Annotated in this window: 41 protein-coding genes (1 of these 41 only partly in view); 27 read left to right on the top strand and 14 right to left on the bottom strand. The window is 61.2% G+C overall.

Annotated features, from left to right (window positions below; genetic code table 11):
* The first annotated feature begins 118 nt into the window (after positions 1-118).
* Positions 119-1,102: a cyclase family protein gene (locus tag ACIQY3_RS02570; protein WP_403016943.1), complete on the top strand. Its 984-nt coding sequence runs from the start codon at positions 119-121 to the stop codon at positions 1,100-1,102.
* Here ACIQY3_RS02570 and ACIQY3_RS02565 read toward each other — a convergent pair.
* The 3 genes from ACIQY3_RS02565 to ACIQY3_RS02555 form a co-directional block, all read right to left on the bottom strand.
* The gene (locus ACIQY3_RS02565; RefSeq protein WP_403016942.1) at positions 1,095-2,024 is read right to left on the bottom strand and encodes a LysR family transcriptional regulator; all 930 of its coding nucleotides are present in this window, start codon (positions 2,022-2,024) and stop codon (positions 1,095-1,097) included. The two genes, ACIQY3_RS02570 and ACIQY3_RS02565, sit on opposite strands and share 8 nt — an antisense overlap.
* Before the next feature lie 194 nt (positions 2,025-2,218).
* A complete protein-coding gene (locus tag ACIQY3_RS02560) occupies positions 2,219-3,157 on the bottom strand; it encodes a cyclase family protein (RefSeq protein ID WP_403016940.1) in 939 nt (312 codons plus the stop codon).
* Between the two features lie 478 nt (positions 3,158-3,635).
* Positions 3,636-4,844 (bottom strand): NAD(P)/FAD-dependent oxidoreductase, encoded by a 1,209-nt coding sequence (locus ACIQY3_RS02555; protein ID WP_403016938.1) that lies wholly within the window; start codon positions 4,842-4,844, stop codon positions 3,636-3,638.
* Between the two features lie 149 nt (positions 4,845-4,993).
* Between ACIQY3_RS02555 and ACIQY3_RS02550 the strand changes: the two genes are divergently transcribed.
* The 5 genes from ACIQY3_RS02550 to ACIQY3_RS02530 all read left to right on the top strand — a co-directional run bounded on the left by ACIQY3_RS02550 (position 4,994) and on the right by ACIQY3_RS02530 (position 11,780).
* Entirely contained in the window at positions 4,994-5,980 is a 987-nt protein-coding gene (locus ACIQY3_RS02550; RefSeq protein WP_403016936.1) for a GlxA family transcriptional regulator, read from the top strand.
* 367 nt (positions 5,981-6,347) lie between these two features.
* Positions 6,348-6,644, top strand: a complete 297-nt coding sequence (locus ACIQY3_RS02545) for a hypothetical protein (protein WP_403016934.1) — start codon at positions 6,348-6,350, stop codon at positions 6,642-6,644.
* 272 nt (positions 6,645-6,916) lie between these two features.
* Complete coding sequence (gene mgtA / locus ACIQY3_RS02540; RefSeq protein WP_403016932.1) at positions 6,917-9,637, top strand: magnesium-translocating P-type ATPase; 2,721 nt, start codon at positions 6,917-6,919, stop codon at positions 9,635-9,637.
* A gap of 152 nt (positions 9,638-9,789) precedes the next feature.
* Positions 9,790-11,439, top strand: coding sequence for a Na/Pi cotransporter family protein (locus ACIQY3_RS02535; protein ID WP_403016930.1), 1,650 nt, complete (start codon positions 9,790-9,792; stop codon positions 11,437-11,439).
* Positions 11,427-11,780 (top strand): SLOG family protein, encoded by a 354-nt coding sequence (locus ACIQY3_RS02530; RefSeq protein WP_403016928.1) that lies wholly within the window; start codon positions 11,427-11,429, stop codon positions 11,778-11,780. The genes ACIQY3_RS02535 and ACIQY3_RS02530 overlap by 13 nt, the downstream gene beginning before the upstream one ends.
* A gap of 435 nt (positions 11,781-12,215) precedes the next feature.
* On the opposite strand, the gene ACIQY3_RS02525 is transcribed toward ACIQY3_RS02530, so the two are convergent.
* A complete protein-coding gene (locus ACIQY3_RS02525; protein WP_403016926.1) occupies positions 12,216-13,139 on the bottom strand; it encodes a LysR family transcriptional regulator in 924 nt (307 codons plus the stop codon).
* A 175-nt stretch (positions 13,140-13,314) separates the two neighbouring features.
* Here ACIQY3_RS02525 and ACIQY3_RS02520 point away from each other — a divergent pair, with 175 nt between their 5' ends.
* From ACIQY3_RS02520 to ACIQY3_RS02470, 11 genes are all read left to right on the top strand, one after another.
* Entirely contained in the window at positions 13,315-14,451 is a 1,137-nt protein-coding gene (locus ACIQY3_RS02520) for an iron-containing alcohol dehydrogenase (protein WP_403016924.1), read from the top strand.
* A gap of 84 nt (positions 14,452-14,535) precedes the next feature.
* Positions 14,536-15,315, top strand: coding sequence for an enoyl-CoA hydratase-related protein (locus tag ACIQY3_RS02515; RefSeq protein WP_403016922.1), 780 nt, complete (start codon positions 14,536-14,538; stop codon positions 15,313-15,315).
* 1 nt (position 15,316) lies between these two features.
* A complete protein-coding gene (locus ACIQY3_RS02510; protein WP_403016920.1) occupies positions 15,317-16,522 on the top strand; it encodes a CaiB/BaiF CoA transferase family protein in 1,206 nt (401 codons plus the stop codon).
* Between the two features lie 171 nt (positions 16,523-16,693).
* Positions 16,694-17,737, top strand: a complete 1,044-nt coding sequence (locus ACIQY3_RS02505; RefSeq protein ID WP_403016918.1) for a TRAP transporter substrate-binding protein — start codon at positions 16,694-16,696, stop codon at positions 17,735-17,737.
* Between the two features lie 15 nt (positions 17,738-17,752).
* Positions 17,753-19,651, top strand: a complete 1,899-nt coding sequence (locus ACIQY3_RS02500) for a TRAP transporter large permease subunit (RefSeq protein WP_403016916.1) — start codon at positions 17,753-17,755, stop codon at positions 19,649-19,651.
* A gap of 27 nt (positions 19,652-19,678) precedes the next feature.
* Positions 19,679-20,134: a thioesterase family protein gene (locus tag ACIQY3_RS02495; RefSeq protein ID WP_403016914.1), complete on the top strand. Its 456-nt coding sequence runs from the start codon at positions 19,679-19,681 to the stop codon at positions 20,132-20,134.
* 16 nt (positions 20,135-20,150) lie between these two features.
* Entirely contained in the window at positions 20,151-21,110 is a 960-nt protein-coding gene (locus tag ACIQY3_RS02490) for an amidohydrolase family protein (protein ID WP_403016912.1), read from the top strand.
* Complete coding sequence (locus ACIQY3_RS02485; protein WP_403016910.1) at positions 21,103-22,047, top strand: amidohydrolase family protein; 945 nt, start codon at positions 21,103-21,105, stop codon at positions 22,045-22,047. Before ACIQY3_RS02490 ends, ACIQY3_RS02485 begins: the two co-directional genes overlap by 8 nt.
* Before the next feature lie 32 nt (positions 22,048-22,079).
* Entirely contained in the window at positions 22,080-23,675 is a 1,596-nt protein-coding gene (locus ACIQY3_RS02480) for an aldehyde dehydrogenase (NADP(+)) (RefSeq protein WP_403016908.1), read from the top strand.
* 105 nt (positions 23,676-23,780) lie between these two features.
* Complete coding sequence (locus tag ACIQY3_RS02475; protein ID WP_403016906.1) at positions 23,781-24,353, top strand: PPC domain-containing DNA-binding protein; 573 nt, start codon at positions 23,781-23,783, stop codon at positions 24,351-24,353.
* A 78-nt stretch (positions 24,354-24,431) separates the two neighbouring features.
* Entirely contained in the window at positions 24,432-25,739 is a 1,308-nt protein-coding gene (locus tag ACIQY3_RS02470; protein WP_403016904.1) for an OprD family porin, read from the top strand.
* A 427-nt stretch (positions 25,740-26,166) separates the two neighbouring features.
* Here ACIQY3_RS02470 and ACIQY3_RS02465 read toward each other — a convergent pair whose 3' ends face one another.
* Both ACIQY3_RS02465 and ACIQY3_RS02460 read right to left on the bottom strand, forming a co-directional pair.
* Positions 26,167-27,105, bottom strand: a complete 939-nt coding sequence (locus ACIQY3_RS02465) for a pyridoxal-phosphate dependent enzyme (protein ID WP_403016902.1) — start codon at positions 27,103-27,105, stop codon at positions 26,167-26,169.
* A 112-nt stretch (positions 27,106-27,217) separates the two neighbouring features.
* The gene (locus ACIQY3_RS02460) at positions 27,218-28,009 is read right to left on the bottom strand and encodes an SDR family NAD(P)-dependent oxidoreductase (protein ID WP_403016900.1); all 792 of its coding nucleotides are present in this window, start codon (positions 28,007-28,009) and stop codon (positions 27,218-27,220) included.
* A 126-nt stretch (positions 28,010-28,135) separates the two neighbouring features.
* Here ACIQY3_RS02460 and ACIQY3_RS02455 point away from each other — a divergent pair, with 126 nt between their 5' ends.
* Positions 28,136-29,074, top strand: coding sequence for a GlxA family transcriptional regulator (locus ACIQY3_RS02455; protein WP_403016898.1), 939 nt, complete (start codon positions 28,136-28,138; stop codon positions 29,072-29,074).
* Positions 29,075-29,281: 207 nt separating this feature from the next.
* A complete protein-coding gene (locus tag ACIQY3_RS02450) occupies positions 29,282-29,941 on the top strand; it encodes a methyltransferase family protein (protein WP_403016896.1) in 660 nt (219 codons plus the stop codon).
* A gap of 122 nt (positions 29,942-30,063) precedes the next feature.
* Here the strand turns inward: ACIQY3_RS02450 and ACIQY3_RS02445 are convergent, their stop codons facing one another.
* From ACIQY3_RS02445 to ACIQY3_RS02415, 7 genes are all read right to left on the bottom strand, one after another.
* Positions 30,064-30,732, bottom strand: a complete 669-nt coding sequence (locus tag ACIQY3_RS02445) for an HAD-IA family hydrolase (protein ID WP_403016895.1) — start codon at positions 30,730-30,732, stop codon at positions 30,064-30,066.
* A 151-nt stretch (positions 30,733-30,883) separates the two neighbouring features.
* A complete protein-coding gene (locus tag ACIQY3_RS02440) occupies positions 30,884-31,291 on the bottom strand; it encodes a response regulator (protein ID WP_403016893.1) in 408 nt (135 codons plus the stop codon).
* A gap of 112 nt (positions 31,292-31,403) precedes the next feature.
* A complete protein-coding gene (locus tag ACIQY3_RS02435) occupies positions 31,404-33,011 on the bottom strand; it encodes a GMC family oxidoreductase (protein ID WP_403016891.1) in 1,608 nt (535 codons plus the stop codon).
* Positions 33,012-33,145: 134 nt separating this feature from the next.
* A complete protein-coding gene (locus ACIQY3_RS02430) occupies positions 33,146-34,363 on the bottom strand; it encodes a mandelate racemase/muconate lactonizing enzyme family protein (RefSeq protein WP_403016889.1) in 1,218 nt (405 codons plus the stop codon).
* 1 nt (position 34,364) lies between these two features.
* A complete protein-coding gene (locus ACIQY3_RS02425) occupies positions 34,365-35,684 on the bottom strand; it encodes a nitrate/nitrite transporter (protein WP_403016887.1) in 1,320 nt (439 codons plus the stop codon).
* Positions 35,685-35,877: 193 nt separating this feature from the next.
* A complete protein-coding gene (gene aldA, locus ACIQY3_RS02420; RefSeq protein WP_403017636.1) occupies positions 35,878-37,302 on the bottom strand; it encodes an aldehyde dehydrogenase in 1,425 nt (474 codons plus the stop codon).
* 294 nt (positions 37,303-37,596) lie between these two features.
* On the bottom strand, positions 37,597-38,538 hold the full coding sequence (locus ACIQY3_RS02415) for a LysR substrate-binding domain-containing protein (protein ID WP_403016885.1): 942 nt from the start codon (positions 38,536-38,538) through the stop codon (positions 37,597-37,599).
* Positions 38,539-38,976: 438 nt separating this feature from the next.
* Between ACIQY3_RS02415 and ACIQY3_RS02410 the strand changes: the two genes are divergently transcribed.
* Positions 38,977-40,212: an MFS transporter gene (locus ACIQY3_RS02410; protein WP_403016883.1), complete on the top strand. Its 1,236-nt coding sequence runs from the start codon at positions 38,977-38,979 to the stop codon at positions 40,210-40,212.
* On the opposite strand, the gene ACIQY3_RS02405 is transcribed toward ACIQY3_RS02410, so the two are convergent.
* Positions 40,150-41,064 carry a LysR substrate-binding domain-containing protein gene (locus tag ACIQY3_RS02405; RefSeq protein WP_403016881.1) on the bottom strand — a complete coding sequence of 305 codons (915 nt, stop codon included), beginning with the start codon at positions 41,062-41,064 and terminating at the stop codon, positions 40,150-40,152. The two genes, ACIQY3_RS02410 and ACIQY3_RS02405, sit on opposite strands and share 63 nt — an antisense overlap.
* Positions 41,065-41,180: 116 nt before the next feature.
* Here ACIQY3_RS02405 and ACIQY3_RS02400 point away from each other — a divergent pair, with 116 nt between their 5' ends.
* The 7 genes from ACIQY3_RS02400 to ACIQY3_RS02370 form a co-directional block, all read left to right on the top strand.
* The gene (locus ACIQY3_RS02400; protein ID WP_403016880.1) at positions 41,181-42,062 is read left to right on the top strand and encodes a hypothetical protein; all 882 of its coding nucleotides are present in this window, start codon (positions 41,181-41,183) and stop codon (positions 42,060-42,062) included.
* 56 nt (positions 42,063-42,118) lie between these two features.
* Positions 42,119-43,348 (top strand): M24 family metallopeptidase, encoded by a 1,230-nt coding sequence (locus ACIQY3_RS02395; protein WP_403016878.1) that lies wholly within the window; start codon positions 42,119-42,121, stop codon positions 43,346-43,348.
* Positions 43,349-43,796: 448 nt separating this feature from the next.
* Positions 43,797-45,431, top strand: a complete 1,635-nt coding sequence (locus ACIQY3_RS02390; protein ID WP_403016876.1) for an ABC transporter substrate-binding protein — start codon at positions 43,797-43,799, stop codon at positions 45,429-45,431.
* 76 nt (positions 45,432-45,507) lie between these two features.
* Positions 45,508-46,461: an ABC transporter permease gene (locus ACIQY3_RS02385; protein ID WP_403016874.1), complete on the top strand. Its 954-nt coding sequence runs from the start codon at positions 45,508-45,510 to the stop codon at positions 46,459-46,461.
* Entirely contained in the window at positions 46,458-47,294 is an 837-nt protein-coding gene (locus tag ACIQY3_RS02380) for an ABC transporter permease (protein WP_400771785.1), read from the top strand. Before ACIQY3_RS02385 ends, ACIQY3_RS02380 begins: the two co-directional genes overlap by 4 nt.
* A 2-nt stretch (positions 47,295-47,296) precedes the next feature.
* The gene (locus ACIQY3_RS02375; protein ID WP_403016872.1) at positions 47,297-48,943 is read left to right on the top strand and encodes a dipeptide ABC transporter ATP-binding protein; all 1,647 of its coding nucleotides are present in this window, start codon (positions 47,297-47,299) and stop codon (positions 48,941-48,943) included.
* A 161-nt stretch (positions 48,944-49,104) separates the two neighbouring features.
* On the top strand, positions 49,105-49,483 hold the 5' portion of the coding sequence (locus ACIQY3_RS02370) for a hypothetical protein (RefSeq protein WP_403017634.1). The gene runs 728 nt beyond the window's last position; 379 of the gene's 1,107 nt are visible here — the first part of the coding sequence; it begins with the start codon at positions 49,105-49,107; its stop codon lies off the right edge, out of view.

Below are 49,483 nucleotides of genomic sequence, written 5' to 3'. Positions count from 1 at the left end.
GGTGTTGTTTTTTTGGTTTTTTTTATTATATTTTTTTGGCCACCCCCCCCCCCGGCCCCCCCCCCCCCCCCGCTCCCACAGGGGACAGTGGCAAACCGTCAAATCCAAGGACAACCTCATGTGCGACCACAACACCAATAACACCGCCGCCGACCGTTCTCCCGACATCAAAAAACTCCTCGAAGGGCTGCCCACCAATTGGGGCAAATGGGGCCCGGATGATGAAGTCGGCGCCCTGAATTACCTGCAAAGCGCCGAGATCCTGCGGGGCATCGCGTCAGTGCGCCAGGGCAAGACCTTCACCCTGCAAGTGCAGATCGGCCATCCCAAGGGCGAACCGTTGTGGCCCGGCCGACGCCCGTCGATGCGGGTCAACGTGCTGGACAAGGGGCACTTCCTCGCCGGCAAAACCCACTTCGACGGCCATGTGGAATACGCCGATGATGTGATCTTCATGCACCTGCAAGGCTCGACCCAGTACGACGCCCTGGGCCATGTGTGGCACGACAACAAATTGTGGAACGGCTACGACGCCATGAGCACCATCGGCAGCATGGACAAGGCCAGCATCCTGCCGATTGCCGAGCGTGGAATTGTCGGGCGCGCAGTGCTGATCGACATGGCCCGCCATCGCGGCAAAGCGGTGCTGGACAAGGGCGAAACCTTTACCCATCTGGACCTGTTGGCGGCGGCGAAAGCCCAGGGTATCGAGATCGAGAAACGCGACATCCTGATCATTCGTACCGGTTGGATCGGCTCGTTTTATGACCGCGAACCGGAAGAGTTCTACAAGGACTTCGCCGAGCCGGGCCTGACCTTCAGCCGTGAACTGGTGGAATGGTTTCACCAGATGGAAATCCCCAACCTGGTCACCGACACCATGGCCAACGAAGTGGCGGTCGACCCCACCACCGGCGTGCTGATCCCGTTGCACAACGCCTTGATGCGCAACCTCGGCGTGACCTTCACCGAAGTGGCGCTGCTCGATGAACTGGCCAGCGATTGCGCTGCCGACGGTCAGTGGAAATTCCTCTACACCGCCGCGCCGCTGAAGATTGTCGGCGGCACCGGGGCGCCGGTGAATCCGATCGTGATCAAGTAGTCAGGTCGCTCTGCAGCTCGTTGATCAGAAGGGTCGCCGCCGGAGACAGATCGGCGCCGGCCCGGCTGATCACGCCGAAGGGTTCGTTCAGCGCACGCAACGATACCGGCAGCTTCACCAGCAAATCGTATTGCTCGCAGTATTCGGCCACTTCCACGGGAATCACCGCCAACAGCGTCGGGTCCTGTTGCACCAACAGAATGGTGGCGAGGATGGACGAGGTTTCCAGCGGATAACGCGGGATCTCCAGCCCCGCTTCGTTGAGCTCGCGTTCCAGGGCCTGGCGCATCGGCATGTCCTTGGGGTAGACGACCCAGCGGTAATCACTCAATTGCGAGAGTTGCAACGACTCTTCGCGGGCCAGCGGATGGTCTTTGCTGGCGACCACTGCCAGGGGTTCTTCGCTCAACTCGATGCAGTCATAAGCCTCGGTTCGCTGGCCAACACTGGTGCGACAAATTGCTAAATCCAGCCGTCCCTGATCCAGCAACCCGAGCAATGTGGCGCTGGTGTTCTCCACCAGTTCCACCGACAGCTCCGGCTGCTTGAGGCGTAACGCGGTCAAAGCCCGGGTCAACAACGGCACCGCGCCCATGATCACCCCCACCGACAATCGCCCGCCGTGGCCTTGCAGGATGCTGAGCATTTCCTCGTGCAAATGCTCGACATCGCTATGGATCAGTCGGGCGTAGCGAATCATACAGCGCCCCATTTCATTGGCCACCAGGCCCTTGGGCTGGCGTTCGAACAGCGGCATACCGATCAGTGATTCGACTTCATGCAGGGCTTTGGTGGCGCCGGACTGGGAGATCGAAATCTGCTCCGCAGCCTTGTGCAGGGAGCCCCGGTCATCCAGGGCGATCAGCAGGCGCAGTTGTTTGAGTCGCAGGCGTGAAGCGATGCTGGCAAGGGAAGGAACCATGTCCGTGTGTTCTCCATTCCAGGAAAAAAGGCTCAGACGAAAAACAGCCTTGTAGCAGCTGGCGAAGCCTGCGTTCGGCTGCGAAGCAGTCGTGAAATCAGTCAACGCGGTGCTTCAGCAGGACCGCATACTCTGAATTTACGACTGCTGCGCAGCCGAACGCAGGCTTCGCCAGCTGCTACAGGTCGTGGGTATCAGTGGATCGCCACCGGGTTGATGTTGACCTGGGTCGAGCCCTTGTACAGCGGCTGGCCGAGGACAAACATGAACTCCCAGGCCTTGTCTTTGACCAGCGCGCGGCTGTCGATCAGCTCCAGGTTGTAGATGCCGTTCTTGGCCAGCATGTACTGGTTGACCGGGAATTCCTGGCCGTCTTTGGCCGGGTAGATTTCCGACGCCCAGGTGTCACCGCCGAACGCGACGATCTGTTTGTCCACCAGCCATTTGGCCGCGGCCATGCCGATGCCCGGTTCCACGGCGAGGAACTTCTTGTTGTCCTTGCCGAGCAATTCCAGCCAACCGGTGTTGAACAACACCACATCGCCTTTCTGGATGGTGACGCCTTGCAGGTCCAGGGCTTTCTGGATGTCGGCGACGGTGAATTCGGTTTTCTCCGGCACGATCGGCGTGCCGTACACGGCGGTCATGTCCAGCACCACACCACGGGTGACGATGGGCGGGACCTTCTCGATGCCGAGTTTTTTCACACCTTCGACGGTGACGAAATCCGCGGCGCGATTGCCGTTGTAGTAGACGTAGTCGATGCCGATATGGCCGATGCCGTTGAGCTGGGTGCCGACGCCGGTCCAGCCCACCACCAGTTCATCGTTGAAGGTGAACTTGTTCGGGCCCATGGTCGTGCCACCCGCCTCGCCCGGCTGGACGTTGGTCAGGTTGAAACTGCGATGACGGAAGGCCGGGAGGGTTTTGTCGATGGGCACGGCCAGTGGGTAGGTCTTGCCGGTCTTGATCAGTTTGGCGGCGTTGAGCACCGACTCGGCGTTGAGCAGATTGAGCGCACCGATTTCATCGTTGGCGCCGTATTTCGACGGGTACCACTTTTCGGCATCCGCGGCTTGCGCCGCACTGAAGGTGAACAGCAAGGTGAAGGGCAGTATCAAACGATTGAGCATGGGAGCGTCCTTATGGGGTTGCAGTGAACCCAAGGTACGCAGCCCGCCTGTGCGGAAACAGACAGGTATGGGCAATACATTTGTTCTGGAAAGGCACGAGTTCCGTAGGAGCGAGGCTTGCCCGCTAAAGCGTCGTACCAGCCGACATCAATGTGTCTGACACAATGCCTTCGCGAGCAAGCCCGCTCCCACAGGGAACTGTGTCGGCTACACATCTTGCGAACAATACCCACACAAATGTGGGAGCGAGCCTGCTCGCGAAAGCGTCGTACCAGCCGACATCATTGTGTCTGACACACCGCCTTCGCGAGCAGGCTCGCTCCCACAGGGAACTGTGTCGGCTACACATCTTGCGAACAACACCCAAACAAATGTGGGAGCGGGCTTGCTCGCGAAAGCGGAGTGCCAGTCGACATCAACGTATCTGACACACCCCCTTCGCGAGCAAGCCCGCTCCCACAGTGATCGGGGCGTTACATCAGCCGTAAACCATTTCCGGATTGCCAGCCTCCAGCGCCGCAGCACGATTAGCCGCCGGCGGATAAATCCACTGGGTGTTGATCATGCGCTTGCGCGCCTTGCCTTCGTCGTGGGTCAGCAGTACCTGGCGGTCCCAGCCTTCGGTGTACACCGCACCCCACTCGCCCAAATCCAGGCAAGTGGCGTAGAACGGCTGGCGGTATTCCAGGGTCGGCACGCCTACCAGGTCGGCAGCGACGTTATGCCCGGCGAAGCGGCCCATGAAGATTGCGTGCTGGCAGGACATCAGCGAGTAATGGCCTTCGTCATCGGTCAGGGCCATGGCCACGTCGCCGGCGGCGAAGACGTGATCGGTGCCGACCACACGCAAGTCGCCGGTGACTTCGACGCGGCCCTGGCGATCCAGTCGGGACGAAACTTGCGAAGTGAGGCCGCTGGCGATCATGCCACCGGTCCAGATCACAGTCTTGGCTTCGATACGTTTGCCGGCAGCGGTCAGCACACCGTTTTCATCAATCGCCACCACCCCGGAGCCGACCTGGAATTCAATGCCCATCGACGCCAGTGCTTCCGTGATCATCGGCCGTGGTTTCGGCCCCAGGTCCGGGCCGATTTCTTCGTTGCGTTCGATCACGATGATCTTGAACCGGGCATCGGCGCCATGCAGGCTGCGCAGGCGTTCCGGCAGTTCAGTGGCCACTTCCAAGCCAGTGAAACCACCGCCGACGACCACGATGGTGTTGCGTGCCGGCGAATCCGGCAGGTCGCCCAGTTCCGTCAAATGAAGATCCAGCTTTACCGCATCGGACAACTGGTCCACCGCGAAAGCGTTTTCCAGCAGGCCCGGCACTGGCGGACGGTTGAGTTTGCTGCCGCTGGTCAACACCAGCCGATCATAAGGCACGCTGATGCGCCGGCCATCGGTGGTCAGCGCATGCACCACCCGATCGCCGGAGGTGTCGATGCGCTCGACTTCGGCTTCGATGAACTTGACCCCCGCCGCTTCCAGCAACGGCAGCAGCGGCGAACTCATCTCGTGGGGGGCGTGTTCGTGCAGGCGCGGACGAATGACGATTTCCGGCTTGGGGGAAATCAGGGTAATTTCCACGTCGTCAGTCTTGTCGTTGAGGTCCAGCACCCGTGCCGCGCCCAAGGCACTCCAGACACCGGCGAAACCGGCACCGACGATCAATATTTTGCGGGACATGATGGCTACCTTCGTTCTCGTTATTGAGGCAGACAGCGAGTGGCTGTCCGGTCATGCGGGAATCGATGGTAGGGCTGGACGCTGGCCCCCGAAATGACATAAAACCCTGAAATCCTGCCGTTTTTTACCCGGCGTTGTGGAAGTTGCCCATGAATGAAATTGCCCAGTCGCGCTCAATCGTGTTCGTCGCCTACCCCGACATGGGCCTGCTGGACCTGACCGGGGCGCAAACCGTGTTCTGGGCCGCGTCCAAAGCCATGGCCGAACGCGGTTTGCCGGGGTACGAGCGCCACACCGCGAGCCTGACCGGTGGCCTGATCCAGACTGCCGAAGGGCTGGTGGTCGAGACGTTGCCCTTGAGCGATTTCGCCGAGCTGGCCATCGACACCCTGATCGTTCCCGGCGCGCCGAATATTCGCCAGGCGATGCATGATTCCCTGGAACTGGTCGCCTGGCTGGCGGCGGCTTCGGTCAAAGCCAAGCGCACTGCATCGGTGTGCAGCGGCACGTTTTTACTGGCACAAGCCGGGTTGCTCGAAGGCCGGCGCGCGGCGACCCATTGGGCAATGTGCGACATGCTCAAGGAAGGCTTTCCGTCGATTGAAGTCGACAGCGATGCGATCTTCGTCCAGCAAGGTAACGTGTGGACGTCGGCGGGAGTCAGCGCCGGGATCGACCTCGCACTGGCCCTGGTGGAAGCCGATTGCGGCCGCGAAGTGGCATTGCAAGTGGCCCGCGAACTGGTGGTGTTTCTCAAGCGCCCCGGCGGCCAGGCCCAGTACAGCCAGATGCTCCAGGCGCAAACCCGGGACGGCGCGGTCTTCGACGACTTGCACCTGTGGATCGCGCAGAACCTGAGTCGCGAAAACCTCACAGTCGAGGTGCTGGCCGAACAGGTGCAGATGAGCCCGCGCAACTTTGCCCGAGTCTACAAACTCAAGACCCGCCGCACCCCGGCCAAAGCCGTGGAAGTGCTGAGGCTGGAGGCGGCGCGGCGTCTGTTGGAAGACTCTGAACGCAACATCGACCAGATCGCCCGGCAATGCGGGTTTGGCGATGAAGAACGGATGCGCTTTACCTTTCAACGCAACCTCGGCGTTTCGCCACGGGATTATCGGAACCGGTTTTCCCGTTGATTCACGGTTTCCCGCGATGGGGTCATAAACATGACAAGTAACTGTCATTTACCTGAACCAACTCTAACTTCAATAATCGGATCCGAAGTTTTTCCATTCAACTGCACTTTAATCCGGTATTGAAGGTTGACTTGCCCCACTCGCCTGAGTAAATTGCGCGGGCCGGTTTCACAGGCCTTTTTTCAACTCACAAAAGAATCCAATGGACACAGTATCTAGTCGCTGTCGGGTAACTGCGAATTCGCAGGATCTGGCACACAACCCAGAACATGACGGGACTCGACTTTGCGGTCGGGTGAGCTGCGCTAGAGCTTGATGCTCCACCGTAACTTGCCTCGCCGGCGTCAGTCCGGTCCAGAGGTATGTTATGAACTTCAAATCCACTGTAATGCCCGGCGTACGCGCCTTTGCCTCGACCATGCGGGTCAAGTCCTGCCGTGAGCGTTTCGCCACGGCCGTGGCCCGCGCGCCGTTTTCCAGCCAATCCTCCCCTGCCAAGGCACACCTGCGTGCCAACTGGCGCGTCTGCCCGATGACCGGTCAGCTTCAGCAACGCTGGAGCGTCGACGACAGCCCGGAACCACCGAGTCGGCGCATCGCGCGCCTGTTCCAGCAGGCCAGCCTGATGCTCGGCCTGTTCCTTGGGGCGCGCACTTTCAATTGAGCTGAAGGCACTTTAAAAGTCCTTCCCTTAACGTTTTCCTTAGTTGGAATTCGACAACTTCTTATTACCTGTTAAATAGTGAGTTAGTTATGGACGAAGCCAGTAGACGGTTCGCTGCCCACAACTATTCAGTTGCTGGCCAGCGAACGTTAAACCCTGAAACGCAACTATCAGAATCGATCGCTTATTGGCGGCTCGACATACGTGCGCTCGTCTTTCATTAGCTGAGGTGCCTGTGTGTCGTGCCGCAAGCCTGCGGCAGGAGCACAGCAATGACCCTTGTAAACACCGCAAAAAAAGCCACTCGCGGCGCCAGCACCGACAACGCCAAACTGTCGATGCGCGCCGCCCGGGAAGCGCAAAACGGCCTCGCCGTGACGCTGACCAACCTCAACGCCAGCACCGACGGCCTGACCGAACTCGAAGCCCAGGGCCGCCTGGCGCGCAACGGTCACAACGAAGTGGCCCACGACAAGCCGCCTCACGCCCTGATCCAACTGCTCAAAGCCCTGAACAACCCCTTCATCTATGTGTTGCTGACCCTGGCCGGCATCAGTTTTTTCACTGATTACTGGTTGCCGATCAGCAGCGGTGAAGCGGATGACGCCGACCTGACCAAAGTCATCATTATCATGACCATGGTCAGCCTCAGCAGCGTGCTGCGGTTCTGGCAGGAATACCGCTCGGCCAAGTCCGCCGAGGCCCTGAAAGCCATGGTGCGCACCACCGCCACCGTGCTGCGCCGCGAGCACAGCGACGGCAAGTCGCGGCTGCGGGAAGTGCCGATGCGCGATCTGGTGGCTGGCGACATCGTGCAACTGAGTGCGGGCGACATGATCCCGGCGGACATTCGCCTGATCGAATCCCGTGACCTGTTTATCAGCCAGGCGGTGCTGACCGGCGAAGCGTTGCCGGTCGAGAAGTACGACACCCTCGGCAACGTCGCGCAGAAGTCCGCCACCAGCGCGGCGCCTGATCAATCCAACCTGCTGGACCTGCCGAACATCTGCTTCATGGGCACCAACGTGGTCAGCGGCACCGCGAAAGCCGTGGTGGTCGCCACCGGGGCGCGGACTTACTTCGGTTCCCTGGCCAAAGCCATCGTTGGTTCCCGGGTGCAAACCGCGTTCGACCGTGGGGTGAACAGCGTCGGCTGGTTGCTGATCCGCTTCATGCTGGTGATGGTGCCGATCGTGTTCCTGCTCAACGGCTTCTCCAAGGGTGACTGGGGCGATGCCTTCCTGTTCGCCCTGGCGGTGGCCGTCGGCCTGACCCCGGAAATGCTGCCGATGATCGTCAGCGCCAACCTGGCCAAAGGCGCGATGGCCATGGCCAAGCGCAAAGTGGTGGTCAAGCGCCTCAACGCGATCCAGAACTTCGGTTCGATGGACGTGCTGTGCACCGACAAGACCGGCACCCTGACCCAGGACAAAATCATCCTTGAGCACCACGTCGACAGCCACGGCCGGCGCGACGATTCGATCCTCGAACTGGCGTGGCTCAACAGTCATCACCAGAGCGGTTTGAAAAACCTGATGGATCAGGCGGTGGTGCAATTTGCCAACGCGAACGCGAAGTTTCGTGCGCCGTTCGCCTACAGCAAGGTTGATGAATTGCCGTTCGACTTCGTGCGGCGGCGCCTGTCGATCATCGTCAAGGACAGCCGCGATGATCACCTGATGGTGTGCAAAGGTGCGGTCGAGGAAATGCTGTCGATCGCCAGCCACATCAATGAAAACGGCCAAGTGATCGCGCTGGATGCGCAGCGGCGCAAAGACTTGCTGGCGTTGGCCAACGAGTACAACGAGGACGGTTTCCGGGTGCTGTTGGTGGCGACTCGCGAAATCCCCAAAGCCCAAAGCAAAAACCAGTACCACACCGCCGATGAGCGCGACCTGGTGATTCGCGGCTTCCTGACCTTCCTCGATCCGCCGAAGGAAACCGCCGGCCCGGCGATTGCCGCGCTGCGGGACATGGGCGTGACGGTCAAGGTGCTGACCGGTGACAACGCTGTGGTTACCTGCAAGATCTGCCGCGAAGTCGGGCTCGATCCAGGCACCCCGCTGCTCGGCCAGGACATCGAGCACATGGACGACACCACGCTCAAGCTGCGGGTAGAAGAGCGCACGGTGTTTGCCAAGTTGACGCCGCTGCAGAAATCCCGAGTGCTGAAGGCCTTGCAAGCCAATGGTCACACCGTGGGTTTCCTCGGCGACGGCATCAACGATGCCCCGGCGCTGCGCGATGCCGATGTCGGGATTTCGGTGGACAGCGGCACTGACATCGCCAAGGAATCGGCGGACATCATCCTCCTGGAAAAGAGCCTGATGGTCCTCGAAGAAGGCGTGCTCAAGGGCCGCGAAACCTTCGGCAATATCATGAAGTACCTGAACATGACCGCGAGTTCCAACTTCGGCAACGTGTTCTCGGTGCTGGTGGCCAGTGCGTTCATTCCGTTCCTGCCGATGCTGTCGATTCACCTGTTGCTGCAAAACCTGATGTACGACATCTCTCAGCTGGCGTTGCCGTGGGACAAGATGGACAAGGAGTTCCTGCGCAAGCCGCGCAAGTGGGACGCGAAGAATATCGGGCGCTTCATGCTGTGGATCGGGCCGACCTCGTCGATCTTCGACATCACCACGTTTGCGCTGATGTGGTACGTGTTCGCCGCCAACAGCGTGGAAATGCAGAGCCTGTTCCAGTCCGGCTGGTTTATCGAAGGGCTGCTGTCCCAGACGCTGGTGGTGCACATGTTGCGCACCCAGAAGATTCCGTTCTTCCAGAGCACCGCAGCGTTGCCGGTGATCCTGGCGACCGGCACGGTGATCTGCCTGGGCATCTACATCCCGTTCTCGCCGCTGGGAACGATGGTCGGCCTGGTGCCGTTGCCATGGGAATACTTCCCTTGGCTGGCGGGCACCTTGCTCAGCTACTGCGTGGTGGCGCAGACCATGAAAACGATCTACATCCGCCGGTTCAAGCAGTGGTTCTGATCGCCTGAACACCATCGTCCCCTGTGGGAGCGGGCTTGCTCGCGAAGGCGTCGTGTCAGTCAACATCTGCGTGAACTGACACACCGCCTTCGCGAGCAAGCCCGCTCCCACAAGGGAAATGCGTTTAACCATACGAATAAAGGAGAGTTCTCATGTCGGGAACGACTCTACTGATCAACCTCGCCGGCGCCATTGCACTGTTGCTGTGGGGCACGCACATGATTTCTTCGGCGCTGTTGCGCGGCTTCGGCACGCCGCTGCGCCGCTGGATGGGCCAGCACCTGAACAACCGCTGGCTGGCCTTGCTCGCGGGCATCGGCATCACCGGCATCCTGCAAAGCAGCACCGCCGTCAGCCTCATGGCCACCTCGTTCACCGCCGCCGGCACCCTGGGGCTGGCCCCGGCGCTGGCGGTGATGCTCGGCGCCAACATCGGTTCGACCCTGGTGGTGCAACTGCTCAGTGCTGATATTTCGATCCTGACGCCGCTGGTGCTACTTACCGGGCTGATCGTCTTCCGGCTGCGGGATGACTCGCGTTTCGAGAGCGTCGGCTGTGCGCTGATCGGCCTGGGGCTGATGTTGATGGCCCTGCACCTGCTCGGTTCGACTCTGGCGGATGTCGAAGGCACGCCAGTGTTCCAGCTGATCATGCAAAGCCTCGACGGCGACTTGCTGATTGCGCTGCTGGTGGCGCTGATCCTCACCTGGCTGTGCCATTCCAGCGTGGCGGTGGTGCTGCTGATTGTGTCCCTGGCGGCTACCGGGATGCTTTCGGCCACCACCATTGTCGCGCTGGTGCTCGGGGTGAACATTGGCGGCGCGTTGCCGTCGGTGATCAACGCGGGTTCCAACGTTGGTCGGCGCCTGCCCCTCGGTAATCTGCTGGTGCGCACGCTTGGCGCGGCGGTGGTATTTCCGTTGGCTGGGTGGCTGGCTTCAATGAATCTCGATCCGGCGGCACTGGTGGTTTACCTGCACACGGGGTTCAACTTGCTGCTGGCGCTGGTGTTTATCGGCTTCACCGCACCGATGGCCAAACTGCTGACTCGCCTGTTGCCGGAACCGCCACGGGATGTCGATCCTGGCATGCCGCGCTACCTCGACGAGGCGGGTCTGGAAGTGGCGAACATCGGCCTGTCCAACGCCGCTCGGGAAGCGCTGCGCATTGCCGATATGCTTTCGGCCATGCTGGAGCGCACGTTGCAACTGTTCCACACCTCGGCACCGATGTGTGCCGAAGAGGTGCGGCACATTGATCAATCCCTTGACGTGCTCAGTGCGGCGATTCGTGCGTATCTGGCGGACATCGGCCAGGAAGGCATCAGCGACAGCGATGCCGATCGCGCCCAGGAAACCCTCACGTTCGTGATCAACCTGGAACACGCGGCGGACATTCTGTCCAGCAGCCTCACGCAACTGGCCATGCGTCGTTTGCGTCGCGGCGAGCACTTCTCGGTGTTCGAACTGCGCAACATCGCGCCGTTGCACGAAGCGTTGCTGGAAAGCCTGAGCCTGGCGATCACTGTGTTCCTGCGCGAAGACATCGGCACCGCGCATCAACTGGTCCAGCGCAAGGAAACCGTAAGAAGGCTGGAAGCCGAAGCCAGCCGCGCGCACTTTCGCAAACTGCAGGAGGACAAAAGTACCTGGGCCGAATCCGGCGACATTTTCCAGCGCGTGTTGCGTGACTACCGCCGGGTGCACCACCACATCGCCGCCCTCGCCTACCCGCTGCTGGAACGGGCCGGCGAGCCGCTGGGTGATGATCAGGCCAAGGAAACCTCGCCATGCGCGTCCTGATCTGTGCCGGCCGCCATTACACCGACAACCGCCAGTGTCGCCGGGTGCTCGACGCCTTCCAGCGCCTGCACCCGGTGCAGGTGCTGATCCATGGCGGCAATCAATACCTGGGCGCCGACATCGAGGAATGGGCCCGAGAACACGGCGCCGACATCGTGCGCTACCCGCCCAACTGGCAACGCCACGGCAAACTGGCCGAACGCCTGCGCAACCACTTCATGCTGCGCGACAGCCGCCCCGACGTCGTCATCGCCCTGCCCGGCGGCGAAGACACCGAAGAACTCGTCGCCCAGGCCCGGGCGGCGGGGTTACAAACCCTGTCGGTGGCGGATCGCGATTGAAGGGCCAAAACACACCCCCTGTGGGAGCGAGCCTGCTCGCGAAGGCAGTGTGTCAGGCTGCATCAATGTTGAATGTGATGGCCTCTTCGCGAGCAGGCTCGCTCCCACACTGGATCGCCAGTGAACACAAAATCTGTGATCAACCTCGACCCCTGTGGGAGCGAGCCTGCTCGCGAAGGCGGAGTGTCAATCAACATCTGCATCAACTGATCCACCGCTTTCGCGAGCAAGCCCGCTCCCACACTGGATCTCCGGTGAATGCAGCACCGATGATCAACCTCAATTCCCTGTGGGAGCGGGCTTGCTCGCGAAGAGGCCGTCCCATTCAACATCAATGCTGCCTGACACTCATCCCGACATTGCACCAAACGCAAATCACATTTGCTGCAATTGCACGAATGCACGATTCCAAAGCCAGTCAGTATTCCGACAGCCTCAATTCGGGTTCAACAGCGCCTCGCGTAACAGCCGGGCCGCTGGCGAGTCGGGCACGTTTTTGCGCGAGACCAGTTCATAGGGTTCGCTGCGCGAGGTGATGGGCAGCGGCAACGTGGTGGTAAAGCCGTAACCGGAGCAGAACTTTGCGACGTCGGTGGACACCAGTGCGACAAGGGTCGGGTTTTCCTGAAGCAGCGACAACGTGGCGAAGGCCGAGGTGGTTTCCAGCAGGTGCACCGGGAAGCGCAAGTCGGCTTCGTGGAATTCCCGCTCCAGCAGCAAACGCATGGGCATGTTGGCGCGATAGACAACCCAGCGGTAATCCACCAGGTCCTTGAGCGAGAGTTGCCGGGCATAGGCGAACGGATGTTGGGTGCTGGCGATCACCGCCAGGGTTTCTTCGACGAACGTCGAGCTCTCATACAAATAAGGAGCGGTGCTGATGGTGGTGCGGCAGATCGCCAGGTCCAGGCGTCCGGCGTCGAGTTGGCTGAGCAACGCAGCGCTGGTGTCTTCGACGATCTCGATGGACAGTTTCGGGTTGTCGGCAATCACCCGGCTGATGGCGGTGGTCAGCAGCGGCACGGCCCCCATGATGGTGCCGACCGACACCCGGCCGCCCTCGCCGCTCATGATGCCGATGATCTCTTCGCGCAGGTGCGCGAGGTCAGTCTGGATCAACCGCGCGTAGCGAATCACCGAGCGCCCGGCGTCGTTCGGTTCAAGCCCCCGGTTAGTCCGGGTGAACAGCGAGGTGCCGAAGGTGGTTTCAATTTCCTGCAGCGCTTTACTGGCGCCGGGCTGGGTCAGCGCGACCTGTTTGGCCGCGCCCAGCAAGGAGCCGTGCTCATCCAGGGCGATCAACAAGCGCAGTTGCTTGATGTGCAGGCGGGACATGATCGAGTTCAGTGATGGCGTCATCAGGGTTAACTAAAAGTTATAGAGGTATCGAAAGTTGTCAGTATCGGGGCTCGCCACGACGGCCCTATAGTCCACCCCACAACCAGGCAATGCAATGGGTTTGACCAGAGAGCACTAGCCCTCCTGCCCCGGACCGATTGCAACAATAACAATCCTGTATAACTTGTGGTGAATCATGTCCCTCATCAATTACGTCACCAAAATCCAGTTCGGCTACGACAGCCTGGAGCACCTGGCCGCCGAAGCCGAGCGCGCCGGCATCACCCGGCCACTGATCGTCACTGACATCGGCGTGCGCAACGCCGGCATCGTCGACAAAGTCATCGCCGCCCTCGGTGGTCGCGCCCCAACGATTTTCGACGCCACCCCGCCCAATCCCAACGAACACGCCGTGCGCGAAGCCGTCGCGCAATACCGCCTCGGCGAGTGCGACGGCATCATCGCGGTCGGTGGTGGTTCGTCGATCGATCTGGCCAAAGGCGTGGCGGTCTGCGCGACCCACGACGGCCCGCTGCAAAGCTTCGCGGTGATCGAAGGCGGACTGGATCGCATCACCTCGGCCACCGCGCCGCTGATCGCCATTCCTACCACCGCCGGCACCGGCAGCGAAGTCGGTCGGGGCGCGATCCTGATCCTCGACGACGGTCGAAAAGTGGGCGTAATCTCACCATATGTGGTGCCCCGCGTGGCGATCTGCGACCCGGAATTGACCCTCGGTTTGCCAGCGATGCTCACCGCCGCCACCGGCATGGACGCGATTGCGCATTGCATCGAAACGTTTATGGCCCCGGCCTTCAATCCCGCCGCCGATGGCATTGCCCTGGATGGCCTGTGGCGTGCCTGGGAACACATCGAACGCGCCACCACCGAGCCCGGCGACCGCGAAGCGCGGATGAACATGATGAGCGCGTCGATGCAAGGCGCCCTCGCTTTCCAGAAAGGCCTGGGCTGCGTGCACAGCCTGTCCCACGCCTTGGGCGGGATCAATCCGAAGCTGCACCACGGCACCTTGAACGCGATCTTTCTGCCCGCCGTCGTCGACTTCAATGCCAACGCCCCGACCGTGCGTGACGAACGCAAGCTCGAACGCCTGCGCCACGCCATGGGCCTTGAGGCAGACGCCGATATCGGCGCCGCCATCGAGGACATGACCCGCCGCCTCGGCCTGCCGACCCGCCTGCGCGAGATCGGTGTCGATGAGAGCCTGTTCGCCGGCATCGTCGAAGGCGCGTTGCACGATCACAGCCACAAGACCAACCCCCGCGAAGCGTCGTCCGCGGACTACCTGTCGATGCTCGAACAATCGCTGTAAGCAGCCGCTATCCAACAACAATAAATCAGGAGGCAACCGCGTCGTCGAACTCACCCCACGAGCCTCGACGCCAGCGGAACAATCATGAAGCCCACAGTCCTTATCGAACGGCAAGCGTCCATTGCCATCGTCACCCTCAGCCACCCGGGGAAAATGAATGCCCTGACCCTGTCCATGTGGCAGGACCTGGGTGATGTCATGACCGAACTGTCCGCTGACACCTCCGTGCGCTGCGTGGTATTGCGCGGCGCCAGTGAACAGGCGTTTGCCGCCGGCGCCGATGTCAGCGAATTCCCCAGCGTGCGTGCCAATCAGGCCCAGGCCCGCCACTACGCGGAAATCACCTCGGCGGCGATGCGCGCCGTGGTCGAGTGCCCACACCCGGTGATCGCCATGATCCACGGCGTGTGCGTCGGTGGCGGCCTGGAAATCGCCGCGTTGTGCGACCTGCGTATCTGCGGCACCTCCAGCCGTTTCGGCGCGCCGGTCGGCAAGTTGGGGCTGGTCATGTCCTATGACGAAATGGCCGGGCTCGTCGCCCTGGCCGGGCGCTCGACCACCCTCGAAATTCTGCTGGAAGGTCGCATTCTCGACGCCAACGACGCCTACGTAAAAAACCTCGTGACCCGGGTCGTGCCGGATGCCGAGGTCGAGTCCGAAACCCTCGCCACCGCCAAACGCATCACCCAGGGCGCACCTCTGGTCGCCCGCTGGCATCGCCAGGCCGCGCGCCAACTTGAAGCGGGCGTGGCACCCACTGCCGAGCAGATCGACGCGAGTTACTCCTGCTACGACACCGAAGATTTCCAGACTGGCCTGAACGCATTTATCGCGAAAGCCAAACCACAATTCGAGGGCAAATGACATGGGACCGCTGACAGGCATGCGCGTTGTAGAACTGGCTCACATCATGTCCGGGCCGGTGTGCGGAATGATGCTGGCCGACATGGGCGCCGACGTGGTGAAGGTCGAGAAAGTCCCGGACGGCGATGATTCGCGCCGCTTCTCGCCGATCATGGAAAGCGGTGAGTCCGCCTCGTTCATGGTGGTCAACCGCAACAAGCGCGGCATTGGCCTGAACCTGAAGACCGACGGTGGCCGCGACGTGCTGCGTCGACTGTTGCTGGACGCCGATGTGGTCACGGAAAACTACCGGGCCGGCACCATGGAGAAATTCGGCCTGGGCTACGAAGCGCTGAAAGTCATCAATCCGGGACTGATCTACTGCGCGATTTCCGGCTACGGGCGCAGCGGGCCGTTCGGTGAAAAAGGTGGTTTCGACCTGATCGCCCAAGGCATGAGCGGCATGATGAGCATGACCGGTGAAGCCGGGCGTGAACCGGTCAAGGCCGGTTCGCCGGTGGCCGACATCAACTCCGGCATCCTCGCCGCCCTCGGCATCTGCGCTGCCTACGCCGCCAAACAGAAAACCGGCCTCGGGCAAATGGTCGACACCTCGCTGTTCGAAGCCGGCCTGCAACAGATGTACTGGCCAGCAGCGGCGTATTTCGCCGACGGCACCATCCTGCCGAAAATGGGTTCAGCCAACTCCACCAGCGCGCCGTACCAGGTGTTCCGCACCGCCGATGGCTGGATCAACATCGGCGCGGCCAACCAGGCCAACTACGAACGCTTGGTCGAAGCCCTGGCCGTGCCGCAACTCAAGGCTGACCCGCGTTTCGCCAGCAATGCGTTGCGCATGGAGCATCGCCTGGCCCTGGTGGACATCCTCAACGAAGTGCTGGTCGCGCGCACCACGGATGAATGGATGGTGTTGTTCGACAGCCTTGGCCTGCCTGCCGGGCCGGTCCTCGACATCGCTGCGGCGCTGGCCCACCCACAAACCATCGCCCGCGGCATGGTCGTCGAAACCGAACACCCCACCGAAGGCCGGGTGCGTGGCATGGGCCTGCCGATTCACTTCTCCGACATGGACAACGGCGCCTCGCCGACCAGCCGCCACGCGCCGTTGTTGGGCGAACACACCCGTGAAGTGCTGAAGGAAAGCGGGTATGCGGATGACGAAATCGACGAGCTGATTAAAAGCAAAGCCGTGGTGGCATTGGCATAACGCAGGCCCCCTTGTGGGAGCGGGCTTGCTCGCGAATGCGGTGGATCAGTTGACATAAGTGCTGACTGACACGACGCCTTCGCGAGCAAGCCCGCTCCCACAGGGGACAGGCATTTGCACATTTGATCCGCAGTTTTTTTGAACAACTACAAAAACAATAAGGTGAACATCATGAGCCGTATCTTGACCGAGACTGTCAGCCGCCGATCATTCCTGGTTTCTGCCGGCGTCACCGTCGGTGGTGCCTTTGCCGCCAACCTGCTGCCGTCCAGCGTCTTCGCCGCGACCAAGCCGATTGTGTTGCGCTACACCAGCAGCCTGCCCGACACCCATCCTTTGAACAAACAGATGAAGGCCGCTTCGGAAGCGATCAAGGCTGAAACCAACGGTGCCGTGGACTTGCAGGTGTACGCCAACGGCGCCATGGGCGGCGACACCGACATGCTGTCCCAGGTGCGTGCCGGGGCCATCGATTTCATTCCGTTGCCAGGCGCGATTCTCTCGACCCTGGTGCCGGCCATGTCGATCGAAAGCATGCCGTTCGCGTTCAAGGACTACGAGAGTGTCTGGGCCGCGCTGGATGGCAAGCTCGGCGAGTACGTGCGCGTCAAGACCGAGAAAGTCGGCCTGATCCCGATGGAAAAAGTCTGGAACAACGGCTTCCGCCAGATCACCAGTTCGACCCGGCCTATCAACACCCCGCAAGATCTCGCCGGTTTCAAATTGCGCGTGCTGGTCAGCCCATTGTGGACCTCGATGTTCAGCGCCCTCGGCGCCTCGCCGACCGGCATCAGCATCAACGAAACCTACTCGGCGTTGCAGACCAAAGTCGTCGACGGCCAGGAAAACCCGTTGGTGGTGGTCGAGTCCGCGCGCTTCTATGAAGTGCAGAAATACTGCTCCATGACCGACCACATCTGGGGCGGTTTCTGGATCGTCGCTTCGGGCAAGACCTTCCCCAAACTGCCCGCCGACGTGCAGGAAATCGTCTCCCGGCAGATCAACGCCGCCGCGCTGGTCCAGCGTCAACAAGTCATCGACCTCAACACCAGCCTGGAACCGTCCCTGACCGCCCACGGCATCACCTTCAATAAAGTCGACCGCTCACTGTTCCGCGCCGACCTGCAATCCAAAGGCTTCTACACCCAATGGAAAGACAAGTACGGCCCGGAAGCCTGGAGCTTGCTCGAGCAGTACGCGGGTCAATTGTCCTAAGCCGGAGACCAGGTCATGAAAAACGACATACCAATGACGGATGTATCCCCCGCTGAAGGACTCAGCCCGCGCCAGACCACTTTTCGTCTCGGTCGCGCCCTTGATACCGGCCTGCGCTGGCTGACCGAAGGCAGCGCGGCGTTGCTGGTGGTGATCGAAGTCACCCTGCTGTTCTGCAACGTATTCTCGCGCTACGTGCTGAATCAGCCGATCGTGTGGGGTGATGAACTGGCGTCGCTGCTGTTTCTCTGGCTGGCGATGCTCGGCTCGGTGGTGGCGATGCGGCGCGGCGAACACATGCGCCTGACCTCGTTTATCGGACGCTTGCCCGCAGAAAAACGCGCCTTCGTCGACACCCTGGGCGCGGTGATCGTCATCACCTTTATCGGGCTGCTGTTCACCCCGGCCTGGGAGTACGTCAGCGACGAGTGGATCATCACCACCGCCGCCCTGGAAATCCCCAACGCCTTTCGCGTGTCAGCCATCGCCGTCGGCCTGAGCCTGATGCTGATGACCTGCGTCGCCCGCCTGCTGACCAGCGCGCGGCTGATCGACTTCTCGGTGTCCGTGGCGATGCTGGGCTCCCTGGCGGCGCTGTTGTGGGTGGCGGAAGGTCCGTTGTTGCTGATGGGCAACTGGAACCTGATCGTGTTCTTCATGATCGGCGTGATGGCGATGATCGTCATCGGCGTGCCGATCATGGTCGCGTTCGGCCTGGCCACGGTGGCGTATCTGTCGACCATGACCAGCACGCCCCTGACCCTGGTGGTCGGGCGCATGGACGAAGGCATGGCGAGCCTGATCCTGCTGGCGATTCCGTTGTTTGTGTTCCTCGGTGCGTTGATCGAAGCCATGGGCATGGCCCGGGCGATGATCCGTTTCCTCTGTTCGTTGATCGGCCATGTACGCGGCGGTCTGTCGTATGTGCTGATCGGCGCCATTTACCTGATCTCGGGGATTTCCGGTTCCAAGGCAGCCGACATGGCGGCCATCGCCCCGGCGCTGTTTCCGGAGATGAAGAAACGCGGCGAGGATGAAAACGAACTGGTGGCGATGCTCAATGCCTCCGGGGCAATGTCGGAAACCATTCCGCCGAGCCTGGTGCTGATCACCATCGGTTCGGTGACTGGCGTGTCGATTTCCGCGCTGTTCACCGGTGGCTTCATGCCGGCGGTCGTGGGCGCCATCGCCATGGCGGTGGTGATCTGGTGGAAAAACCGCAAAGGCGAAGCCTCCACCGGCAAACGCGCTACGGGCAAGGAAATCGGCCACTCGCTGCTGGTCGCATTACCAGCGCTGGCCCTGCCCTTCGTGATCCGAACCGCAGTGGTCGAAGGGGTCGCCACCGCCACCGAAGTCGCCGCCATCGGCGTGGCCTACACCTTTATCGTCGGGTTGCTCTGCTATCGCTGCTTTGACTGGCGCCGTCTGTACCCGATTCTGGTCAGCACCGCCGCGTTGTCGGGCGCGATCCTGATCATCATCGGCAGCGCCACGGCCATGGCCTGGGCCCTGACCCAGTCGGGCTTCTCCCATCAACTGGCGCTGGTCATGTCGACGGTGCCCGGCGGTGCGATGGGCTTCCTGATCATCTCTGCGGTGGCGTTCATCCTCCTCGGCAGTTTCCTCGAAGGCATCCCCGCCATCGTGCTGTTCGGCCCCCTGCTGTTTCCGATTGCCAAGACCATGGGCATCAACGACGTGCATTACGCCATGGTCGCGATCTTCGCCATGGGCCTGGGCCTGTTCGCGCCACCGTTTGGCGTGGGCTTCTACGCCGCGTGCGCCATCGCCAAAGTCGATCCCAGCGGCGCCATGCGCCGGGTCTGGCCGTACCTCGGCGCACTCGTGGTGGCCCTGGGCGTGCTGGTTGCCGTGCCATGGATTTCCATCGGTTTCCTGCCTAACGCCTGACTCATCCTTTGATATCCGAGGTTTCTTATGAATTTCTCCACGCTGGAAGCCGGTACCGCCACCGAACGCAAACTGCTCGTCGATCGGGAACGCACCATTTCATTCCTCGGCGAAGACTTGCGAATTTACGCCACGCCGCGCCTGGTCGATGACATCGAACAAACCTGTCTCGACTATCTGCTGACCTTCCTCGATGAAGGCGAAAACACCGTCGGCGCGGCAGTGGATATTCGCCACGTCGGCGCCACGCTGCTGGGCATGTCGGTGAGTATTGTCGCCACGGTCACGCGGATCGAGGGGCGCAGCGTCACCTTCAACGTCGAAGTGCGCGACGACGTCGAGCTGGTCGCCACCGCCGCGCATACCCGCGTGGTGGTCAACGTCGCCAAGCTGCGCAGCCGGGTCCAGGCCAAGGCCGAAGCCGCGGCTGCCGGCGAAGTCGAAGACGGCGTGCTCAGCCCTACCCAGTTCGCCTCGCGCTAAGCCAAGGGACGCCCCCATGATCACGCTGCACGAACGCAATGGCTTGCCGAACCTTGCCGCCGAGGATGCGCTGCCGATTGTCGATGCTCACCATCACTTGTGGGACCTCGGCCAGGGTCGTTATCCGTGGTTGCAGGACGAGTATCACGAAGAGTTTTTCCTCGGCGACTATCACAGCCTGTGCCGTGATTTTCTGCCGGAAAACTTCCTCGCCCTGACTGAAAAGCAACGGCTGATCGGCACCGTACACGTCGAGGCCGAACGGGCGCGGGATGAGCAAGTCGCCGAAACCCTCTGGCTGGAACAGGTCAACGCACGCTACGGCTTCCCGAATGCCATCGTCGCCCACGCCTGGTTCGATCGTGAAGACAGCGCCGAGATTCTTGCCACTCAGGCTGCGCGGCCGTTGGTCCGTGGGATTCGCTCCAAACCGGTGACCTCGGCTTCGCCGGATGTCTCGATTGCCGGCGCTCGCGGCACCATGCAGGACCCGAAATGGCTGGAAGGTTTTTCGCGGCTGGCTGAACACGGTTTGTCCTGGGATTTGCGCGTGCCGCCCTGGCATCTGGCGGAAGCCGCCGAAGTGGCGGCGATGTTTCCGCAAATCCGCATCGCCCTGAACCACACCGGTTTTGCCTGGGATCGCAGCCCCTCGGGCATGGCGCGCTGGCGCGAGGGCCTGGAAGCGCTGGCCTTGCAACCCAACGTGCATATCAAGCTGTCGGAGTTCGGTTTGAAGGATTCGCCCTGGAACTACCAGGACAATCGCGTGGTGGTGATCACCGCGCTGGAAATTTTCGGCCCCGAGCGTTGCATGTTCGCCAGTAACTTTCCGGTCGCCGGGTTGCGCGCGTCCTACGACACGATTGCCGATGGCATGGCCGCGATGCTCGCGCCACTGGGGCGAGCCGTGCAGGAAGCGGTGTTCGCCGGCAATGCCCAACGTTTCTATCGTCTGGAGCCACAGCATGGATGACTGGCGCGCACGCTTTCTGGCCAGCGGCGACGATGCGGACCTGCCCATCGTCGACGCCCATCAGCACTATTTCGATATCGAGGCCCACTACTACCCTTGGCTCAACGACCGGCCATTGCGCCCGTTTCGCTATGGCGATTACTCGTCGATCTGCCGCACCTTTCTGCCTCAGGACTATCGTCGGCTGACCGGCCACCATCGCATCGTGCAGACGGTGGTGATCGAAGGTGAATGGGACCCGGCGACTCCGGCCGAAGAAGTGGGTTTTATCGAGTCATTGGCGCAAGACGAACCGACCCTGGCGGCCATGGTCGGGCAGGCCTGGCTGGATCGCGAGGATGCGCCGAGCCTCTTGCGTGAATACGGCAAGCACCCGCTGGTACGCGGGGTTCGTCATAAACCCACGGTCACCACCCGTGAAGACTGGCGCGATGATTACGTGGCGCCGGGCTCCATGCGTGATCCCCGCTGGCGCGAAGGCTATGCACAACTGGCCGAAAACGGCCTGCACTTCGAATTGCAGGCGCCGTGGTGGCATTTGCCGGAAGCGGCGGAGCTGGCCAGGGACTTTCCCGACGTGACCATCGTGGTCAATCACACGGCGCTGCCAGCGGATCGCTCGGCGGAAGGTTTGGCCGGTTGGCGCGACAACCTGGCGCTGCTGGCCCGCGAGCCAAACATCGCCCTGAAGATTTCCGGCATTTGCATCCCAGGCCAGGCATGGCCTGTCGAGGCCAACCGCGGGGTGGTGAACGACGCGATTTCGATTGTCGGGATCAGTCGCTGCGCCTTTGCCAGCAACTACCCGGTCGATGGCGTGGTGAACAGCCTGAGCGAAGTGTTCGACGGTTTCAAAACCATCGTCCGGGATCGCCCCCACGCCGATCGCCTTGCCCTGTTTCACGATAACGCCCGACGCATTTATCGGCTTACTTGATCCCTGTTTTGAACAGCCCTTAAGGAGTTCCCATGTTTGAAGTTTCAGGTCACAACTACATCGCCGGCACTCGCTCGGCACGCGGTTCGAACACCGTGCAAAGCCACGACGCCAGCACCGGCGAAGCGCTGCCGTATCGGTTCCATCAGGCGACCGTGGAGGAAGTGAACGCGGCTGCCGAAGCAGCGGCCACGGCGTACCCGATCTTCCGTAATCTTTCCGCCGCCCGACGCGCCGAATTCCTCGATGCCATCGCCACTGAACTGGAAGCGCTGGATGAGGCCTTCATCGCCCTGGTCTGCCGGGAAACCGCCCTGCCCGCCGGGCGCATTCAAGGTGAACGGGCACGCACCAGCGGCCAGATGCGCCTGTTCGCCACGATGCTGCGCCGGGGTGATTTCTACGGCGCGCGCATCGACCGCGCCTTGCCGGACCGCCAACCGCTACCGCGCCCGGACCTGCGCCAATACCGCACCGGCCTCGGCCCGGTCGCGGTGTTCGGCGCCAGCAACTTCCCGCTGGCCTTTTCCACCGCTGGCGGTGACACCGCGTCCGCCCTCGCCGCCGGTTGCCCGGTGGTGTTCAAAGCCCACAGCGGACATATGGCGACCGCCGATTACGTCGCTGCCGCAATCACCCGTGCCGCGCGTAAAACCGGCATGCCCGATGGCGTGTTCAGCCTGCTCTACGGCAGCGTCGGCGAGGCGTTGGTCAAGCACCCGGCGATTCAGGCCGTAGGCTTTACCGGGTCGTTGCGCGGTGGCCGGGCCCTGTGTGACATGGCAGCGGCGCGACCGCAGCCGATCCCGGTGTTCGCCGAGATGAGCAGCATCAACCCGGTGTTGCTGATGCCCGCAGCGCTCAAGGCCCGGGGCGAAAAAATCGCCAGCGAACTGGCGGCGTCCGTGGTGTTGGGCGCCGGTCAGTTCTGCACCAATCCCGGTTTGGTGCTGGGCATTCGCTCCCCGGAGTTCAGTGCTTTCCTCGAACGTTTTGCCGCGCTGATGGGCGAGCAAAACCCGCAGACGATGCTCAACACCGGCGCGCTGAAAAGCTATTGCCACGGTTTGGACAACCTTCACGCGCACGCCGGCATCACCCACCTGGCCGGCGCCGCACAACAGGGTAACCAGGCGCGGCCGCAGTTGTTCAAGGCCGATGTCAGCCTGCTGGTTAACGGTGATGAGTTGCTGCAGGAAGAGGTTTTCGGTCCGACCACCATCGTGGTGGAAGTTGCCGATCACGCCGAGTTGCTTCAGGCACTTCATGGCTTGCGCGGTCAGTTGACCGCGACCCTGATTGTCGAGGATTCGGAACTCAACACCCTGGCCGAAGTGCTGGCCCTGCTGGAGCAGAAAGTCGGGCGCGTGTTGTTCAACGGTTATCCGACTGGCGTGGAAGTGAGCGACGCCATGGTGCACGGCGGGCCGTATCCGGCGACATCGGATGCGCGTGGCACGTCGGTCGGGACGCTGGCGATCGATCGTTTCCTGCGGCCGGTGTGCTACCAGAACTGCCCGGACAGTTTGTTGCCCGAGGCACTGAAAAACGCCAACCCGCTGGGCATTGCCCGACTGGTTGACGGGGCCAGCAGTCGCGCGGCGCTGCAGGTCATTCAAACCCAGTAACCACTAACAACCAAAAGCAAATCCAGCGCCTGTTGAAAAACAGGCGTCGGACACGCTCGTCCCAAAAACCGCTGTAGCCATAAAAACAACAACAGAGGAACACCAATGAAAGTTCAACTTCACCCGACACTGCGCTTGTCCAAATTGATGTTGGCGCTCTCCGCAGCCGTGCTGATCAATTCAAGCGTTTCCCAATTCGCGGTGGCAGAAACCGCACCCACCGCGACGGCCGCGCCCATGCAATGTGCAACTGAAGCCACACCCCGCTACACCAAGACCCCCACCGGTTACCTCATGGTCCTGCGCATGGGCGACAACGCCTTCAAGGAACTGACCAAACTGGCCATCTCCGAGAAGATCCCGAGCGCCTCCATCAGCGGTATCGGCTTCGGCAATGTGAAGTTCGGTTTCTGGAACAAGGATAAAAAGGACTTCGACGCCAAGGTCTTCAGCAACGTCGAGATGGCCAGCATCACCGGCTCCGTGGCCTGGAAGAACGACCAGCCTTCGATCCATATGCACGGTGTCGCCGGTGACGCGACCTTCCAGGCCTACGGCGGCCACATCCTCGATTTCGATGTGACCACCGGTTCGATGGAAATCACCGTAATCGTGCATCAACGTCGCCTGGAGCGCGGGATTGATCCGTGCATTGGCGCCAACGTCCTGGGTATCTGACGCAAGTTCCAGGCTCCCGCAGGCTGCGGGAGCCACCCTCCTGAATTCGAATTACAAAAAAAAATAGGGGCGATTTAGATGAGCCACAAAAGCACGGCTGTAACCCTCGCGTTAGGCGCCATTGCACTCAGCACCCAGGCACACGCGGACTTCCTGAGTGATAGCAAAGCCACCTTGGGCCTGCGCAACTTCTACTTTAATAACGACAACCGCGATGGCACCGCCACCCCTTCGAAAACCGAAGAATGGGCGCAAGGTTTCATGCTGGATTACAAGTCCGGCTACACCGATGGCGTGGTGGGTTTTGGGGTTGATGCGTTGGGTTTGATGGGCGTTACGCTGGACAGCGGCAAGGGCCGGCATGTTGGCAGTTCGATGATTCCGTCGGACACCGATAACAGCGCGGTCGATCAGTGGAGCCGGCTGGGGCTGACCGGCAAGGTCAAGGTGTCGAAAACCGAACTGCGCCTGGGCACGTTGATGCCCAAGCTGCCGATCCTGGTGTCCAACGATGGCCGCCTGCTGCCCCAGGCCTTTGAAGGGGGCCAGATCACTTCGGGGGAGTTCAAGGACCTGACGTTCACGGGTGGCCGAATCGAGCACGCGACGGGCCGGGGTTCAAGCGACCAGACCGGGCTGGCGGCCACCGGCGGTACGCGGGAAAGCAATGCGTTCGACTTCGCCGGCGGCGACTGGAAAGTCACCAAGGACCTGACCGCGCAGTACTACTACGCCAACCTCGACAACTACTACACCCAACAGTTTTTCGGTCTGATCCACACGTTGGCGATTTCGGAAGGTCAGTCCCTGAAAACCGACTTGCGTTACTTCAAGACCGACTCGTCCGGGGCCAATGGTTCGGGTACTTCGGGGTACAAGATCAGTGGCTTCACCGAGAGCGGTGACGGCGAGATCGACAACAAAACCTGGAGCGCCGCGCTGATCTACAGCCTGGGTGGGCATGCGGTTACCGCCGGTTATCAAAGCGTGTCGAGCGGCAGTGGTTTTACTCAGCTCAACCAAGGCTCCTTGCCGGACAAAGGTGCTGCTGGGGTCAGTCTTTATTTGTACACCGATCGTTTGATCCAGACGTTTACCCGTGCGGGTGAGCGCACGTCGTTCGGGCAGTATGCGTATGACTTTGCGGCGCTGGGGGTGCCGGGTCTAAAGGCGTCGGTCATGTACCTGAGCGGGGACAACATCAAGACGGTGTCTGGCGATAACCAGAAGGAATGGGAGCGGGATATCAGCCTGGATTACGTCCTGCAATCCGGTGCGTTGAAAGGGGTCGGATTCGGCTGGAGAAATGGCAAGTCGAACAGCGAAGCGTCCCGCAACCAGGACCAGAACCGGCTGATCGTGAGCTACAGCATCCCGCTGCTGTAGGAGCAAAGCTTGCTTGCGAAGGCGTCTGCACATCCAACATCTTCGCTGACAGTCACACCGCTTTCGCGAGCAGGCTCGCTCCCACATTTGGATCTCGGGTGGATGCAAAACTTGTGATCAACCTCAATTCCCTGTGGGAGCGGGCTTGCTCGCGAAGAGGCCATCACATTCACCATCCTCATCGCCTGACACACCGCCTTCGCGAGCAAGCCCGCTCCCACATTGGAACTCGGGTGGATGCAAAACTTGTGATCAACCTCAATTCCCTGTGGGAGCTCGGGTGAATGCAGGATCTGTGATCAAACCCAATCCCCCTGTGGGAGCGGGCTTGCTCGCGAAGGCGTCGTGTCAGGCAACATCGATGTCGACTGTTACTCCGCCTTCGCGAGCAAGCCCGCTCCCACAAGGGATTGAGGTGGATGTTTGTTCAGTTCGGCCTTTTTTCCGCGCTGCCCGATGTACGCGCCCACCCGGCTACCAATTGCGCGGTGATGCTGACCCCGCCGCACACGATGATCACCACGTCATGGGCTTCGGCAATCGCCGGGTGATCGAGGTATGCCACGGCCAGTGACACACCACACGCCGGTTCGACCAATTGGCGCAAGTCGCTGGCGTAGCGGACCACGCCCATGATTGCTTCGTCGTCGCTGAGCACTACGCATTCGTGGGGGAAGTCGCGTATGTGCTCCACCGGCCACGCCGCCACCTGGGCCGCGCCGAGGGAGGTGGCGACCGTGCTGATCCGCGCCAGCCGCACCGGATGCCCGGCCTCGACCGCCGCCGCAAACGACGCTGCGCCTTCGGTTTCGCAGGCGACGATCCGGCAGTCCATGCGTTTGTGGCGGATCAATCCCGTGAGAATCCCTGCCAGCAAACCACCGCCACCGACCGACGTCACGATGACATCGACCTCGGGGCAATCCTCAAGAATTTCATCAATCATCGAGCTGTGGCCTTCCCAGAGCACGGGATGGTCGAACGCCGGCACGTATTCAGTGTTGGCACCCCGCGCCAGTTCCTTGGCCCGTTGATTGGCCTCGTCCCAGATTTTGCCGTGGACGAGCACCTCGGCCCCGGTTCTGCTGATCCGGGCGCGGGTGCTTTCAGGGGTGGTGTTGGGCACGACGATGCAGGCCTTCAGGCCCAGGCGGGCAGCGGCCACGGCGGTGGCAAACCCGGCATTGCCGCCGGACGGACACACCACTTTGCGTTTGCCCTGGGCGGCGGCCTGGGTGCACAAAAGTCCCATGCCGCGCAATTTGAACGAGCCGCTGGGTTGCAGGTTTTCCAGCTTGAGCCAGATGCGCCGGGTGGGCGTGGACAGGGTCGGGTGCAGAATCAGCGGTGTTCGGATGTGCAGCATCAAGGGCTCCTTGTCACACCTCGGACCCGTGGCAAGGCTGCGACGAATCCGGGATGAAGAGGTGAACGTGCCTCAAACAAGCTTAGTTCACCCCTGCCCTCCACTAGCCGTTTCAGCGATAACGCGATGCCGCCGTGGAGTGGCCGAACAGCCCTGACAGCTCCCGGCGTTGAGCCTCATAAGCGTCCCATTTGTCGCCCTGGTGTAGACCCGGAATGGTCACCACTTCGCCCTGCGCCAGTCCGGCCAGTGCGGCATCAACCATGTCCTGGGCCGACATCACGATCTCTTGCGGCAGGTTTTCCACCGGGTTGCCGGCCTCGCTCCAGAAGTCGGTAGCGGTGGCGCCGGGCAGTACGGCCTGGATGTGGAGGCCCTTGTCCGCCAGCTCGTGGTGCATGGACTGGCTCAAACCGAGCACAAAAGCCTTGGTCCCGCCGTACACGCCGTTAAGGATTTCCGGAGCGATGGCAACGATCGAGGAAATGTTGATCACGGTCCCGGCGCCTCGGGCGACGAAACCCGGCACCACGGCGTAGGCCAAACGCATCAGCGCGGTGACATTGAGGGTGATCATCTCTTCCATGTCGTCCACCGGGCTGCCCAGCAGCGGCATGACCCCGCCGACCCCGGCGTTGTTGACCAGCAAGGTGATGCTGGCGTCGGTGCGCAGGATGTTTTCCACCCGCAGCAGGTCGGTTTTATCTTTCAGGTCGGCGGCGACCACTTCCACGGTGCGCCCGGTTTCGTTGCTCAGGTGGTTGGCCAGGGCGTTTAATTTACTTTGGCTGCGAGCGACCAGAATCAGGTCGTAGCCTTGCCGGGCGAGACGGTCGGCGTAGACCGCACCGATGCCGGAAGAAGCGCCAGTGATCAGGGCGGTGCCTTTGGATGATAGTGCCATGTCGAGTTTCCTTCACAGTAAGGGCGATAAGCTCGCCGGGTGTGAACAGTTATAAAGGGACTGACACAAGTCTCAAATGACATTTAAAGTACGTTTTCGGGACATGACCTTTTTGAGGACCTTTCGATGACTTCCGTGGCGTTTGTGGTGTTCGAAGGCTTCCAGTCCATGGCGCTGGCGGCCATGCCGGTGTTTGAGTACGCCAATTTCAGTGCTGGCGAATCTTTATATGAAGTCAGCGTATTGTCCGAAGATGGCCGCACGTTGCGCGCGTCAGGTGGATTGAGCATCGGCACCGAGGCGTTCGATGAGCGGGTGTTCGACACAGTGATTGTGGTCGGTGGCGATGCGATTCTTGAGCAGGCGCCCGATGCAGTGCTGAGTTATGTGCGTGACAGCCTGAAAACCGCGCGGCGCACGGCGTCGATTTGTTCCGGAGCATTTGTGCTGGCCCAGGCCGGGTTGCTTGAGGGGCGCCGCGCCACTACCCATTGGGCCTACGCCCGGGAGCTGCAGGCGCGGTTTCCGACGATCAAGGTCGAGGAAGACCGGATCTTTGTGATCGACGGCTCGATCTGGACCTCGGCGGGCATGACCGCCGGCATCGACCTGGCGCTGGCCATGGTGGAAAAGGACCACGGCGCCGAACTGGCCCGGTCCGTGGCGCAGAAACTGGTGATGTACCACCGCCGCGCGGGTGGCCAGTCGCAGCATTCGGCGCTGCTGGAACTGGAGCCGAAATCCGACCGCATCCAGACCGTGCTCGGTTATGCCCGGGAACACCTGGCGTCGGCGCTGTCGGTGGAGCAGCTGGCGGACGTGGCGCGACTCAGCCCACGGCAATTCAGCCGGGCGTTTCGTGCCGAAACCGGGCAATCGCCGGCCAAGGCCATCGAGAACCTGCGCCTGGAAGCGGCGCGGCAGATGCTGGAACGGGGGCGATTGACACTGGATCAGATTGCCGAGGAAAGCGGCTTCAGTGACCGGCGAAGAATGCGAGAAGCGTTTTTGCGGGCGTTCGGGCAGCCGCCGCAGGTGATTCGGCGTAATGCCAGATCGGCGTGACCCCGCTGCCGGTGATATGAAGCCCGACACCCAACCTGTGGCGAGGGAGCTTGCTCCCGCCGGGCTGCGAAGCGGCCCTAAAAGATGGGACTGCTGCGCAGTCCAACGGGAGCAAGCTCCCTCGCCACAAAAGCCCCGGCGCCCACAGGTTTTTCGCTGACTCCAGACACTCTCTACACTTGTCATATGCAGCCTGTGGAGCTAGCCATGAACATCTCCCCCAAACTGGCTTTTTTCGCCGTCGTGTCCACCCTCGCCTACCTCGGCCTCGCGGTGTGGGGGCTGGGCGGGTTTGCGGCGTTCTTTTCCCATGGTGCGCTGGTGGTGGTGGCGTTGGCGACTGTGGTGATGGCGGTAGCCTCGTTGTTTACCGAGGTCAACCTGAGTTCTGGCGAACGGGAAGACCGGGCCAATCGCTGGGTGCTGCCAGTATTCGGGATTATCGGATTGCTCAGTGGTTATTTGCCGGCCTACACCGATCGCATCGACTTCTGGAGCTTCGGTGACGAGGGCGTGCGCTGGCTGGGTGCGTTGCTTTTCATTGTCGGCGGGGCGTTGCGCTTGTGGCCGGTGTTTGTGCTGGGCAAGCGCTTCAGCGGGTTGGTGGCGATTCAGCCGGGGCATACGCTGGTCACCGACGGGATCTACCGCACCTTGCGCAATCCCAGTTACCTGGGGTTGATGGTCATTGGCATCGGCTGGGCGCTGGCGTTTCGTTCGGGGGTGGGGGTGATTCTGGCGGGGTTGACGTTGATCCCGTTGATTGCGCGGATTCACTCCGAGGAAGCGCTGCTGCGGGCGCAGTTTGGGCGGGAATATGAGGAGTATTGCGGCAGGACGTGGCGGCTTATCCCGGGCATCTACTGAAACACCTCGATCAACATTTTGGGAGCGGGCTTGCTCGCGAAGGCGTCGTGTCAGTCACCATTGATTGTGGCTGACCCATCGCCTTCGCGAGCAAGCCCGCTCCCACAGGGGAATGGGGTTGGTCAGGAAGAATGCAGGCGGATTCGGCCATCGGCATCGGTGCGAACTTCGGCCGATGCGTAATCAGCCATCGTGGCATGCGGCGTCTGGATCGGATGATCATGGGTCGAAGTAATCACCAGCAAATCCGCCTCCGCCGCTTCAGCCGCTTGAATCCCCACGGTAGCGTCTTCAAAAATCAGGCACTCCGTCACCTCAACCCCCAACCGCTGCGCCGCCAGTCGATAACCGGCCGGATCCGGCTTGCCTGCCTTCACGTCCTCTGCCGTGACCATCACCGAAGGCTCGGGAATCCCCGCCGCCGCCATGCGCCGCAACGCCAAGGCTCGCGGCGCCGAAGTGACAATTGCCCATTGATCAGCGGGCAGCGTTTTCAGAAACGCAGCCGCGCCAACCACTTCGACAATCCCTTCCACATCCTCGATTTCTGCCTCGGTAATCAACGCGGCCTCCGCCTCGGCATCCAGCCCCGGTAAGCCCTGGCGATTGATGGTGTCGATGGCGCGCGCGCCGTGAATCGTCGGCAGGAATTTCGCGACATCGATGCCTTGGCGCAACGCCCAGGCCGTCCAGATTCGCTCGGCGGCGGCGATGGAGTTGAGGACGGTGCCGTCCATGTCGAACAGAAAGGCGCGGTATGGCGTATTGAAAACGGATGTTTGAGCAGGCAAAAGACAGCTTCCTATTGCAAGGGGCCGGGTGGGATGTGGGCAATGTACCACCGACAATCCATCACAATCGACGCAGAAGCTGCCGAAGGCTGCGATCTTTTGATCTTGCTTTTAAAAGACAAAATCAAAAGATCGCAGCCTTCGGCAGCGCCTACACGGGACGGTGGGATTTCAGGGCTCCTTCGACGCAATCGAGCAACTGCCCCAACGCCCAAGGTTTCTTGATGAAGGAAACCGCGTGCCGCACCCCGGCGCTTTCCGGGGTTTCGAAACCGGACATGATCATGATCGGCTTGTCCGGCCAGCGATCGCCGAACTCGTTGGCCAGGTCCGCGCCGTTGCGTTTGCCGGGCATGGTGATGTCGGTCAGCAACAGCATGACCTTGCCCGAGTGTTCTTCCAGATACAGCGTGGCCGCATCGGCGCTGATTTGCGGTTCTACGACAAAGCCTTCTTCCTGAAGAATTTCGCAGAGAAATTCCAGAATCAGCGGGTCGTCCTCCACCACCAGAATCAAGCCGCCAGGTAACGACTCGCCCGCCATTGTTATTGGATTCATGACCTGACCACTCCCTGATTGCATAAATGATTTCGCAGCTCAAATCTGCCACCTATCAGGTATGAGCGGCTGACTGAGCGGAAATTCATTTTTGATACAGGCCAAGTTGAAATCAGGCGTCCTGCAGGATCAGATCGGCGCCCTTCTCCGCCACCATCAGCACGGCGGCGTGGGTATTGCCGCTGGTCACGTTGGGAAAAATCGACGCATCGACAATGCGCAATCCATCAATTCCGTGAACCTTCAACCGCTTGTCGACCACCGACCGCTGGTCATCCGCACCCATCGCGCAAGAGCCGCACAGGTGATAAATCGAGCCGCTGTTCTCGCGAAAGTACTGCAACATCTGCTCGTCGCTTTCGACCACCGGCCCGGGCAACACCTCGGCGACGGTGATGTCTTTCAGTGCTGGCGCCTGCATGATCTTGCGCATCAGCCGACTGCCCTGGATCACCTCGTCGATGTCCTTTTGCGTGCTCAGGTAGTTGGGGTCGATCAGCGCCGCGTCCCGTGGGTTTTTCGAGGCAATCTCGATATGTCCGCGACTGGTGGGCCGGCACGGGTTGAAGCACAGCAGGAAGCCTGAATACGGCTCGGGCTTGAGGCTGGCCTTGTTGTTTTTCGGGATCTGGTACGACAGCGGGTTGAAGTACAACTGCAGGTTCGGATTGGCCTGGGTGTCATCACCACGGAAGAACCCGCCGGCCTGGTTGACGCTCATCGCCAGCGCGCCCTTGCGGGTCAGCAGGTATTTGAGGCCGAGTTTGAACTGGCCGAACAATGAGCTGAGTTGATCGTTGAGGGTCGGGATATTGGCTTTGTAGTAGTAGCTGGCGCACAGGTGATCCTGCAGGTTCTGCCCCACCGCCGGCAGGTGCTTGACCAGCGGAATCTGATGTTTGGCCAGCAACGCCTTATCGGCGACGCCGGATAATTGCAGGATCTTCGGTGTGTCCACGGCCCCGGCGCAGAGGATGACTTCCTTGCGCGCGGTGAAGGTGCGGACCACGCCATGCTGGGTCACGGAAATACCGGTCGCCCGCTCGTTATCAAACAGAACCCGATCCACCAGGGCGTAATGTTCCACCGCCAGGTTCGGCCGACTCAGGGCCGGGTGCAAATGCGCGAAGCTGCTGGAGCTGCGCTGGCCATCCTTGGTGTTGACGTCGTAGATGCCCGAGCCTTCGAATTTCGGGCCGTTGAAATCGTCGCTATGCGGGTAGCCGAGTTCGTCGCAGCCCTTGAGGAACACATCACAGATTGGATGAGTCTGGCCCTTCATCGGGGTGATGCTGATCGGGCCGCTGCCGCCGTGGTATTCGCTGTCGCCCAGCGGGTGATTTTCGAGTTTGCGGAAGTACGGCAGCACGTCCTTGAAGCCCCAACCGTCGTTGCCGTTGGCCGCCCAGTCGTCGAAGTCATGGGCCTGGCCACGGACGTAGACCATGGCGTTGATCGAACCCGAACCGCCCTGCACTTTGCCGCGCGGGGCGTAGATTTCGCGGTTGTTGAGCTGCTTTTGCGGCTGGCTGTAGTACATCCAGTTGAAGGTCGGGTTGTAATACATTTTCGCGAAGCCGACCGGGATCTTGAACCACAGGGAGCTGTCCTTGCCGCCCGCTTCCAGCAGCAGCACCGTGTACTTGCCCGAGGCCGTGAGGCGATTGGCGAGAATGCAGCCGGCGGCACCCGCGCCAGCGATGATGTAGTCGTATGTCATGTAAGTCGTTGTCCAAATAAACCGTCAGGCGCAAAACCCCTGTGGGAGCGGGCTTGCTCGCGAAAGCGGTGTGTCAGGCACCATAGATGTTGAATGTGCCGGCCTCTTCGCGAGCAAGCCCGCTCCCACAGGTGTCAGCCCCTGGCCGGCGATGTGTCTTTGACGTCGGCCGGGGTCGGCGCCATTTGCAGGTGCAAACGCTCGCCGGTGTACGGCGAATGCCGGCGCACCACGTCCATGTTTAGCTCCACCCCAAGGCCCGGCTCGGTGGACGGGATGATGTAGCCGTCCTCCCATTGCAGCGGCTTGGTCAGTACTTCGGCGTGAAAACCACCCCAGGTCATGATGCTTTCCTGGATCAGGAAGTTCGGCGTGCAGGTCGCCAACTGGAAACTCGCCGCCGCGCCGATCGGTCCGTTGTAGAGATGCGGCGCGATCTGCGCGTAATAGGCCTCGGCCATGCTAGCGATCTTCTTGGCTTCCAGCAGACCGCCGCAGCGGGCCACGTTCATCTGCAAAATCGACGCGCCGCCGGCCTGCAACAGCTTGAAGAATTCGTACTTGGTGGTCAGCCGTTCGCCGGTGGCAATCGGGATCGTGGTTTTGGCCGCAACTTGCGCCATGGCGTCTTCCTGACCCGGCGGCACCGGTTCTTCGAACCACAACGGGTCGTATTTCTCCAGGCGTTTGGCCAGACGAATCGCCGAGGACGGCACCATTTGCCCGTGGGTGCCGAACAGCAAGTCGCACTTGTCGCCCACCGCTTCGCGGATCTTGCGGCAGAAGGTTTCGCAGCGCTCCAGCACCTCCAGGGAAATCTGGTGCCCGGAGTACGCGGTGTACGGCCCGGCCGGGTCGAACTTCACGGCGGTGAAGCCTTTATTCATGTTGTCGATGGCGCATTCGGCGGCCAGGTCCGGGTCGTCGTAGTCGTACTCACCCTTGCTGTTGACCGGGTACAAATAGGTGTAGGAACGCAGGCGTTCGTTGACCTTGCCGCCGAGCAATTCGTAGACCGGTTTGTTCGCCGCTTTGCCGATGATGTCCCAGCAGGCCATCTCCAGACCGCTGACCACGCCCATCATGGTCAGGTCCGGACGCTGGGTGAAACCACTCGAATAGGCCTGGCGGAAAAAGCGCTCGATGTGGTGCGGGTCGTGGTTGAGCAAGTAGCGTTCGAACACGTCTTCGATGATCGGCAACATGGCTTTGGGGCCGAAAGTCGCGGCGTAGATCTCGCCCACGCCTTCGATGCCGCAATCGGTCTTGAGCTTGACGAACAACCAGTACATGCCGCCGATGTGCGGTGGCGGTACGGCAACGATGTGGGTTTCAAGGGCGACGATTTTCATCTCAGGCACCTGTTTTTTTCAAAGATTGACGATTGATCCGCGCGCGCAAGGTCAGGGCCGCGAGGGTCCCGAGCAGGCCGACGAAAGCGATGTAGCCGAAATACAGCTTGTAACCAAAGGCACCGGGGAAATGTTCCGTGAGGTAGCCGTTGATCAAGGGAATAAAGGCATCCGGCAGGTAACCGACCACCGAGACAATGCCGATGGCCAGGCCGGTGATGCGCAGCGGAATGTTGCAGGTGTCGAGGATCGCCCAGTACAGGCCGCGAATCGCGTAGGTCATCAGGCCGATGAAAATCACCGTGCCAATCAGCAAGCCCATGCTGTTGAGCGCCGGGAACACGATCAGGCCGACCATCGCCAACGTCGCGAGGAGCAGCGCCACGATCAGCACCGAGATGTTTGAGAACTTGTCACCGAGCCAGCCACCGCCGATGCCGCCAATCGGGCGCATCCACAGCTTGATAGTGGTAATGGTGCCGGCCATGACGGCGGTCATGCCGCCGCCCTGCAAGTAATCGGAGAAACTGTAGGTGGCCCAGAAGATGTGGTAACCGCAGAACACGATGGCGGTGACCAGCCACAGTTCAGGAATTTTCACCAACGTCGCCAGGTCGCTGAGCAGGTTGTACTTGCCCTTCTCCACCGCGCCGGTGTCGTCCATCGACTTCGGGTCCTTGATCAGCACCAGCACACAGCCGATGGCGATACAGGTGAAGGCGTAGAGGTAAACCACGTGCTTGAAACCTTCAGCGGCGGACTCGCCACGGGTTTCGGTGGCGAAGGCAAACAGCCCCAGAGCGACGGTGGCCAGCAAGGCTTCCACCAGCCCACGACCGCCATCGAGGATGCCGAAGAACCGGCCCTGTTCCGTGTGATGGGCGATCATCTTTACGCGCTTGAGCACCGAGGCCCAGAACGTCAGGCCGGTGGTCAGCCCCCAGCAACCGAAGATGATCATCAGACCGGTCATCGACGGCGCTGTGGAGTACCAAAGCCCGAGGGCGCCGGTGGCCACCAGCGAGAAGAAAATCAGAAAACGTGGCGCAATCCGGTCCGCCAGCCAGCCGCTCGGCAAGTAGCTGAGCAGGAAAATCGTGCCGAGCATCGAGTACAGATAACCCAGCTCGCTGTGGTTGATCTGGAACACCTCGAGCATGGTGGTCTGGTAGACCTGGCGCAGGTACAGGATCGGATAGATCGCACCGGCGGCCAGTACCAGCAGCATCAATTGGATGTAGCGACTTCCCTTGTCACTGTGGCTTTTTGAACCCGCGTTCGAACCCTGAACAGCGGCAACAGTGGTTGCAGGCTTGGACATCGAGTAGACCTCTGGCGCCCAGTGGTCTGGGCGCTCTGATAATTGTTTTTATATATATCTCAGGTGTACTCAGGCCTTTGTGGGAGCGGGCTTGCTCGCGAAAGCGGTGGATCAGGCTATTGATGTATCTACTGACACATCGCCTTCGCAAGCAAGCCCGCTCCCACATAAGCGAGAGGGTGCTGCACGTGGATCAATAGTTCATGACGACCAGTCGGGTCTGGGTGAACTCAAGCATGCCGTGCTTGCCGTCATCGCCGCCCAGGCCGGAACGTTTCCACCCGGCGTGGAAGCCCTGGTACGGGTCGGCCGGGGTGCGATTGACGTACAACTCGCCGGCCTCGATGGCGTTGGCGACCTTCATGGTGGTGCGGTAGTTCTCGGTGTACAGCACCGAGGACAGGCCGAACTGGTGATCGTTGGCCATGGCCAGCGCTTCGTCGATGTCGCGGTACTTGAGCACCGGCAGCACCGGGCCGAAGATTTCTTCCTGGATGATTTCCATGTCCTGGCGGCAGTTGCTCAGCAGGGTCGGCGGGTAGAAATGACCGTTGCCTTGCGGGATAAAACCACCTGTTTCCAGTACAGCACCGTCGGCGACGGCGCGCTCGACCATGGCGTGAATGTTCTGTCGGGAACTGGCGTTGACCAACGGACCCATCAGGCTGGCGTCGGTGGCGCGGTCGCCGAATTTCACAGTGCTGATCTTGGCTTTGAGCAGCGCGAGAAACTGGTCGTAGACGCTTTCCTGCACATAAACCCGCTCCACTGCCGTGCACAACTGGCCGCAGTGGGTGGTCTTGGAGGCCACAATAGCGCTCGCGGCGGCTTCCAGGTCGGCGTCAGCTTCGATGATCGCCGGGGTTTTGCCGCCCAGTTCCAGGGATGGCTTGGCGATGTTGGCCTTGCAGTAATCGAGCACGATACGCCCGGCGTTGACGCTGCCGGTCAGGGTGATCAAACCGACGGCTTTGTGGGTGCACACAGCGGCGGCGGTGGCGTGGTCCATGGTCAGGATGTTGACCACGCCCGCAGGCAAGCCGGATTGCTGCACAGCCTTGGCGATTTCAAATGCGGACGTTGGGGTGTTGTTGCTCGGACGCACCACTACGGTGTTGCCGGCAATCAACGCCGGGGCGATTTTGCGCAGCAAGGTGTAGACCGGGTAGTTGAACGGGATCAGGCACGCGACCACGCCAATGGGTTCGCGGTGCAGGAACAGGTTTTCGTTGGGACTGTCGCTGGGAATGATCTCGCCTTCGATCCGCCGCGCCCACTCGGCGTGGTAACGGGTGATCTGCGCGGCGTAGCGAGCTTCGTTGCTCGCGTCGCTGACACTCTTGCCGGATTCGGCGGCCAGGGCGGCACCGATATTCTCGGCGCAGGCGTCCAGGGCGTCGGCGAATGCGCGCAGGTGTTCGGCGCGTTCGATGCTGGTGAGCTTGCCCCAGACCTTCTGGGCAGTGGCGGCGGCGTCGACGGCGGCGGTGGCTTCAGCGCCGGTGGCCGCCGAGACGTGCCCGACCAAGCCTTCGGTCGCCGGGTTGTAGACTGCAATCAGCGCATCGCTGGCAGGCTCAATGAAGTGACCGTTTACAAAGTTTCGCTCGAGTCGCATGTGCATCGCCCATCGTTGTTTTTATCCAGTTCCCGCAGTCTTGGCATCCGGGGCGGGTTGAACAAACGATTTATTGAGCGGGGGAACATTCGAAAAATGCATGTTAATGAGATCGCCCCCTCACCCCAGCCCTCTCCCCAGAGGGGAGAGAGGGAAAGGGAGCCGATCTTCATACTGTTCAAACCCGAGTTCGGCGAGATATTTCAGGTCGATGTAACTTGTCCAAACAACTCGGTCGGCCCCCTCTCCCCTCTGGGGAGAGGGCTGGGGTGAGGGGTCGTTCTAAAGGCAAACTCAACTTCCGGAAGACGCCGCCGTAGAAGGTTCGAGCTGCCGTTGCGCCAGCCAGATTTCTTCCTGCAACCACTGGCTGAACACCTGTAATTGCGGCATCAGAGTCTGCTCCGGCCGGGTCACCAGCCAGTAGGATTGATGCCCTTCCACGTGCACGTTCAGCACCTGGGTCAATTGCCCGCAGGCCAGTTCCGGGGCGACCATGTGCCAGTCGGCGATGGTGATGCCCAGGCCATCGGTCGCCGCGCGAATCGCCAGGTCCAGCAGGTCGAATTCATAACCGCCCTGGGTGTCGACACCACTGATTTTCGCCGCGTCGAGCCAGTGTTTCCAGGTAAGGTAGCGCTGGTCTTCCCGGGCCAGTACATGCAGCAGCGTCAGGCGATTGAGGTCGATGCCGCCCTCGCTCCATTCCCGCGCATACAACGACGGAGCGCACACCGCGATGTGCCGTTCCTGGATCAACAGCGAGCTGTCCAAACCATCCCATTCGCCATCGCCAAAACGGATCGCGCAGTCCAGGGTGCTGGTTTCCGCGAGGCTGTCCTGCAGGCGAGTGGTAATGCTCAGCTCCAGTTCCGGGTGCTTCTCCCGCAGGCGTCCCAGGCGCGGCATCAACCAGCGGCTGGTGAAGGTCGGCGGCGCGTTGATGTGCAGACGATTGGCGTGGGATTTCTGCTGGATGCTGCGCACCGTCAGCTCGATCTTGTCGAAGGACTGGTGCAGCGCCCGCAGCAACACCCGGCCGGCGCTGGTCAGTTCGAGGTGATGATGCCGGCGCTCCAACAGGTTCTCGCCCAGTTGTTCTTCGAGCTGGCGCACCTGCCGGCTGACCGCGCTCTGGGTGACATTGAGCAACTCCGCCGCCCGGGTAAAGCTGCCGGTGCTGCCGGCCACTTCGAAGGCTTTGAGCGCATTGAGCGCGGGCATTTTGCGTTTCATGAAGGGGACTCGCGCAAGGGCTGACGAGCGCCAAGCATCCCACGGCTCGGGGGAAATTTCCTGAGTAACATGCATTTTTGTGTTGTGCGGGGTGATTTGAAGCGGATGTAGATTGGCTTTGTGTGGGAGCGGGCTTGCTCGCGAAGGCGGTGTGTCAGGCGACCTTGTTTTGGCTGATACACCGCTTTCGCGAGCAAGCCCGCTCCCACATTTGATCTGCGTTGCATCAACGGGGTCGTTTTTTGATTGGGAAACTGTCGCTCACGCATAAATAGCATGAGTATTTCGCCGCACACTCATGACTATTAAGCACTGGCTGTTTTCTTTATATAAACGCTAGTCTGATTTTAATTAAACATCGCAATCCGCCACCGCACTTACATAGGGCGAAACTTTCAACTTCGCCCCATCCTGTTGCTATTAATCCGAGCCGAATACATGCCAACCGATGTTAAGTCACCCGCTAGAAGTATTGGCATATTGGCGCTCATCTTTACTGCCTGTAACGCCACCACCCACGGTTTCAGCATTTTCCTGTATTCAGCGTTATTACCCGAGATCCGCGAGGTGTTCGAACTGAGCTACAGCCAGGCTGCGTTTATCGCGGCGCTGTTGCAGCTGTTCTATATGGGCGCATCGATTGTCAGCGGCATCGCGGCGGCGTGGATCAGCCCGCGCAACATGGTGCGCCTGACGATGGCCCTGAGCCCGGCGCTGCTGGCCCTGGCGGTCGTTACACCCTGGGTGCTGCCGTTTGCGCTGTGCCTGGCGCTGGTGTCGGCCTGCGCGGTGTCGAACTGGAATGCGATCGCGGCGCTGGCCAGCGAGGTGATCCCTGCGTCCCACCGCAGCCGCGTGCTGGGGCTGGCGTCTTCGGGGGCAGCGTTTGCGATTTGCCTCAATGGAGTGCTGATCGCTTTATTGCACGGCATCTCCCTGAGGCACTTCTGGTTGATCTGCGCCGGTTTGACGCTGATTGTCACCCTGCTGACCTTCTGGGCCCTGGCCCCGCTCGCGGCGGAACAACGCCTCAAGCCCGACAGCCCACCGTCGCTGCGCCGGGTCCTCAGGCACTGGCTGCACCTGTGCCTGGAACACCCGGTGGCGCTGCATATTTTGCTGCTCAGCGCCTTTATCGGTGCGATCAGCGGACCGTTTCTCAACTTTCTCTCGGCGTTTGCCAGCGAACGCCTGGGCGCCAACGCGCAAATCACCGGATCACTGTGGTCGCTGATCGGCATCGGTGGCGTGGTCGGTGGCCTGCTCCTGGGTTCATTGGCGGATCGCTGGGGCGCATTACGGGTGATGTTGTTGAGCATCGGCGCGTTCGGCGCGGCGATGCTGGCCCTGCTCTGGCAGCCGAACCTGGGCCTGACCTGGCTGGCGGCCGGGCTGTTCGCGCTGTTTTACTTCCCGGTCTGGGGCCTGATGGCCGCTTACCTCAGCGCACGATTGAGCCCCGTGCAGAGCCTGCAAGTGGTGAGCCTGAGCATGGTCGGTTACGGCCTGGGCAGCGCCACTGCCAACGGGATCTGCGGCTGGCTGCTGCAAGCCACCGGGCAGTTTGCCGTCGTGCATGGCTGGATCGCCTGCTGGGTGGCGGCCAGCCTGTTATTGCTGGGGCTGATGGCCCGTCGTCAACGCCGCGAACCCGCGTTGGGCCAACAGGTCTGAACGGCCCAACTCGCGGCAGAGAATGTCTACCAACGCCTCGACCGCCAACGCCTGAGACTGATACGAACGCCAGACCATCAACCGCGCCGGCTCAATGGGCGGGAAGCCCTGGGCCTCATCCAGCACCTGCCAACCCGCCGGCACCAAGCGCCGCGCGGTGACGCCCACCGATTGGCCCTGTTCAATGGCAATCCCGATACCCCGCGGACTCTGGCTGGTGTAAACCACATGCCACGGCCGCCCTGCTTCGGCCAGCGCCCGCACGGCATTGGCGCGGAAGGCGCAGCCCTCGGCATACACCGCCAGCGGCACCGACTCGTCTTTGCCAGCGCACCACCCTTCAGCCGCCACCCACACCAGCGGCTCGTCACACAGGTATTCCCCCGGTTGCAGATTGGCGTGCTGCACACCCAGCACCAGATCCAGTTCACCACGTTGCAAGCGGCCGACCAGTGCGGTCGACATCTCGCAGCAAATGTCCGGTCGCACCCGCGGAAACTGCGCCTGGAAGTCCCGCAATATCCCGGCCAGGCAAAACTGCGCGTAGTCCTCGGGCATGCCGACGTGAATGCACACGTGCTCGTCGGGCAGTTGCACGGCGTTGATCGCATCGGCGTGCAACTTGAGGATTTGCCGGGCGTAGATCAGGAAGGTTTCGCCGCCGGGGGTCAGGCTCACCGAACGACTGGTGCGTTGCACCAGCGGCGTACCGACGATTTCCTCCAGCCGCTGCAAACTCTGACTGATGGTCGATTGGGTTTTATGCAGGCGTTCGGCGGCCGCGGAAAATCCGTGGCACTCGATAATCGCGACAAAGACTTTAAGTAAGGTCCCATCCAGTTCGCCCGACATAACTATCGCCCCTGCCGATGGATTCGATCACAACTTGTAATTTCCACTTCGCACCTCTTTAAGCAACTATCGATTCAACGCCAAACACTGTTAATTGATAGTTCCAGGAGACTTGCATGAGCCTTCAACTTGCCGACGCCGAAGTGGGCGATATCAGCGACATCATTAATGCCGAGTTGTACCCCATACATGATTCGGGCCATGTCCAATTGCAGGCGCTGATCGAACACGCCCGCGCCGAGCTGGCCGAGGACGGCTGCTGCCTGCTGAAGAACTTCCTGCGGCCCGAGGCGCTGGAACAGGCCCGCGCCGAAGGCCAGGCGCTGTCGGGCAAGACGTTTTACTCGGTGCGCAAGGTCAACGCCTACTTCACCGAAGACGACCCCACCCTGCCCCAGGATGATCCGCGCCGCACATTCATGGAGCGCACCAGCGGCTTCGTGACCCGGGACATGATCGCCCCGGACGCGATCATTCATCGGCTGTACGTCTCGCCGATGATGAAGCGCTTTATCGGCGCCTGCCTCAATGAGCCGGAGATTTTCGAATACGCCGACCCGTTCGCCGGCCTGGTGATCAACGTCATGCCCGAAGGCACCGAGCAGCCTTGGCACTTCGACACCAACGAATTCATCGTCAGCATGATGACCCAGAAACCTGAGGCCGGCGGTCTGTTCGAATACGCGCCGATGATCCGTACCCGCACTCAGGAAAACCTCGGCGCAGTGGGTAAAGTCGTGCGCGGCGACGACCGCAGCCGCGTGCAGGAGCTGGAACTCAACCCCGGCGACCTGCAGATCTTCAAGGGCCGCTTTTCGGTACACCGGGTGACCCGCGTCGAGGGTGCCACCGAGCGCAACACCGCCATCTTCGCCTACTCCGAAAAGCCCGGAATCATTGGCCGCGCCCAACGCACCAAACAGCTTTACGGACGCCTGTCCGAAGCCCATCTGCAAGCCGAACGCAACCTGGTGCGCAGCGACCGGTTGCTCGACTGATTCACCCAAAAACTCCTAGAAAAAACCAACCGTATTTGCCCTGCGAGGAACACCCCATGAGTCTGTCCGGCCCTAATCGAAACCCCGTCGACTGCGAACCGACCTACGACGAGATCCAGCAAATCCAGCTCGACCGTTTGCAACGAGTGCGCAATGAACTGAAAAAACGCGACTACGCCGCTTGCGTGCTGTTCGACCCGACCCACATGCGCTATGCCACCGGCTCGCGCAACATGCAGGTGTACTCGGCGCGCAACCCGGCGCGCTATGCGTTTATCCCGGCGGAAGGCCCGGTGGTGATCTTCGAATTCGGCGGCTGCCTGCACCTGGCGGAAAAGCTCAATACCGTCGACGAAGTGCGCCCGGCCAAAGCCATTTCCTATTACTTCTGCGACAGCTTCCTCAATAACGTCACCGCCGAATGGGCCGCGGAGATCGATGAACTGGTGCGCAAATGCGGTGGTGGCAACAAGCGCATCGCCATCGAAAGCGCGACCTCGGCCGCCGCCTTCGAATTGCAAAAACTCGGCTATCAGATCTTCGACGCCCAAGAACCGCTGGAACGCGCGCGCTGCATCAAAGTGCCGAACGAGCTGAAGATGATCCGCGCCAGTCTGCGTGCCACCGAGGCCGGGGTGCACCTGATGGAAAGCAAACTCGTGCCGGGCATCAGCGAAAACGAATTGTGGTCACATCTGCACCAACACGTGATCGCCACCGACGGCGACTACGTGGAAACCCGCCTGCTGTCTTCCGGGCCGCGCACCAATCCGTGGTTCCAGGAATGCAGCACCCGGCCGATCGAGGCTGGTGATCTGGTGGCGCTGGACACCGATGTGGTCGGGCGTTTCGGTTACTACGCCGATTTCTCGCGGACCTTTCTCTGCGGCGAGCAAGCCGCGACCGCCAGGCAACAGGAACTGTACAAACTGGCCTACGAGCAGGTGCAGACCAACATGGAAATGCTCAAGGCCGGGCGCAGCTTCAAGGAATACGCCGAGCTGGCGTGGAAGATCCCGGACAACTACAAGGCCAACCGTTACTTCGCCCTGGTGCATGGCGTTGGCATGACCGGTGAATACCCGTACGTGGTGCACCGCGAAGACATCGATTCGCTGGGCTACGACGGTGTGTTCGAGGCTGGCATGACCATCTGCGTGGAAAGCTACATCGGCCACGATGAAGGTGGCGAAGGGGTCAAGCTCGAAGAGCAGATCTACATCCACGAAAACGGTATCGAATTGCTTTCCGACTACCCGTTCGATCCGCGCCTGATGCCGCGATGAGTTGCCCGGACGGCGCCGTCATCTCCTTCGACGTCGTCTGTTTTCCCCTTGTTCCCACCCGGAACAAGGGGCGTTTGCGGCCTCAACGTCCTCGCGCCTTCATCAGTCCAGCCTGTCTAGCTCAAGCGGCAGCCTCTCTTACGGTCAGTAACATGCATTTATCGAACGTTTCACCGTTGAATTTATCGTTTGTCGATCTTTGCCCAGATGACAAAACTGCGGGCATCTCTAATAAAAACAACATGAGAGCAGCCCTATGTCCTACCCCATTTCCCACCTCCTGATTTCGTTGCGCCTTGTTCTCCTGCCGGCTTCACGCCTGTCTCGCCTGTGCCTTCGCGGCACCTGCCACTGACAGTTTCGGTTCATCGAAAACCGACCGCGTCCGCCGCTCGCCCCCTCTGCGGCCAGTCGAAAAACGCATCTTTGCAACGTATCGGAGAGGCATATGAAAGAGTTAATGACACTGGACGGCGCCCTGCCGCATCCAGCGGTAAACGACCTGTGCACCCAAGTCAAATGTGGCGAGATCAATCGCCGCCAGTTCCTGCGCACCGCCGCGCTGCTGGGCATCACCGCCGCCAGCGCCAGCACCTTCCTCGGTTCCGCCCTCCTCGGTAATTCTGCCCGTGCCGCCGACGCTATCCCGCCGCGCCAGGGCGGCACGCTGCGGTTTGCCTGCGCCATCCAGGAAATCCAGGACCCGATGCTGATCACCTGGATCGAAGCCTCGAACCTGCTGCGCAATTCCCTGGAATACCTGACCTGGGTCGACGCCGACAACATCACCCACCCGTACCTGGCCGAGAGCTGGAGCCCGTCCGAAGACCTCAAGACCTGGACCTTCAACCTGCGCCAGGACGTGAAGTGGAGCAACGGCGACACCTTCAACGTCGAGGACGTGCAGCACAACATCGAACGCTGGATTGCCGCCGACTCCAAGTCGGTCAACCGCACCGCATTCCAGGACATCAGCGCCTTCGAAAAAGTCAGCGACTTCCAGTTCCGTCTGGTGCTCAAGCGGCCGATGCTGGCGATCCCGGAAATGCTCAACGCGTTCACCTGCGCCATCGTCCACCGCAGTTTCAAGGCCGGTGACGACTGGGCGAAAAACCCGTTGGGCACCGGGCCATTCAAGCTTGTCTCCTTTGCCGTCAACAAGCAGGCGACCTTCGCCAAGCGCGCCGATTACTGGCGCAAACCGGCCAACCTCGACGAATTGCGCTACGTCGACATGGGCACCGACATCTCCACCCATCTCGCGGCATTACAGGCCGGGCAAGTGGACGTGTTGTACCGGGTAACCGTGGCCGAACTGGACCTGGCCAAACGCTTGCCGGGCGCGCAATTGCTGACCTGCAAGTCGGCGCAAACCATCGTCATGCGCATGGCCTGCGACCAAAAGCCGTTCGACGATGTGCGGATTCGCAAAGCCGTGGTGCTCTGCGCCGACAACGCGCAAATGCTCAAGATCGCCTATCGCGGCATGGGCACCCTGGGCGAAGACCATCACGTCGCCCCGTCGCACCCGGAATACTTCCCGCTGCCCAAACGTGCGCGGGATGTGGCGGGGGCGAAGAAACTTCTCGCTGAAGCGGGTCACCCGAACGGCATCGACATCGACCTGATCGTCGGCAACACCCAGGGTCGTTACGAACAGGATTGCGCGCAGATCCTGCAACAGAACTGCGCCGAAGCCGGCATCCGCATCAACCTGAAAGTGATCCCGGCCACGCAGTACTGGCCGATCTGGGACAAAGCTGCGTTCAGCCTCACTTATTGGGCCCATCGCCCTTTGGGCGTGATGTCCCTGGAACTGGCCTATCGCAGCGGCGCAGCCTGGAACGAAAGCCACTACAGCGACCCGGCGTTCGACGCTGCACTCGATAAAGCCATGGGCATCATCGACCCGAAACAACGGGCCGCCGCCATGCAAAACGTCGAGCAAATCCTGCAGGACGCCTGCGTCATGGTGCAGCCGTTCTGGGGCGACAAGTTCACCGCCGCGAGCAAGAAAGTCCAGGGATTCCAGGTTCATCCATCGGACTTCTACCCAATGGATGAAGTCTGGTTGAGCGCCTGATTCAAGCGCCCCTCATGCGGCTCGCCCACCTCGGTGGGTTGGGCCGCCATCCCTTGATTAGCCGGAGCGTGCGAGCATGGCTGAATTTCTACTGCGCAAGTTATTGGCGCTGGCGGCAACCCTGTTGTCGGTGTCAGTGATCGTGTTCCTGGCCCTGGAACTGAACATCGAAGACGTCGCGATCAACGTCCTCGGCCCCTACTCCGCCGCCGACCAGCGCGCCGCGTGGCTGGTGGAACACGGTTACAACCAACCCTTCATCTGGCGCTACCTGGTGTGGCTGAAGGATTTTCTCAGCGGCGACTGGGGCACTTCGGTGCACTTTCGTGAACCGGTGATCGACCTCTTGCTGCCCAACCTCGGGCAAACCCTGATCCTGGCCGGGCTGGCATTGGCGGTGATGGTGCCGGTGGCGTTGACCCTCGGCATTCTGGCCGGGATTCGCCAGGGTTCGCTGGTGGATCGGCTGGTGTCATTCCTGTCGATCGTCACCACTTCGATTCCGGACTTCGCCAGTGCGGTGTTCGTCTCGGCGATCTTCGTGTTCTGGCTCAACTGGCTGCCGGGTGTGAGCAGCATGAGCGACGGCTTCAACGCCGTGGAACTGGCGTTGCCGCTGATGGTGCTGTGCCTGTTCGGCATCGGTTATCTGGCGCGCATCACCCGGGCCTCGATGGTCGAAGTGATGCAGGCGCCGTACATCCGCACCGCGCGCCTCAAAGGCGCGTCGACCTCACGGATCGTGCTGCGGCATGCCTTGCGCAACGTCCTCATCGCGCCAATCACGGTAATCATGTTGTACATCCCGTGGCTGCTGTCGAACGTGATCGTGGTCGAGGTGTTCTTCGCCTACAAAGGCTTCGGTTCACTGCTCTACACCGCGTCGCTGAACCATGACGTGTACCTGATCGAAGCCTGCGCAATGATCAGCGGCATCGTGGTCGGCGCGACCAAAATCTTTTCGGACCTGGCCTACACCTGGCTCAACCCGCGCATCACCTTGCGCAGTCTTGGCGGAGGTGGCCAATGAACTTCCTCAATTCGTTCAAACATCCCTTGGCGTTGCTCGGTTTGCTGCTGGTCGGCGGCTGGGTGTTGATGGCGATTTTCGCGCCATGGCTGGCGCCTCACGATCCTTTGGAAAGCTTCACCCCGCTGCTGACGCCGATGACCCCGGACGGCAATGGTGTGAGCTTTCTTCTGGGCACTGACATGATTGGCCGGGACATTCTGTCGCGGCTGATCTGGGGCACGCGCACGGTGTTGTTCTGGTCGATCCTCGCGACCCTGACCGCGTTCGCCGTCGGCATCGCCATGGGCCTGTGCGCCGGTTACTTCAATGGCTGGGTCGATGGGCTGCTGTCCTATGTCGCCGACACCGTGCTGTCGTTTCCGGTGCTGGTGTTGTACATCGTGATCATCATCGCCCTCGGCGCCTCGGCCCTGAACATTCTGATTGCGGTGACCTTCACCAGTGCCCCGGCGATCTTCCGGATCATGCGTGCGCTGACCATCGACATCCGCTCCCGGGACTACGTGCTCAGCGCCATCACCCAGGGCGAAGGCGCGCTGCGGATCATGCTGGTGGAAATCCTGCCGAACTGCGGCGGGCCGTTGATCGTCGATTTCTGCCTGCGCATCGGCTACACCGCGATCATGATCGGCGCCCTCGGTTTCCTCGGCCTCGGCCTGCCGCCGCCCACCCCGGATTGGGGCGGCATGATCAACGAAGGCCGCAGCATGGCCATCGCCTTCCCGCACCTGGTGATCTTCCCGTGCATTGCCATCTCCACCCTGATGCTGGGCCTGAGCCTGTTGGCGGACGGTCTGGACGAACACGCCCAGAAAGGCGCAAGGAGCTGAGCATGAGTCAGTTGCAAGTATTACGCGTGGAGAACCTCTCCATCGAATTGCCCGCCGGTGCCGACCGTAGCCACGCCGTCAAAGGCATCAGCCTCGACGTGCGCAAGGGTGAAATCCTCTGTGTGATCGGCGAGTCCGGCTCCGGAAAATCGGTGCTCTCGGCGGCGATCATGGGCGACTACGCCAAGGGCCTGCGCCACAGCGAAGGGGTGATCGACTTTCTCGGTGACGACATCTGCCGCATGGACGAGCACTCGTTGCGCCGCTTGCGCGGCAACCGCATCGCGATGATTTTCCAGGAGCCGATGGCGGCGCTGAACCCGGCGATTCGCATCGGCCAGCAAGTCGAAGAAATCTTCGACATTCACGCCCCGGACATGCCCGCCGCCGAGCGCCGTGAACGCATGCTCGCCCTGCTCGACTCCACCCAATTGCCCGACCCGCCACGGATCGCCAACAGCTTCCCGCATCAACTCTCCGGCGGCCAATGCCAACGGGTGGTGATTGCCATGGCGTTGGCGATGAACCCGGATTTGCTGATTGCAGACGAACCGACCACGGCGCTGGATGTGACCACTCAGGCCCAAGTATTGAAACTGGTGCGTGACCTGCGCAATCGCGGTCAGCACGGCATTTTGTTCATCACCCACGACTTCGGTGTGGTGGCGGAAATTGCCGACCGCATCGCCGTGATGGAGGGCGGTGTTTTGGTAGAAATCGGCGAGCGTGATCAAGTGCTCAACGCACCGAAGCATCCCTACACCCGCAAGCTGATTGCCGCCGTGCCGGCGCTGCACCCCGAGTTGCACGCGCCGTGCGCCGACGGTGAGTTGGCGCTGCGCATCGAGCACCTGACCAAAACCTACAACGTCGGTGGTCGCTTGGTGCCGGCGCTCAAGGATGTGTCGCTGCAATTGCCACGGGGCAAGACCCTGGCGATTGTCGGCGAGTCCGGCTCGGGCAAAAGCACCTTGGTGAAAGCGGCGATTCGGCTGGTGGACAGCGACAGCGGTCACGTCTGGGTCGGTGATACGGATTTCCTGGCCCTGCGCGGTTCGGCGTTGGCAGCGAATCGGCGGCGCATCCAGATGATTTTCCAGGACCCGTATGGCTCGCTGAATCCACGGCATCGGGTCGGCGACATCATCGCCCGCGCCGCGCAACTGCGCGGGCTGTCGGCCAAGGATGCGTGGACCGAGGCCGGGGATTTGCTGGAGCAGGTCGGGCTCAAGCGTGACGCCCTCAAGCGCAAGCCCCGGCAGTTCTCCGGCGGCCAGCGTCAGCGCATCGGTATCGCCCGGGCCCTGGCGATGCGCCCGGAAGTGTTGATCGCCGATGAGAGCGTCTCGGCGCTGGATGTCTCGGTGCAAAAACAAGTGCTGGAGCTGCTCGCCGAACTGCAACAGCGCCTGAACCTGAGCATTTTGTTCATCACCCACGACCTGCGCGTGGCAGCGCAAATCAGTGACTACATCGCGGTGATGCGCCAGGGCGAAGTGGTGGAATACGGCACCGCGCAACAGGTGTTGCTGCGTCCGCAAAACACCTACACCCAAACCTTGCTGGCGGCGGCGCCCGGTGCTTCGGCGATACCGGTAGTGCCCGTCGCTGAACCGCCGCTGAGGCTGATCCGACCTCAGGCTAACTGACCTCATAACCCTTTCTCCAGGTCGCAGCGTTCGCTGCGGCATGGGTTGCTGTTGCCAACGATAACTAAAAAACCAGGAGTATGACTGTGCGCACAACCACCCCAATTGCGGTCCGTTCCATCGTTCTCATTCCGCTGCTCGGCGCCTTCGCGGCCCCGGCCATGGCGGTGCAGGTCACCGACAACCTCGACCTCGGCGGTGCCATTCGGGCCCGTTGGGACTATGACCCGGATCGCGACATCCAGAAGTTTGGCCTGGACACGGTGTTCCTCAGCGCCAAGTACAATTCCGACACCTGGATCGGTGAGGCGCAATACCGTTTTTACGGACGCTCCTATCCTTACCAGTACACCAAGAACTACGGGGATATCCAGTTCGCCAAGTTCGCCTGGGCCGGCTACAAGTTCAACCCCGACCAGCAAGTGCAGGTAGGCCTGAACACGGTGCCGTTCGGCTTGCAGCCGTACTTCGGCAGCACCTTCTACGAAACCCTGGGCAACGTCATCGGCCTGGAAGATGTGCAACAGGTCGGCGCCAAGT

It is taken from the genome of Pseudomonas sp. NPDC096950, assembly GCF_044762525.1.
Classification (GTDB): Bacteria; Pseudomonadota; Gammaproteobacteria; order Pseudomonadales; family Pseudomonadaceae; genus Aquipseudomonas.
Note: the sequence above shows the minus strand (reverse complement) of the source record. Positions and strands in the feature narration are given on the sequence as shown.

What these genes read in the sequence shown, in the direction of transcription:
- ACIQY3_RS02565 (WP_403016942.1), bottom strand. Translation starts at nt 2,024, where the DNA reads ATGGTTCCTTCCCTTGCCAGCATCGCTTCACGCCTGCGACTCAAACAA.
- ACIQY3_RS02480 (WP_403016908.1), top strand. Translation starts at nt 22,080, where the DNA reads ATGTTTGAAGTTTCAGGTCACAACTACATCGCCGGCACTCGCTCGGCA.
- mgtA (WP_403016932.1), top strand. Translation starts at nt 6,917, where the DNA reads ATGACCCTTGTAAACACCGCAAAAAAAGCCACTCGCGGCGCCAGCACC.
- ACIQY3_RS02495 (WP_403016914.1), top strand. Translation starts at nt 19,679, where the DNA reads ATGAATTTCTCCACGCTGGAAGCCGGTACCGCCACCGAACGCAAACTG.
- ACIQY3_RS02475 (WP_403016906.1), top strand. Translation starts at nt 23,781, where the DNA reads ATGAAAGTTCAACTTCACCCGACACTGCGCTTGTCCAAATTGATGTTG.
- ACIQY3_RS02560 (WP_403016940.1), bottom strand. Translation starts at nt 3,157, where the DNA reads ATGCTCAATCGTTTGATACTGCCCTTCACCTTGCTGTTCACCTTCAGT.
- ACIQY3_RS02535 (WP_403016930.1), top strand. Translation starts at nt 9,790, where the DNA reads ATGTCGGGAACGACTCTACTGATCAACCTCGCCGGCGCCATTGCACTG.
- ACIQY3_RS02440 (WP_403016893.1), bottom strand. Translation starts at nt 31,291, where the DNA reads ATGAATCCAATAACAATGGCGGGCGAGTCGTTACCTGGCGGCTTGATT.
- ACIQY3_RS02515 (WP_403016922.1), top strand. Translation starts at nt 14,536, where the DNA reads ATGAAGCCCACAGTCCTTATCGAACGGCAAGCGTCCATTGCCATCGTC.
- ACIQY3_RS02470 (WP_403016904.1), top strand. Translation starts at nt 24,432, where the DNA reads ATGAGCCACAAAAGCACGGCTGTAACCCTCGCGTTAGGCGCCATTGCA.
- ACIQY3_RS02380 (WP_400771785.1), top strand. Translation starts at nt 46,458, where the DNA reads ATGAACTTCCTCAATTCGTTCAAACATCCCTTGGCGTTGCTCGGTTTG.
- ACIQY3_RS02510 (WP_403016920.1), top strand. Translation starts at nt 15,317, where the DNA reads ATGGGACCGCTGACAGGCATGCGCGTTGTAGAACTGGCTCACATCATG.
- ACIQY3_RS02405 (WP_403016881.1), bottom strand. Translation starts at nt 41,064, where the DNA reads ATGTCGGGCGAACTGGATGGGACCTTACTTAAAGTCTTTGTCGCGATT.
- aldA (WP_403017636.1), bottom strand. Translation starts at nt 37,302, where the DNA reads ATGCGACTCGAGCGAAACTTTGTAAACGGTCACTTCATTGAGCCTGCC.
- ACIQY3_RS02375 (WP_403016872.1), top strand. Translation starts at nt 47,297, where the DNA reads ATGAGTCAGTTGCAAGTATTACGCGTGGAGAACCTCTCCATCGAATTG.
- ACIQY3_RS02555 (WP_403016938.1), bottom strand. Translation starts at nt 4,844, where the DNA reads ATGTCCCGCAAAATATTGATCGTCGGTGCCGGTTTCGCCGGTGTCTGG.
- ACIQY3_RS02530 (WP_403016928.1), top strand. Translation starts at nt 11,427, where the DNA reads ATGCGCGTCCTGATCTGTGCCGGCCGCCATTACACCGACAACCGCCAG.
- ACIQY3_RS02490 (WP_403016912.1), top strand. Translation starts at nt 20,151, where the DNA reads ATGATCACGCTGCACGAACGCAATGGCTTGCCGAACCTTGCCGCCGAG.
- ACIQY3_RS02465 (WP_403016902.1), bottom strand. Translation starts at nt 27,105, where the DNA reads ATGCTGCACATCCGAACACCGCTGATTCTGCACCCGACCCTGTCCACG.
- ACIQY3_RS02570 (WP_403016943.1), top strand. Translation starts at nt 119, where the DNA reads ATGTGCGACCACAACACCAATAACACCGCCGCCGACCGTTCTCCCGAC.
- ACIQY3_RS02550 (WP_403016936.1), top strand. Translation starts at nt 4,994, where the DNA reads ATGAATGAAATTGCCCAGTCGCGCTCAATCGTGTTCGTCGCCTACCCC.
- ACIQY3_RS02400 (WP_403016880.1), top strand. Translation starts at nt 41,181, where the DNA reads ATGAGCCTTCAACTTGCCGACGCCGAAGTGGGCGATATCAGCGACATC.
- ACIQY3_RS02430 (WP_403016889.1), bottom strand. Translation starts at nt 34,363, where the DNA reads ATGAAAATCGTCGCCCTTGAAACCCACATCGTTGCCGTACCGCCACCG.
- ACIQY3_RS02545 (WP_403016934.1), top strand. Translation starts at nt 6,348, where the DNA reads ATGAACTTCAAATCCACTGTAATGCCCGGCGTACGCGCCTTTGCCTCG.
- ACIQY3_RS02450 (WP_403016896.1), top strand. Translation starts at nt 29,282, where the DNA reads ATGAACATCTCCCCCAAACTGGCTTTTTTCGCCGTCGTGTCCACCCTC.
- ACIQY3_RS02500 (WP_403016916.1), top strand. Translation starts at nt 17,753, where the DNA reads ATGAAAAACGACATACCAATGACGGATGTATCCCCCGCTGAAGGACTC.
- ACIQY3_RS02415 (WP_403016885.1), bottom strand. Translation starts at nt 38,538, where the DNA reads ATGAAACGCAAAATGCCCGCGCTCAATGCGCTCAAAGCCTTCGAAGTG.
- ACIQY3_RS02460 (WP_403016900.1), bottom strand. Translation starts at nt 28,009, where the DNA reads ATGGCACTATCATCCAAAGGCACCGCCCTGATCACTGGCGCTTCTTCC.
- ACIQY3_RS02435 (WP_403016891.1), bottom strand. Translation starts at nt 33,011, where the DNA reads ATGACATACGACTACATCATCGCTGGCGCGGGTGCCGCCGGCTGCATT.
- ACIQY3_RS02410 (WP_403016883.1), top strand. Translation starts at nt 38,977, where the DNA reads ATGCCAACCGATGTTAAGTCACCCGCTAGAAGTATTGGCATATTGGCG.
- ACIQY3_RS02525 (WP_403016926.1), bottom strand. Translation starts at nt 13,139, where the DNA reads ATGACGCCATCACTGAACTCGATCATGTCCCGCCTGCACATCAAGCAA.
- ACIQY3_RS02425 (WP_403016887.1), bottom strand. Translation starts at nt 35,684, where the DNA reads ATGTCCAAGCCTGCAACCACTGTTGCCGCTGTTCAGGGTTCGAACGCG.
- ACIQY3_RS02390 (WP_403016876.1), top strand. Translation starts at nt 43,797, where the DNA reads ATGAAAGAGTTAATGACACTGGACGGCGCCCTGCCGCATCCAGCGGTA.
- ACIQY3_RS02455 (WP_403016898.1), top strand. Translation starts at nt 28,136, where the DNA reads ATGACTTCCGTGGCGTTTGTGGTGTTCGAAGGCTTCCAGTCCATGGCG.
- ACIQY3_RS02505 (WP_403016918.1), top strand. Translation starts at nt 16,694, where the DNA reads ATGAGCCGTATCTTGACCGAGACTGTCAGCCGCCGATCATTCCTGGTT.
- ACIQY3_RS02395 (WP_403016878.1), top strand. Translation starts at nt 42,119, where the DNA reads ATGAGTCTGTCCGGCCCTAATCGAAACCCCGTCGACTGCGAACCGACC.
- ACIQY3_RS02520 (WP_403016924.1), top strand. Translation starts at nt 13,315, where the DNA reads ATGTCCCTCATCAATTACGTCACCAAAATCCAGTTCGGCTACGACAGC.
- ACIQY3_RS02485 (WP_403016910.1), top strand. Translation starts at nt 21,103, where the DNA reads ATGGATGACTGGCGCGCACGCTTTCTGGCCAGCGGCGACGATGCGGAC.
- ACIQY3_RS02385 (WP_403016874.1), top strand. Translation starts at nt 45,508, where the DNA reads ATGGCTGAATTTCTACTGCGCAAGTTATTGGCGCTGGCGGCAACCCTG.